Here is a 57,671-nt window from a genome sequence, read left to right on the forward strand (position 1 = left end):
ACAAAATATAACCAAATTGTTTAGCGCTGTGCATTTTCGAAATCCTGTCTACCACACCCGATAAGTTCCCCTTATCAGATGTGATTGATTTTGCGGGGAAATCAGTGCAGAATGGCTGCCATTGTCGGTTTTCCTTAACCACTGGACTCGTGACGACTTTGACCCGAAACCCGTAGACCCCAGCCCGGCCCAACTGGACCGAGCTGCCCCCGCACCGGCAGCAAATCTTTGTCGATGCAGCACCATAACCTGCAAAGTTGTACACACGTACCGGCACACATTCCGTCCGAGTCTGCGCTGCAAGGACCAGCACGGCACAAGGCCAACCATGGAAAATGAAGAAAACAAGCAAGTGTCATCTACAGGTTTGGGAATATCGACAGTCCCTGCGCCTTATCTGCCCTGTCCCTCCCCTGCCCTCTCGGTCAAAGATCAGGAGGCGCTGATCGATCTCTAACTGCGCGGCATGCCGGTCAACGCGCCGCGCGGTTTGGCACCCGTTCACAAGGACGAATCTGTTACCACCCCTGTCGGAAAAATTTGGATTGCAACTGACTGGCCCGGCTTCGCCGACAGGTAGGCGCCCTGCCCTATCGGTCTCAACAATAAATTGTCGCATGTCCAGACTTGCTTGGTATTAGGCACCGCTGGTACGAACGAAGCAAATTCACGTTTGTAAAAAATGGCGATGGATCGATACACCTCCACACACCGAATCCTGTAGAATCCGGCAGATAGCGACGCCTCGATCCTCAAAATGCTTCTGTACTAGCTAGGGTTCGCTTCTCAGCCAAACAAAACTCTAAAAAAGCAGAAATACACAACTATTAATACTATTTCGTTTTACTTCAATGATTTAAGTCAATTTCCACATATCAAACTCAATTGGTGCTGTGGATAACTTTTACACTACATTTAGATTCTTCTTGCCGGACACACATGTTCATGGCATTCCCATACTGACGGCAAAAAGCGTCAGACACGCTGTATACCGTCAGAACAACCAAGAGCCTTAACAAAGGCCATGAATAGGCGGCAGTACATGGATGAACGTAACGTTGGATACGCGCAAGGTATAGGCTCTTCTGACATCGGAGGATTTGCCGACAATCTGGCCGAATCTCTGGATCGCCAGATGAAGATTGCCTTCGAACCTGAGGAACGAAAAACCCTACGACGCTTCAGTTCCACTGAAGTTGCGGGTCTTCTGCGCGTTAGCACTTCAAACCTGCGCAACCGGCATAAAGACGGCAGCTTCCCCGAGGTGCACACTGACAATCGAGGTCACAGGTTCTACTCGGCTCAAGAAGTTGATGAATTGCGTGACATCTTGGTACGCACAGGAAAGAACGCTGAAGCATATCGCCCTGGGCGACGCGAGGGCGACCGCCTTCAAGTCATCTCGGTCGTCAATTTCAAAGGCGGTTCCTCAAAAACGACAGCGACAATCCATCTTGCGCAAAGGTATGCTTTACGCGGCTACCGAGTGTTGGTCTTAGATCTCGATCCGCAAGCAAGTTTGACGACGTTCTTTGGCTTCCGACCCGAGCTCGAGTTCGCGGAAGGCGGCACAATCTATGATGCCCTGAGATATGAGGAGCAAGTCCCTCTATCGTCTGTTATTCAAAAGACATATTTCCACAAGCTCGACATGGTCCCAGCCGGGTTGATGCTCTCCGAGTACGAGACCGAGACAGCAAACGCCCTCACACGGAGGACGCAGCCCATTTTTGCGGAGCGGCTCGCGCGTGCCTTGGAAGAGGTCGAAGCAGAGTACGACATCGTCTTGATCGATTGTCCGCCACAACTGGGTTTTCTAACCCTGACCGCGTTGGCAGCCTCCACGGGGCTCTTGGTAACGGTTGTACCCGGTATGTTAGATATCGCTTCCATGAGCCAGTTTCTGAAGCTTGCTTCAGAAACAGTGAAAGCCGTTGAAGAAGCCATTGGTCGGCGCGTTACCTGGGACTTCGTTAAGTTCCTGATCACGAGGTACGAACCTTCCGACGGTCCACAGACTCAAATGGCGGGCTACTTGAGATCAATTCTGGCCGGCCAGGTCATGACAGAGCCGATGTTGAAATCGACAGCGATCTCGGACGCAGGTATGACCCAACAAACCGTCTACGAAGTTGACCCAAGCCAGTTCATCAGAAAAACAATTGATCGAGCCCTGACAAGCGTAAACGGTGTCGCTGATGAGTTGGAGCAGACGATCCAAATGGCTTGGGGGCGCCGCTGATGGCACGGAAAATCTTCAATCAGGCTCCAAGGGACGAGGAAGCAAACGCGGCCCCCTCCCCCACCCAGCCAAAAGCGGCAAAGCTGCCTGGGTCTGTTGGCGGATTGCGCGACTCTTTGCGCGAGATCACGGCAAACTCGATCCGGGATATTGACCCCGCTCAGATCGACATGGACGGTCTGCGCGATCGGCTAGTGCTGGAAGACGCCAGTATCGATGAATTGGCAGAGAGCATTCGCAAACATGGTCAGCAAGTTCCGATCATGGTGCGCCCATCGGCTCAGCCGGACAGGTATCGTATCATATATGGCCGTCGTAGGCTTGCCGCAATCCGCAAGGTCGGTGGAACGGTCAAGGCAATCGTTCGGACTTTGGATGACGACGCCTCGTTGATCGCGCAGGGCCAAGAGAACAACCTCAGAATTGATCCGTCTTTCATTGAGAAATCAATATTTATCAAAGAGATGCAGGAATCTGGGTATAAGCCCGTCGTCATTCAGGATGCTCTGGGCTTAACGCGGCAAGGCGTATCCAACCACCGAGTAGTAATAGAGCAACTGCCTGATGGGTTAGTTCATCTCATCGGGCCAGCCCATGGGATCGGGCGTCGGCAGTGGGGTGATCTAGCTGCCTTTTCGGAGAAAATAGATTTGGTGGACATCGCCAAGAAGGTAATCGCCGCCCTGCCCGACGACTCCCCGAGCACCGAGAAGTTCCAGGCGGTCTACACCGCTTGCTCGAGCAAAGCCCGTGGAGAAAAAAGGCCAATCAGCCGCGGTCAGACATCGGTGATCAAGGATACGAACGGCGGTTCTTTGGGTACTCTAACGGTCGATGACAAAACTATCGCCATCAAGGTCCTCAAAAAGGACAACCCTGAATTCGGCCAGTGGCTAGAAGAGCGCGCAGACATCACACTTTTGCAACTCTTCAAACAATGGCGGAATGAAAGCGGCTCGGGATCCTAACCCCAGCCAAAAGGCAAAACACGAGCAGAGGAGAAAAGCGAAGACCGAAAAGAAAAGAGCCCCCCAAAGTTTCCCCTGGAGAGCCCTCATCATCTGATTAGCACCTATGATGTAGCAACCTCCAGCAAACCGGTCAAGAGTCACCGAATCGGTGGACCAATTTTTATTGCCTTTTCCCTTGAGAAATCCGGGGAAGAGACGGGGAAGGTGTGGGCCAAATGGTCATCGTTAACAAACCATGGCATTCACAAAACTATCGATCGGAAGCGCTGAACCCGATGCGCCATCCAATTCAACATCATCATCTGAAACCGACGTCTGGACCATTTTCAGAGCTCTGAGAGACGCGCGCAGCGTGTTCGGTCTTCGTCCCGGCCACATGCAAACACTCCAAGCGATGCTGAGTTTTTTGAAACCAGGTCATGGCGAAACGGTCTTTGCATCCAATACCTCCATCTGCCAGCGAGTTGGCGGAATTGACGAGCGGACGCTACGTAGGCACATCACCCGCTTCATTGAACTTGGTTTCATCAGGCGTAATGACAGCTCGAACCGCAAACGCTACCGTGTTCGCTCGTCCGACGGTGAATGCGTCAGCTTTGGCTTGTCTCTTACCCCCCTACTGCAACGCGCAAGCGAACTCATCGCCATCGCCCAGGAGATGGAACACATCCGGCGGGATCAAGTTTTCGTCCGAAAACTGATCCTGACAAAACTCGCCCATTTAGAAGAAAACGATCCTACAAATTCGTTTATCCAAGACACACGCAGGGCTCTGAGAAGAAAGCTGAGCCTCACCGAATATCGTGTCCTCCTCGCAGACACGGATGCGGAATACCAGTGCTTGTCCACCCCGGATGACTCGCCTGAAACGATGAAACTGCCCGCCAATGACGGACAAACTGTCCGGCACCAATCTAAGTCTGAAAAAGAAAAAAAAGATTTAGAAAGCAAATCCCCCAATGCAAATCTCAGCCCTGAAAAACTGATATCAGTTTGCGATCAAGCGGTATCGTTCTCCACTGACCAGCTTAGAAACTGGTTTGACATTGAGAACCATGCTCGAACGCTCGCCCCAATGATGGGCATTCACCCAGAGACATTCGAAAAAGCAAAGAATGCTGTCGGGACCCAGAAAGCTTCCTGCGCAATCTTCATCATGCTCCAGCTCGGCCAACGCATTAGAGATTTCGGAGCCTACTTTCACAGCATAACTCTGGGTCAGCGACGAAGTCAGTTTGATCCAGCAACTTTGGTCGAACGTCTCTCAGCTACGAGTTAGCGAACTGCCTAATGTCTACCGCGGTGGACACATGGTGGGAAGCGGAAGATATCGGGATTACGGGGGCTAAAGACCTTCAACTCGCATAGGCCAGCAGAACTGCACATCATATGCTCTTATCTATGGAAGACGAGCCCAGACGATGTTCTCATTGTTTATTCCCACTTTCTTAGGCAGCACACCTAGGTGTCCACCGCGGTGGACATTGAAATACATGTGCAACATCCCCTGCCTTCAATATCCAATCAACGAACCTGCCAAATTAGTACCTACTTTGCCTGCCATCATAATTCAGGCAGATCAACATCGCCGAACAAGTTGGGGAAAAGGCGTTCCCGGTAATCCAATGGGAAAGCTAACCGTACCGGTGTCTTGGGAGAAGATGAGGTTAGGTACCCCGCGGCGGTCAACTTGCTGAGTGTGTTGCGCGCGGTACGTTCGGATGTCTTGAGCACGACTTGGGCATCGCCCCGTTCCAGTGCTCCATGCCGCAGGACGGCTGCAATCAGATCGGGTGCACGCTTGTCATCGATCGTATCCTGAACGAGGCGGCGATAGCGCTTATCCAGTCCGCCGAGATCGAACAGCTTTGCAGAGAATGTGATCTGGTCGAGAGTCACTTTCAGGAACCACTCGCTGAAGCTTTTCAAGGCCGTCTCTGACAGGTTGCCACGCCCATCACGATCTCCGCGCCGCGGACTGTCAGCAAGATCCATCATCCGCTTGTATTCGCCTCGGTCAGTCAATCCGCGCGCAAGTCCACGCGAGACGGACCAGAGGCCTTGACCACCGATCCCGGCGTTTAGAGCCATGGCATGCGACATCAATCTACTGACGCGCCCGTTACCATCCGGGAATGGGTGGATGTAGTTCAGCCGGTGATGCGCGGAGGCAATCGCGATAATCCGTCCACTGGAGGATCGATCTGCGATCTGAAACCGTTTGTCAAAATGATCCATGAACGATGCAACACGTGATGACGAGGGTGGCAGGTGCCGCCCTACCGCAACTTCCCGGCCTCCTTCCTGACGCATGCGCCCCGGAAAGATCGGCTCTTGCGTTCCGTCGGGATGTTCGATCACCCGAAACTCATCAGGCATCTCGTCGTAGAAGCTCTTATGAACCCAGGTCAGAAACTCAATGGATGTAGGCTGGGGCAGGGTGCCCTCGCGATGCATCTCGTCAATGGCGCGCTGAACAATGACATGCGCGCGCGCCTCTAGTGCGAGGGGCCGGGTCTCTTCTTCGAGCTCTGCGCCAGCAAGTGCACGCTCGATGTCGCGCGGCCGTGTATTGTGCCCTTCTATGAGGTTCGAGTAGTAGCAATTCATCACCCGAACCAGATCGGCAAGTTCCGCTGCACTATCCGGGTGCAACCCTTGTCCAAGTTGCGTGGCTTCTCTCTGGATATCGACCGAGAGGTCTGCCAATTCAGTGGGAATATACTCTTCGAAGAAGCAAGGTTCTATCCTGGCTGGGGTTTCGAGCATTTTTTGCCGATCCTCCGTAGTCGTAAAGCAGTTGATAAATATACATATTTTCAAAGATCTGGCAAGGAATTGCCGATATTTGTTGCCGATCTCGGATGCCGATCCAAAATTGCCCCACGAAATCAAAGACATCCGCATATGTGCTGGACCCTAAGAGTCCCGCCTGGTGCCAATGAGCCCGCGGAAAGTGAAAGTGTCCTTTGGGGTTTGTGACTGACGAAAGAGGGACCCAGAGGTGCTTCTGACGGGTTGGGCCAGGTTCCGGTCTGTCATTTCTGCCGAAGGGCCACTCATGAAATCATGTGTCTTACGCATGTTGCTTGCAACAGCTACCTCGTGACGGCAACGTCTCTCTGATCAGCTATCTCGACGTTACGATCGAGATGAATGCCTCCTACCTCTACAGCTGGCTCAAAGTCCTGCGTTCGGACAAGAACGCGATCTTCAAGCATGCGTCTTATGCTAAACGCACTTGCGATCATCTGATCGTAAGGTCAGAGGCGGGTAGGGCAGGGGGCGGCGCCCAAGCTGCCTGATGGCACATTTTTGCTGGTACGAGAATGTCAGTTTCGAGCCCAACTATGTCTTTGTTGAAACGCGCAACTTTCGTAGGGAGGGCGGATTTCGGTCATTCGCTGCATTCGAACAATCGATAGTTGTACTGAGGTAAAGTAGCCTTTCGATGCCTCCGCTGATCCGACGCGCAATTGTGTTGCTGGGAACAGCTTTAACTTGCATTCTCGACAGGCAATCACAAACTTTAGGCATTCATTAGATGATTAAGTATTTTGAGAAAATTGAAAAACTTGGAGTATTTTCTGACTACAAGAAGCCATCCGACATAGAGCCATTTCAACGCTTCAACCTCATTTACGGCCTGAACGGATCTGGCAAGACAACGTTGTCTCGATTTTTCTCCGACTTGAACAAGGGACAAGCCGAGGGCTTCCCCGACCTGAAATACAAGATCAAAACCTCAAATGGTGATTTCAAGCAAGGCGAGCCTTATGCGCGTAAGATACGGGTGTTCAATGCAGAGTATGTCGACGCAAATATTGGACAACTCGAAGGAACTCTGAACCCGATTTACGTGATTGGAGCACAGAACAAGACTTTTGCTGAAACCGTCAAGGCCGACGAAGCTCGTCTCTTAAAGATGACAGAAGAACTGTCGGAAAAACAATCTGAACTGGAGAAGCTACAGAAGCAAAGGGGTAAGATTTTCACAGACATTGCTCCAAAAATCACCGAAGACGCAAAAGGAGCTGTGACGCGGACTTACAACAAACGACACGCAGAAAATGCGTATAACGATCTGGATGCTCTCCGGCAGCTCAAGCTAGAGGATCTTGCCGAGGCCTCCAATGCGATGAAACAGCCTGCGATGAACAAACTGACTGAGTTCATAATTCCGCAAATCTGTCTAGGGCAGACCGAGAAACCACTTTTCGACGCTATCGAACTTCAGGTCGCCGCCGTCTCAAACATTCTACAGAAGAGTGCAACATCTTCAGCAATCGAGCGGCTGAAAAAGAACCCGGCTCTAGCAGCTTGGGTCGAAGCTGGCAGAGAGCTTCACGCCCACTCAGCCGATGTGAAATGTGAATATTGTCGACAAAAAATACCAGCGGAACGAGAGGTTGAGTTGGCAGCTCATTTCAATACGTCTGATGCCAACTTGAAAGCGGAGATTGAACGAGCGATCGACGATAACCGATCAGTTTGCGAAGAAGTTGAGCGAATTAGAGGTTTGAGCGAACAGGCATTTTACCCTGAACTGAAAGAAGAATATTCAGTTCATGCTGCCGTCCTAAGTTCGCAACAATCTGAAATTATTAAGTATCTGGAGGAGCTTCAAAAGGCGCTATCGGACAAGCTGACCAGGCGGACAGAAAGCTACAATTTGACATTCCCTTCGTTGACTGGAGCAACATGGAACGACGCCGTGTCATCCATCAATGCTCTGATCAAGCGCCACAACGCTGAGACTGATGACTTTGAACAGCGACTAAATGCCAACTTTGAGAAGATCGAAACGCACTACCTCAGCACAATCGATCAAGAAGTAAAAAACGTCTCTGCATTGATTTCGGCGGCAGAGGAAAGGATCGGTCTTCTTTCTGATGGCGACGCTGCCAGCAAGACACTTGGCATTGATGATTTGAGCAAGCGCATCGAAGACAACCGGGCCAAGATCTCTAACTCAGAACAAGCTGCAGCTGATCTTTCGGCAAAATTGGCTGCGTTCTTGGGCCGCGATGATTTGAAGTTCGAGCCAGAGGGAGAAGGTTATCGCATCATGCGTTTTGGACGTGCAGCCAAAAGGCTTAGCGAAGGCGAGAAGACAGCGATAACATTTCTCTATTTTGTTGTCGGTTTAGGGGATCAAGATTTCGACCTTGAAGAAGGTATCGTAGTGATAGACGATCCTATCTCAAGCTTGGATTCTAGCTCAGTCTATCAGGCATTCGCCTACCTAAAAAACGCTGTTAAGAATGCTAAACAGATTTTCCTGCTGACCCACAATTTCGAGTTCTTGAAGCTACTTCTGAACTGGTTCCAACACATTCCAAAACCCAGTCAGAATGGAAAATCGACCTACTGGATGCTTCATTGTTCTTCCACGCAGGGAGGAACCAGAGAGACTGAAATCAGACCCCTCGATAAAGTCCTCCTTCAAAACAAAAACGAGTTTGCTTACCTCTTAAAGAAACTCATGAAGTTCGAGTCAGATGGGACTATTCAAACGGCCTATCCGATCCCAAACATAATTAGGAAGGTGCTTGAAACGTTCTTAGAGCAACATTCAACGGGTCAAAGCCTATATGCCAAGCTTGAGAACCTTGATTTCGACGAGGCTAAAAAGACAGCGCTTTACAAGTTTGCAAACGATCTGTCACATCCAACATTTTCAGGGCTTGATCCCGCGCTTGTTGGGGAAACCCAAAACAACATTAAACATCTGTTAGAAATGATAAAAGAGGTGGCGCCCATTCACTTCAAAGCGCTCACTCAAACTATAGGTTCACTCTAGGAGTCATGAATGCCGATGGAAATGACCTAGTCACGAGCTGGTGACTAACACCGTATCATCGTATGTTACCGACCCACCTATTGCCGAGGCGAACGCATGTCCGAGTTGAAGATCCAGTGCCCAAAATGCTCCACCGAAATTGAGCTAACCGAGCAGCTTGCTGGCCCGATGCTGGCCGAACTCCGGGCGTCTTTCCAAGATGAGCTGGCCAAGCAAGAGGCGAGCGCGGCCAAGGCTCTCGCCGAAGCAAAAGCACAGGCCAAGGATGCGGCCAAAGCTGAAACCGCTGCAGAACAGGCCGCGCTTGAGGGCCGCATCAAGGTACAGGAGGAAAAGTTGCGAGAGGCTCAGATGGCGCAAGCAGCGGCGCTGAAACGCGAGCAAGAGCTTAGAGACAAAGAAGCCGAGATGGAGCTGACCTTGCAAAAAATGCTTGCTGCGGAACGTCCTGCACTGACCGAAAAGCTGACCCGCGAGGCAAATGAGAAAGCTGAACTAAAGCTGGCCGAACAAGAACAAGTCATGCAGGGCATGAAACGCCAGATCGAAGCCCTGAAACAGAAATCCGAACAGGGCTCGATGCAAACCCAGGGCGAAGCGGCGGAAATTGTGTTGGAAGACACCCTTGGCGTGGCGTTTCCCATGGATGCCTTCCTTCCCGTTGCCAAAGGCGTCAGCGGTGCGGATGTCCGCCAAGAGGTAGTGGCAGCGAATGGCACCGCTGGCAGTATTCTATGGGAAAGCAAACGGACTAAGAACTGAGCTGCCGGTTGGCTGGCAAAATTGCGTGATGACCAACGGGCCGCAGGATGCGAGATCGCAGTGATTACCTCACAGGCGTTGCCCGAAGGGATTGACAGTTTCGGCATGGTCGACGGCATCTGGGTATGCGCCCCGCGTTATGCCGTTCCGCTTGCTTCGTCCTTGCGCCAAGGCTTGATCGATGTGGCAAACGCCAAAGGCCGTGCGATGGGGCAGGAAACCAAGATGGAAATGATCTATGATTATCTGACCGGAACACAATTCAAGCAACGCGTCGATGCAATTGTCGAACGCTTCGAGGACATGCAGGACAACCTTCGTAAGGAGCGTGTCTTCATGGAAAAGCAATGGGCATTACGGGCCAAACATATTGATCTGGTAATTGCATCAACGGTTGGCATGCACGGTGACTTGCAAGGGATCGCAGGTCGGTCGATGCCTGACATTGAAAGCGTTGAGGCGTTGCTGATCGGCAAAGACGACTAAGCGGTTAAAATCGACCGCTACTCCTAGGCCGGCCGTTCTTATGACATTAATAGCCACCACTTCGCGTTTGCAGCATATGGCGTCTTCTGGCAGCCCGAGGCCGAATACGTGACCAGGACCCTCCCGTCCCGGCGCACAAAACTCCACCCTGAAATCAGGCGGCCGGTTCCACGCTGACGACCTCAACTGCCTTGATGTGCGGGCCGACTTGGTACTCGATTCGATCCCCGGCGGCCGCATCAATCAGCGCTTCTCCAAGCGGCGTATTGGTTCCCACAATCCCCTCAACCGGAGCATTCTGTCGGTCGCTGAGTACGAAGGACATCTCTTTTTCATCGTCGAGTTTTCGCACTCGAACTCGCGATCCCGCTTGCACATAATCTGAAAGACGCATTTCGAACTGCGATGCCCGAGCAGGGGCCTCCTCTTCCATCAGGTCCGGAAGATGTGGCTGAAGAGGTGGAGTTGTCGTGTCTTCCGCGGGCGGTAGGACAGGCGGGCTCTCCTGCGCAGGTGGTCGCTCAGGCGCTATGTCAGCAAGCTTTAGGCGAGGCTTTTTGGCATGCTCTTGTTTAAGAGCATCCAAGCGGGCCGTCATAACCTCTTTGATCCGGCTGGTCTCGCCCTCTTGGTTGGTAAACCAGTCCGTCGACCAGATCCTGTGCAAATCCCAGCCGCGGCTGCGCAGGATATCCTCGCGCAGCCGGTCGCGGTCCCGCGCCGAGGCCGAACTGTGATAGGTCGCCCCGTCACATTCGACGCCCATCAAAAACCCGTATGGCCACTCAGGATGGCGAATGCCAAGATCCACGCGGAATCCCGCGACACCGACTTGCGGCACAGCCTCAAATCCCATTTGTTCAATCACCCGTGCCACGTGTGCCTCAAATGGGCTTTCCACCTCGCCCCCACGGGCCGTGTCCTCTGCAATATGGCCTGTCGCGCAATACTCCAGCCAGGCCCGGAACATACGCACTCCCTTGGCTTTGCTGTCATCCGCGCGAATGTCAGACGGTTTCATGGAGGTGAAGGTCACAATCTTCTGCTTGGCTCGACTGAAAAGGACATTGAGACGCCGGTGCCCGTGAGCGCTGTTGATCGGACCAAAGCGCTGATGAACTGTGCCGTCCTTTTGCTCAGGCCCGTAAAGCGTTGATATGAACATTACGTCACGCTCGTCGCCCTGTATCGTCTCAAGGTTCTTGATAAAGAACTCTTCCAGCGCGTCGTCGCGCTCTTCCCACTCGCGCACATAGGCCTGCACCTTGGGATTGCGGTCGCGCTCCCGCTCGAAGGCCTCGATCAGCAGGTTTTTCTGGTCTGTGTTCATGGTACAGACACCGAGCGATTTGTCCGGTGATGTCTCCATATGACGCACAACCGCGCGAATGACAGCCTGCGCCTCGATGTCATTGGTGCCCGATTTGTAAAGACCGCCTGTCTCTTGCAGATGCACGCCGAGGTCCGGATCCGCCTCATTGGCACCCGGGAAGATCGTCAGCTTGCCGTCATACATCCATTCATTGGAAAACTGGATAAGGCCGGAGTGCTTTGAGCGGTAATGCCAGCGCAACTGCCGGATTGGCGAAAACGAATTATTCGCCATATCCAGAACACTCTCACTGTCCTCGCGTAAATCGTCGTCGAGCTCGGAGTCGTCCAGCATCTTGTTGAAGAAATTCGTGGGTGGCAACTGCTTGGTATCCCCGACAACAACCGCCTGGGTCGCCCGCCGCAAGGCGCCGATCGCATTTTCTGGCGTCATCTGCGAGGCCTCATCAATGACCACGAGATCGAACTGCAGATCATCATGCAAATACTGCGCCACCGCCAGAGGCGACATCATCCAACAGGGCTTCAATTCCAGAAGGGCGCGTCCGGCGCGTTTGGTCAGGGCGCGTGCCCCGATGCGATTTCGCCTTTTCGACCGCTCATTGTAGATCAGGGCCATGTCCGTATAGGTCGATTTGCGCCCCACTCCGTTGCCGGCAGGAGGCTTGGCACCACGCAAAATTGTGTTGCGTACCACGGATTGCGACATCTGGATCAGGCGACGGTCCTTCTCCGCAATGTCCGCCCGGATGCGGGCGAGATCCGTGCCGTCGGCATGCCGCAGCACATCCCCCGCTTCCGAAATCGCCAGATCAGCGGCGGATTTGGCCAAGATTGCCGCAGCCGCAGCTTTAGGCGTGACAGGCGGCGTTTCCGTCTCCTTCAGCCAGGTTACGTAGGTACCGTATCCTTCCTTACGTAACTCCTCTTCCAGCCGCTGTGCGCGGGAGCAGTCAATAAAGGCGGTGGATGTGTCGCGCGCCAGCTCGAGATTAGCAATCTGGCCGCGCAAGACCGTCAGGTCCCTCCAGCTGTACGGAAGCTCCAAGTAGTCCGAAAAAGCCTCCGCTGCCTGTTTGAGGCGCGCGACGCGTGGCACAAAGTTGGTGAGCGCATTCTCAATATCCGCGATCTGACCGGATCGGAGAACCGAAGCCGCCTGTGCCGGGTTATTCGACTTGGAGACTTTTTCGAAAAGCCCAGTCAAGGCCTTCAGAACGGGCAATGGCTGGCGCCGGAGCTCCTCTGGCACCCCTCTGTCTCCCTCAAAGCCGTCAAGATCGGCCCGGGCGTCCCGCATCCGAGTCAAGGTGTCGATCAGACCACGGACTTCCTCTGCGGTTATCGCCGGCTTTTTGAACAATCCGGCATGATCTTTCATAGCGCTGAGCGCGCGTTCAGTCGCTTCTTTTACTGTTGTGGCTCTAGTATTGGCCTCTGTTAGCTCTGTCGGTGTGAGCCTCTCATCAAAATCCGCTGTTCTTTCTGTTCCAAAGAGGGCCGGAAAGCCCGTCGTATCAATCTGCGTCAATGGCTCGGTGATATCCATCCGACCCTGCAGGTGCTCATTGGCAAGCGTTTTCAATCGGCTGAGATGCGCGAGGCGATCAAAATCGGTATCGATCCCTTTGAACGAAAGCCCCAGCGCCACAACCGCGGCCTGATCTGTCTGAAAGCTCAGAATGTCATCCAACAAATCCCGTGCTGCGCGCATGTCCGCCACGCGACTTTCTCTCGAAGTCTTGGAGGCAAGTCCCAGCATGTCCGCCTCGGTCTTCAGTGCAGCTTTATATGCTTTTCCCATGCGGCCGAATATGCCAGTGGTCTCCAGCGTATCCGCGGCTGTGCCCAGCCTGTTAATGTCGCTGCGGGTTGTAGAACGCGCAGACAAGGACGGCATCTTGCGCTGAATGTCCTTAAGTCGTGTTTTGAGTGCCTCCGCACGCTGGCGCACAATGCCAATACTGCTGTCGGCACCGGCCGGCAGGGTCAAAACTTCCTGACGCGCCGCGGCATCTAGCTTTGCTATTTCCTGCAACAGTAATTTCAGGGATGTCACGGGCTGATCAAGCGCGACCCAGGCCTGCGGCAGGCGCGCAAGTTCGGCCAAAGGGGTCTCAAGCGCCGCGAGGCTTTGACGCGCTGTCGCGATCCGCGCCTCAAGCGCCTCGGGTTCCATCCGGTCAAGTCCTTCCGCCTCAAGGAAGGCCACTGCTGCCTCCAAGCGTCGCCCAAGATTCGGAGCATCGGAGTCGGTTACTACTTCGGACAGCCTGAGCCCTTCCGACAGGACTTCTTCGCCGAGGGCTACACGGTCCATCAGGGCACGACGGGAGCTGGCTGCAAGAAGGGCATCCGTAACCTCTGGGCTCAGAATATCCCCATGCGGCTCGGCCACCTTCAATAGCGGCAGAATCGCAGCAATACCGTCTTCAGTGAGACCATTGGGAAAGAGCGGTGCCGCCGGCGAAGCGGCGAGATCCGCGTCAAGACGGCTGACATCAGCCGCAAGTTCTCCGGCCATTTCGGCCATGTCATCGGCGTCGTCGCGGCTGAAAACCTGCTTCTGCGCCTCACGCCACACTGGTGACGCTCCGGTCAGGTCAGACAGGCGCGACCCGAGTTCAGCCATACGACCGATCAGTGTCTGCTTGTGTTCCGGTCCCATCGATTTGATGCCGGGGACATCCATGCGGCGCACTGTGCGGGGTAGGGCTTTCAGAACATCGTTCTTGGAAATCGCATGCCCCAGGACGTCATGGACCGTTTCAGATCCGAACGGCGCAGATATCGCGTCGACATAGGATTGCAGCTCGGCGCGTCGCTCCTGGAAGTGCGACCGGCTCTGATCATAACGGGTTTCAACATTGTTGCCGCGCGGTCGGGCCTCCAGCCGCTCTTCAAGGCTTTCATAAACGCGCTCCGTGGCAGATCGCCCCGCCTGCAGCGGCAGAATAAATTCGCCAAGCCCCACATGCTGCATGCGGTTGCGCACCACATCCAGCGCGGTCAGTTTCTCGGCCACAAAGAGGACTTTCTTGCCGTGCGCCATGGCACTGGCAATGATGTTGACGATGGTCTGCGATTTGCCGGATCCGGGCGGTCCTTCGATGGAGGTACTTTCGCCCGAGGCCACATCGATCATGGCAGAATACTGAGAAGCATCCGCATCCATCACAAGATACGGCGCTTGGCGCTCGATCTCGGGGGCATCGACGTCATGTTCTTCGGCATAGCTGCCATCGCCAATGGCCGTTGTGCCGAGAAGCCGGGCGACTAGCGGGTTGTCCGCTACCGATTTGGTTGTTGGATTGAGGTCATGGTACATCGCGATTTTCGAGGACGGGAAAATCCCAATGACCACTTCGCGGCGCACCTTCCAGTGAAACCCGGGCGGCGCGAGTTCTTCAATCCTCGTAAACAAATCCTCTGCGCCTTCGTCCTCTTCCAGGTCGAGATCAATGCCGTGTTCGTTCTTTAGCTTCAGGGCAAGGCTCATGTTGAAAACCGCTTGCTCCGTGCCGCGAATGAAAAACTCCGGCCCGCGCGGGGTTTGCTGCCGCTCCATCGCACTTTCCAACAGCATGAGGGGACTAACAAAATTCGTATTCTCATGGGGTGGGCGCCATTCCAGCAGACCAATGGCTGTTTGCAGCACATTGACACCGGTCTCCCGCTCATAAGCATGCGCACGCTCCCTTAACCCTTTTCCGAAACGGGTCAGGCGGTCAGGGGCGAGAAGTGTCTGGATGTCATTATCATCGTGCCGCCCGTCTTCATGCATATCATCAGGCAGGGGCAGGTCGTAATCTGGACGGATGCCATGCGCCTTTGCATGGGCTTCGAGATTAGGCTTTTCCTTGCTCTGACGTGGCGGTAGCCCCAGGTCGTCCCGGATTTGGTCTTTGAGATCGCGTTCGAGGCTTAGCTCCGCTTCCGCGAAACCTTTCTCTTCCGGATCAAGCGCCGCAAGAGCTGCTAAGAATTCTTCGTCTATCCGGCGTTTTTCAGAGAGCGCAGACAGGAAGGCTTCTGTCTTTTCGTCAGGACGCTCTTCGTCAAAGTCGGGGAGGGGTACCAGGCGCATGCGGCCGCGGTTGGTCAGCCTATGGCGCAGGATATCCGGCAACTCATCCACCACGCGAACGTGTGAGGCACTGCCGGCGCGAAAAGGGACATTGATCAGTGGGTTGCGGCGCGAGCCATCCACAAGGCGCTTGCGCAACTCCTCGACTTTGCTGGCGACGAGGTCTACGACATCAGGGTTTTCGTGCGGTGCACTGTTACTCATGTTGGTGCCTTATATTTTTCTTTGTACTGCTTGCGGCAGGAATCAGAAGCTGTGAGGCACTACCTCACCTGCAAGAATTTCCAATACTTTAACTGTCACATCAGGCCAATAGAAGCAGTGTCGATAGTAGTTTTTCGTGCGATTTCCATCCATTGCAGATTAAGTGTCAAAAAAAACTGATGGGATGCGACATTGCACTTCAGCAATATCCGGCACGTCGGTTGCGTGATTGGACCTCAGCAAGTCTGCGATGATTTTGATAAGCTTTGTTCGCGTAGCGAATGTCCGTGGGCGTGTTCTGAATGCGACACTTCATCTTCTGCACGATATTTTCTCAGCCTTAGCATGCCCAAGCGGGCAACTTTTCCGCATCAATGAGCCGTTTTCGAATAAAGGGGTCCAACGCTTCGGGCAGCAGTTCACGAAGCAGTTTCCATTCTGGCGATAGTTCATCGGCTTGCTCAACGGGGCCGAGCCTATGGCCTTTGATTGACCTTTGCAGGTGTTCCCCAACCTTGCTCTTCAGAAGGTCGCGGAGCGTCGTGTTCTCAATTAACACCGTCAGCAAGCGTGCATATGGGGCAAGTGAACCGGAGTTCTGGAAGGTATTCAACATCCCTCGAATGTTGGGATGGTCACTCGCGAAGTTCTCTGGTTTGCCAGCAGCCTCCGCAACAATGGAAAACGCTGCGGCGACCAGGCGATCTATGCGCTGTCGTTCCGCAAAAGGCTCCAAGTCGGGTAGTCGAAGGTGGTCCATCCTTTCGCCCCAGGCACGCAGTGCACGGAAGTAGGGCAGGCGTTTCTCGTTGATTTGCGCGAGGAGAGGTCCGGCGAGCCGGTCCTCTAAAAATGGGCATTGGGTACCTGGGAAATTAAGTGTGTCGAACCGAGTTAGAACGGGCGCGTCGTATCCGTGTCCGTTTGACATATGGCAGGACAGTACCAAGGTGCGCTGTTCACGCGATGCGTTGACCGCTTGCTGATCCATGACGAAGGCGTTGCCCCTATGCCGATGCACGACATCAGAGACGGCCTGTGGCATGCGGTTGTGGTCGAAGGATGACAAAACCCATAGCAACGGTATGCCTTCACGGTCGTAGTGAATACATCGCTGTGACACTTCAGTTTGGAAGGTGTGAGACATTTGGTATTCGACTGCGATGCGCCCGAAATCACGCCAGTCAACCAGAACATCGGGATAGCGCCCGTTTTCGCCCTCTGTCGGCGGAAGATACTTGTCTATCTTTGTACTCTCGCACCGCTCGTCTAACGCAGCAAGTTCCGCAATGAGTTCGCACATGCGCCGGTGCATTTCGGATTCTTGTTGACCACGATACTGTGCCGCCCGTGCATCATTCGGATGTATGTTTTTCCCAGAATACCAAGGACAGCGTGGGTCAGAACCTTGGTAGTGAGCGAACAGCGGGCGCCCATGTGACGTTGTAATGTAGACCTGCCCGTGGCAGGCGACGCAGCGGGCAACGAGACCATCTTTCCCGTTGCGGTGATCGGTGATGCCCGCACGCAAGCTCTCCCATCCGTCGCGTGGCATGGCGAGCAAATCGCGGGCCGACAACGGACCCAATTGCTCGAAGATCACTTCCTCGATTATGCGGCGAGGTTCTTGGTGCATGGTATCGAAGCAATTGCCATAGTTTCATGGACCGGATGTTGTTTGGAACTTTTCATCTTCACCTGACAGCTCGTTCCGGCTTCAAAATATAGCCTCTCGATAGCTTCGCTTTCACGAGGTCTGATAGCGCAGATTCCGCGTCCCGCTCATTTCCATACCAGTCTAGGCGGCACCTGCCGTGAGTGCGACGTCGACCCCATTGCCGTTCGACGTCGATCTCGCCAAAGAGGCTCTGTGTAAGCTGTACCGAATAGAACCTGTCCATGTTCGCGTCCGCGTCGAAGCGGGCCATATCAACCCTCATTAATCTCTTCCTCGGACATAGCTATGTATCTGCAATCAACACATTCGAGCCTAGGGTTCTCCTGATCGAGGCCCCAACGACGTTTCGTGTAGAACTCGAGCGCCTTGCGCACGCGGATTTCCAGACAGTCGTTCTCAATTCCGAACTCAATCTTAACGACTCTTTTTTGATCAGGCGCTAAGTCACGATGCGGTCGTAGTTGAAGAATAGTCCAAGTGAACCAGTCGTCGTCATGCGGCACGTCTTCGGCGATGCGACGCTCGTCGAAAGATTGGCTCGGATCGATCCGAGAAGGGATAAAGTCGCGAAAACCCTGACGAGTATAACACCACGCACGTAGGTGAAGACGGACGCCATCTGACGCAAAGCGGAGAGGTGCAATCCATCTAGTTTCCGGCTCCGGATCCCGCATCGACTGGTAAACGATTTTGACTGCGTCGCCAGCAAGCAAAGCGCGATAAAGTGGCCTGAAGGCGCGAACATTCTGTGTGCGCTGAAGGTCCGGCAATACCTCGTAGAATGTACGCTTCTTGCCGGCGAGCAACTCTTCGAGTTCGTCCGTTGTTGCCCGTCCGGTAAGTCGCGAGAACCGCTCAGTCGTATGGTATTTCTTGGTCGAGGCATCATACTTCAGCGCATTGGAATCTGCGGTCTGGAGATACGTTTTGAAGTCCAGAGCGGCCTGCGGGTTTGAGATTCCGAAGCGTTCGATAAGCGATCCTCGCGTCGCCGTCCCGTCCCAGAAAAGCAGACGGTCGAGGTACTCAAGCCGCTCTTTCAGGGCGTGTTTTAGGTCTTCGAATGCCATGCTGAAATCTAGCTTGACTCAGTGATTTTGTCCATATTAAAATTATACGTATAAAAATTAATGGTGCGGAAATGAGAGTCCTACACACGGCAGATTGGCATCTGGGGAAAACCCTGCGAGGCGTGTCATTGCACGACGACCATGCACATGTTCTTGATCAGGTTTTCCGCACTGTGGTCGATGACGAAATCGAAGTTCTGCTGATCGCAGGAGACGTTTACGACAAAGTTTCCCCGTCCGAGGCCGCGATGAAACTATACAGCGATTTCCTCGAGCGGGTTCACGAAGAGACGGATGCAGCCATAGTGGTGATTGCGGGCAACCACGATTCCGGTCAGCGTCTTGGCACGGCGTCCAAGCTCTTCGATCGTCGCCGGATACTCGTCCGCGGCCCAATTGAGAGAGAGGAAGAACCTCTCCTCCTGGAGGATGACTTTGGGAAAGTAGCGTTCTCGGCCCTCCCATACGGTGAGATCTACGCTGCCCGCCGCGTCTTTGAAACCGAAGACATCCGGTCGCCGGAGGAGGTGCTCCGGGCTCAGATACAGGCCGCTAGAGCACGAGTACCGGAGGGCGCGCGCTGGATTGTTGTCGCACATGCTTTCGTAACGAACTGCCAACCAACCGAGAGCGAGCGACGGCTGTCTGTCGGTACGGTCGAGACCGTGTCGGCCGATATCTTCGAAGATGCGTGCTACGTCGCTCTCGGGCATCTCCATCGTCCTCAAACAGCGGGTGCGAATACGATCCGGTACAGCGGTTCGCCTCTGGCTTTCGGGTTCGACGAGGCAGGCACGACGAAATCAATGACGGTATTCGATATCGACGGGAGCGGTCAGGTGGTCGATCTGAAGACAGTCGACTTCGAGCCCTTAAGGCAGGTTCGGGAGGTCCGAGGGCTTTTGGTCGATCTTGTTGCAGATGCCAAGGCCAAACCGAGCAACGACTATATCCGAGCGATCCTTTTGGACGAGGGCGCGCTGATCGAACCTGCGGCCCAGCTGAGGCCCCATTACCCGAACATTCTGCAGACGCTGCGGGAGAAGAGGCAGGATCTCGCGATGAGCAGTGCAGGTCGGGCCCTGTCAAAACTAGACGATCCCGTTGGCGTCATTGGTGAGTTTCTGACTTACGTCCGAAGTGAAGGCGTCACAGAGCGCGAAGTGGTAGTTGTTAAGAACGTTCTCGACAGACCGGCGATGGAGGACGTTTCATGAGACCGATCCGACTGACGATGACCGCGTTCGGTCCATACGCGGGGACCGAGGTTGTAGACTTCACGGCCGCTATGGATGCAGGGATTTTTGGCATCTATGGAGAGACCGGTGCCGGCAAGACGACTATTTTCGACGGCATCTCATTTGCGCTGTTCGGACAGTCGTCAGGGGCTGAGCGCTCGGCCGAAGACATGGTATGCCACCACGCCCACGCAACGGAGATCACAAAGGTCGAGCTCGTCTTCGATCTCGGGACCGAACGCTACGTCGTGAGACGCATCCCCAAGCAAGAGCGGGCGGCTCGCCGTGGAACAGGCACGACGACCGAACCGCATCAGGCCTACCTGTTTCGGGCGACCGGGATGCAACTTGAAGAGATCGCCGGTGACAACGTCGGCGAGGTCATGGCTGAGAAGCAGGTCAATAGGGTCGATCCCGAAATCGAACGGCTTCTCGGTTACAACGCCGCCCAGTTCCGCCAGATCGTTTTGCTGCCCCAGGGGGATTTCCGGAAGATTCTCACAGCCACAAATGATGAGCGCTCGCCAATCCTCAAGCGCCTCTTCAACGTCAGGCTCTACGAGGACTTTGTCGAGCGGATCAAACGTGATGCCGCGGCGCTGTACCGAGAGATTAGTGAGGAACGTGTTCGCCGCGATACGCATTTGGGCGACCAAAGCGAAGAAGAATTGGTTGAGGCGATCCGCCTGATGAAGGATGAGATCGCGAAACTCGAAGGTTCTGTAAAGTCTGAGATAGAGGCGCTGGCTAAGTGTCAGAGATCCTTGGCCGCAGGAGAGAGCTTAGCCGAAAAGTTCGAGGCCCAGGCGTTGGCAAAGAACGAGGAGAGCTCGTTTCTGTCCGAAGCGGATACGATCAAGGAGAGTAAATCGCGCCTCGCGAAAGCAAGGTCCGCGCAAACCGTCTTGGTTGCCGAGGCCGCAATGCGAACTGCGGATGAAGAGGCCAATGCGTCCCAGGTCCGTCACGCGTCGGCAAAAGAAGCATTAGCGTCAACCCGCGCAGCTTTCAGTTCAGCCGAGGAGGCGCTCAAGCGAGCCGACAGTCAGAGGAATGACCGCGACGCTGCCCACGCGCGCGTGCAAGAGCTGCAGCGCTTCGAAGGGACTCTAGGCCATGTCCGCGACTTGCAGACGAATCTTGAGGCTTCGCGCGCGAAGAAGAAATCAGCTGCTGAGAAACAGGCGGAAGCAGAACGCAAACGGAAGGCTGCCGACCAAGAGATGGCGGCGCTTCGCAATCTTCAGAAGGAGCAGCCGACATACGCACGCGCGCTTCAAGATGCCGGCAATGCACTGTCTGCGCTGGAGCGCGAGTCAGAGACGTTGGCTCGGTTTGAGGTCGCAGAGACCAAACGAAATCTACAGACAGCTGAAGTCGAACGCTTACAGACTGAGCATAATGCCAGAAATGACCACCTCGACGTCTGCAAGGTCGCGCTGAAACGTGCCGAGCAGGACTTGACGGACGTACAGGCCCTTCACGTAGCCAAAAAATTGCTTCCAGGGGAGCCCTGTCCGGCCTGTGGCTCGCGGGATCACCCCGATCCGGCAACCGGCAATCCCGAACGTAGGGGACGTCACGATCAATTCGAAAAGGCGACGCAGGACTTACGCGACGCCGAACATGATGAAGTAGAGGCCAGAACAGCATTGATTGCGGCGAAGTCGTTACTCGCTGAAAAACGATCTGAGCTAGATGCTTTAGACCGCCCGGAGCGGGATCGACAAAGCCTTGGTCTCGCTGTCGCGGAAGCGCGCGACAAGAAGGCCGCTTTGGACGCGGACACACGATTTTCCCAACTCGAGGAAAGAATTTCTGCGGCTGAAGTGTCTGTCGAGGAAGCAACCTCTCAGTATGAAGTGGCACGTCAGGAGTTCTCGGAAGCTCGGGACGCTGAAACCCGTGCCAATACTTCCTATGAGACCGTTCTTCGCGAGGTGCCTGAGAATTGGCGACAGGGCGATGCTTTGGAAAAGGCGCTGTTGGCTGCGGTTGCAAGGCGCGACGAGCTGACTGCAGCCCATGAGAAAGCGGTAGACGGCGAAAAGGCGGCGGCGATCAATCTAAGCGGAGCCCAGGAAGCAGTCTCGAGCGCTGCCGCAAGTGCAAAAAGAGCAAACCTTGCCTTCACTAATGCCAAGACTGAGTTCGGCGAGCGGCTGAGCACGGCCAATTTAGACGTGACGAGCTTTGAAGCTGCGAAAGAGGACGTTCCTCAATGCGACGTGTTCGAGGAGCAGATCAGCTCGTACAACCAGTGCGTGGCGGCTAATAAAGCGCAGCTTGAAAGACTGTTGCAGGAGATCGGCCAGCGAACCCCTCCAGACATCGAGGCATTGACGGCTGCCAGGGACACCGCCCAGTCAAAGCTGGAAGACGGCCAGCAGACCCTGACCCGTTTGAAACGTGACCTAGAAGCCAAGCTCGAGACGCAGCAAAAAGTCGACGAGCTTTCGGCCCGTATCGCGGAACTCGAGGCGGAGTATGGTCCAGTCGGCGAGCTCTCGGACCTGGTCAACGGGAACAATGATCGGAAAGTTCGGCTCCCCGATTTTGCGATTGCAGCGATGTTCGATGAGGTCCTGGTCGCCGCCAATCAAAGGCTCGGGCCAATGACAGATGGAAGGTATCAACTCCTTCGACCGGACGATGTTGTTGGCGGGCGGCAGAAACGAGGGCTGGATATCGCCGTTTTCGACGCCAACACGGAGAAGTCGCGCCCGACAAAGACGCTGTCTGGAGGTGAAGGGTTTCAGGCGTCGCTCGCGCTCGCTCTCGGATTGTCCGATGTCGTCCAACAGAATAGTGGCGGCATTAAGCTGGATGCCATCTTCATCGACGAGGGCTTTGGGACCCTAGACGAAGACACTCTCAACACCGCGCTTGAGACGCTCTACGAGCTAACCAACGATAAAAGGTCGGTTGGGTTGATCTCTCACACTGAGCAAGTGAAATCCATGATCACGGAGGGGTTCGACATCGAGGTCACACCTTCTGGCTCCCACGTTCACCCAAGAAGATCCGCGGCTTAACCAGAGGAGATCACCATGCCGTATTCCACGAACCCCAAAGCCCAGCATGTCTGGGAGAAAGCGCGCCGCGCAAAAGGCAAGAACCCCAATCTTTATCGGCGGGACGCTCAAGGCAACTTGATCTACAAGCCCGCCTACAACCGAGACAGCCCCATGGGTTGGCAGGTTGATCACATCTGGCCAAGGTCAAAAGGTGGCTCGGATGCGCGGCGTAATCTTCAAGCTCTTCAAACTGGCGCAAACAAGCGCAAATCGAACAAGACGCCGAGAAGGGCGAAGGCATCGTCTCGGAAGCGCCGGTGGTAATCCAACTTACTGTTCTCACACCCGATGCCTAGCCCTTCAAGATGAGATTTGCGCTTTTCGGAGATGTACGATTAGAAGCCACTCCTGGCGCCGTTGGGTTCTGCCCTGGGTGCGGAGCACCGCTCATCGCAAAGTGCGGCTCGAAGAAAGTCTGGCATTGGGCCCATCGGGGTCAACGCCACTGTGATGAGTGGTGGGAGCCTGAAACCGATTGGCACAGATCGTGGAAGAACTATTTTCCTGCTGATTGGCAGGAGATACCCTCCCGAGACAATGCTGGCGAGTTGCATATTGCCGACGTCAAGGTTCCAGATGGTCTTGTGGTTGAGGTTCAGCATTCCGCCATTAAGACAGCGGAAGCCAAGAAACGCACTCTGTTTCATGCCCCAATGATTTGGGTAGTTGATGGTCTTAGACGCAAGACTGACAAGACCCAGTTCGAGAAAGCACTCGGGTCTGAATTTTGGAGACGGCCTGAAAAACCGACTCTTTCGCGACTGTCTCCTTACGACGTGCGTTTGGTTGAGGAATGGTTCGATCTTCGGGTCATAGTCGCATTTGATTTCGGTGGAGAAGATGTCTGGCTCATGAGCGCACGCGATTGGGCATGCGGAATCGGGTTTTGGTATGAGAAAGAGAAGCTCGTGGCGAATATCCGTGAGCGCACCGATATCCCATTTATCTTTACCGAGCATAAGAACCGCAAAGGCAAGGTGATCAAGCGCACGCACTCGATCCCTAACTCGTTGCCCGAACGGCAAGGCGAGCCCAAGTAGCTCGGCTACATCTATAGCTATTCGAATGTCGGCAATGCGGGCTGCTACCGCAGCATCTTAGGGTGATAACCAAGGGCAGCAATGGGCCGTCAGTGCTTTTGGCTGCGTGCGCGGTAAAATTGCCCCAAAAACCGGTTCTTCACGTCAGAGCTGTGCGGCGTTTTGCACTTGGCACCGTGCGGAAGGAGTGCGGTGTCCACTGCTGTTAGTGCCTCCGAGCGGCGACGCCCTAAGCGGCACTTGATTGACATTTTGGGTATTTCGGCGCAAAATAAAAGCATATTTAATCAGCATTAACATTATTCTAAATTTGCAAATCACACTTGGTCGCGATTGGTGTAAAGCGTCCTATTTGGCGCAATTCCCAAGCGAAATCGACAGAAGTTCATTTTTAAAACGGAGGCTTATTTTAGCTATGTCCAGTCTTATTCAATCTGTTTTCGGTCGTGTCACCCAACAGGAAAACGGTCAGCCCGTACACGGTATATTGGTCAAGATTCGCGCCGTATTTGGGGATGGCTGGCGCAATCGAGACGGCTGTAAAATCGATCTTGGATGCGTCCTGACGGCCACCGATGGCCGATTTGTGCTCATAGTGGATTCGTCGAAAATACCCGAAAACTGTCGATGCGCAGGTCCGATGGAATTGCGGATAAAGCTGCGCGACCGCGACGGTGTGCGCATCCATAGAGCCCGGCTCAAGATTGAGGATTGTTCCTGCACCGACGATATCAAAATCGACGTCGCCATCCCGGCAAAGAAGCTGGCGTGTCACCTGAGCCGCCAGCTAAGCTGGGCTGCACCGGATAAGCCGTTTTTGCCAGAAAGCGTTCTTGATGACATTGAGGAAGCGCTTGAGCTAGCGGATGCTGATCGGTTTCTGCGCAAGCGCACTGACTTCTTCGAATGCATCCGCCCGACGCTTGCGATTTTTGACAGATCGCTTAGTGATGCCTGGAGTGTTCTGAACGGAGACGTCGGTGCCAAGGGGCGCTATGTAGATGTACTCAATGCTCTTTGTGCCACGTCGCCAACGGGCTGCGGCTGTGGCTGCGCATCCGGGGATGATGCAGGCGGTATCTTGCAGGACATTTTTTCCGACGACTGCAATGATGACAGCTGTAAGCCCATCAAATCCAAACCCGACCCGGTGTGCTGTTCCGACCATGTCTGCCCGACCGGTAAGTCCCTGATCGCTGACAAAGACATGAGCTTGATGGTCTTTGCGGCCATGCATGTGTCCTGCGGTCACAGACCAACAATGGTCAAATACGCCGGCGCGCTGCTTGAACAACTTTGCCGGTTCCAGACGTTGACGGCGCTTCATGAAGCAGCTGCCAACCTGATCTGCAAGAAGCAGCATGCAGGGCGTCATTTTAAGGATCTGCTCGAATATGTGATGTGCATCTGCAACGGTCAGACCCCTTGCGGACAAGTGCCTTGCTGTCAAATTTGTGTCCGCCAGCCCATCCTGGATTGCATTACGGATGCATATAGAAACTGGTGCAGTATCGAATGCTACACCGTGACCAAGATTAACCCAGAGCGTGCCTGCCCCGGTGATATGGTTGCGATCTGCGGGTGCGGGTTTGGCGATATTGCGGGGCAAGTGCAGTTCACCCAGCATGGCACGATGAACCCCGGCCCGATCGCTGTGCCGACCTCGTGGTCAGACGAACGCATCTGCGTGATCGTCCCCTCCAGTGCAGGCTGCGGTTTGGCGATCATTCCTCCGACCCAAACGATCAGCGTCTGTGATCGTTTCCTGGACTATCGCAAAAGCGGCACGATGTTGGCTGAGTTCGAAGGCACAAGCGCTGATATTCTCAAGTTTATCGTCAAAGGGCATCAGAATGACGATTGCCTGTTGCCCGGCGAGGTTCTGAAAATCCGCTGGAAGGTCTGCGCCGCTGACTCAGTGACTGTGCGCATCGTTAATACAGACACCGGCGCTGTCATTGCACAGATTTCACCGGCCCCCGATCTGGGACGCTGGGACTTCGATCAGACTGATTTCGACCAGACGACCCGAGTGCGGGTCGAAATCGTCGTGACCGGTCAATGTAAACCTCCTACAGTAAGTCAGGGCTTAGACCTCGTTTTCCAGAACCCGCCGGATCTATCCATCGACGGGATCGAGGTAACGCAGGCGATTCAGTATTTCCGAGCCAACCAGCATCTGACTGATCCAGCTGACCGCGGCCCGGACAACTCCCTTCAACTTGTTGCCAATAAATCGGCCTGGGTGCGGACATATTTGCGCAGCGGGCAGGATCCGAATTTCGATAGTGGGCAGCTCGGCAATGTCGGTGGCACACTTCAAGTGGAACGCCGGGTTGGTGGGATCTGGTCCACGGTGGCCAATATCGTTCCGACCAATGCCCCGGTGACAGCGCAGGACAGTTTCTCGAGCTACGACGCAGAGAGACGCGACATTGATGCGACGCTGAACTTCATTATCCCTGCCAACGTGATGACCGGGCTCTTGCGCCTTTCTATCACTGTCTCTTCGCCAGACGATTGCTATGGAGGCAGCGGCACGGCCCAACAGCTTGTTGATGTCGATCTTGAGCAAGAGTTGCGCGTTGCAGCCGTCACAATTGGCTATGACGGTCCACCGATGGGCGGCGGTGCCAATATCACCTTGCCTGCCCCCAACGCAGCACAAGTTGCCGCTGATACCAGCTTTGCCCTTCGGGTTTTCCCGGTAGGCAGTACGCCCAACGTGCGGATCATCGACAGTCAGACCACAACACAAGGTCTGACAAACAACAACTTCCCAGCGGGGGGATGCGATCCCAACTGGACGCCGATCCTGAATTTCGTGGCCAACGCGCGCACGAATGACGGTAATCAGGGCGATTGGCTTTACTATGGACTGGTCAATGCGGCGATCCCGCGCTCGCATGGCAACACGGGATGCGCCAGCGGCGGCAACGGCGCTGGCCTGTCCGGTAGCCCGGTCACGTTGGCGCATGAGTTGGGCCATCAGGCGGGTTTACCACATGCCCCATGTGGCACGGTCGGCACGCCAAACGCGAGCTACCCGCTTTACGAGCCTTACGATACCGGCATGACAACGACCGACAGCAATGGCAACACTGTCTATTCGGATGCGAGCATCGGCGAATACGGCCTCGACACAAATGACGGGACAATACACCGGCCAGCCAACAGTGAGGATCTGATGGGCTATTGCGGCCCCCGTTGGGTCTCGATCTTTACGCATAACTATATGCTGAACCGCGCCGAATTTGACCCGGTGGCGCTGGCGACGGGCGTGTCTGGCGGCAACTCGGTGGGGGCAGGCGCCATGGATGTCGACAGACAAGACCAGATGCGACCTTTCGTGACGATCGTGGGAGAGGTCGGCAAAGACATGCAGGTCTCGGTCGCAAGCCTCGTACGGGTTCCAACCCGGCCCTTGCGGATGTCTGGCGCGCGTACCGATCTAGTTTTGCAGTTGATCGGGGACAAGGACGAGGTGATCTCATCTGCGCCGGTGTTCACAATGGATAATCACGACGCCAATGGCGATGGCTGCGGTTGCGGCGGAGGCGATAAAAAGGATCCGCCTAAACCGCCGTATAGTTTCATTGCGGCAATGGGCGATGTCGGCCCTGGAAATGCAATCCGCATCTGCCAGGGGGATGCAGTCATATGGGAGCGCAAGCGACCGACACGGCCGGTTAAATTGGCTTCGGCTGAAGCCAGCATTGGCAAGTCTGGTCTAAAGGTTTCCTGGAAAACGACCGGGGCCAAGCGTGGTTACGACCCCGATATTTGGCTGCAATGGTCTTCTGATGGTGAACGCTGGAACGGGCTCAGGGTTGGTGCGAGAGGTAACAGCGTTGAGATCGATCCCAACATCATTCCGGCCGACAAGGTTTGGATTAGGGTCCTTGCTCATGACGGTTACTTCACTGCAACGGCAGATACCAAGCCAGTTAAACTGCCACCAGCGCCACCTGAACTGGCCATTATTCACCCCTCTAAGGGGCAGGTGGTGCGCGCGGACCGATCGCTGCATCTCTGGGGTACATTCACTGGCCGCACCGAAGCAAAATCTGTTGAATGGTATCTGGACGGCAAGAAGGTCGCCAAAGATCTGGATGCTTGGATCGATGTACCCAAGCCAGGTGAGCATGTGGCGGAACTGCGCGTTAAAGGCGCAAGCCCGGTATCTGTCAAGTTTTCTACAGGTGAGCTCTAGATGACCGGCTTAGATGTGCTGCAAGGCAACTCGATCCAATGCTAGCACCCAGGGCTGACGCCTGACATCTGGCAAGTGTTAGCCCACAACGCACCCTTCAGATTGCAGCCGCCGCCGTTTAGAAATCAGATTAGATGTCGTTCGCCATTCCTTGGTGCGGTGTGTTTGCGCGACGGGCGAAAAACCAAGGCTTTGCCCATTCGGCACAGAGGCCACGTTTATCTAGAAGCGCCCTTATATTCTTGGATTAGTAGTTGGCGGTACGGGTTCTCAATAGACTTTACTATTCTGTCACTGGAGAAAACAACATTGTTGACCAGGCCATTTTCGCTGTCAGGGTACGGACCTTCGGCGGATTTGGAAACTGGTGACAGTGTAACCGAAGACCTGGCAATCGATGATCAGCGAGTTGATGGGGTTCTTAACTTCCCAAGAGTGGAAGAGTTCTTTTCTCCTTGGTTTGCTTGGAAGAAACGAATTAACGATGAATACGGCCTAAAACTACAATTCAGCTACCAGTCCCTGTGGTCTTGTCCCGGTTGCGTTCCGGTCTCTCAACTCATTTAGGCAGCCTTTCGTTCGAAGGCCATGGGACTTTTGCCACCTAGCGACGAGTGCCGTCGTCGTGGATTATAGAACCCATTGATATACTGAAAAATCGCCCCTTCGGCTTGGCGTCTGGTTTCCCAGCGGTTGCGCCAAATCAGCTCCGCCTTGAGGGACTTGAAGAACGTTTCGACGATGGAATTGTCGTAGCAGTTTCCCTTGCCGCTCATCGAAACTTGGAAGCCATGTGTAGACAGCCGTTTCTGATAGTCGCCTGAACAATATTGCGACCCGCGATCCGTATGATGAATGCAGCCCTTCGGCGGTTGTCGCAGCGCTACAGCCATGTCCAATGCCCGGATCGCCAGATCCCGTTTCATGCGGTTACTGACCGCCCAACCGATGACGCGACGAGAATACAAATCAAGGATCACTGCCAGATACAACCAGCCCTCACTGGTCCAGATGTAGGAAATGTCACCGGCCCATTTTTGGTTTGGACCATCTGCAGAAAAGTCCTGATCCAACAGATTGGGGGCGATGTTGAACGCATGATTGCTGTCGGTCGTAACCTTGTATTTCTGGGTCCTGATGATCTTGATGCCATTCTCTCGCATTAAGCGGCCCACGCGCCGGTGCCCAACTTGCAGCCCCAGTTCTTGCAATTCTTCGGTCATGCGAGGCCGACCATAGCTTTGCAGGCTCAGGCGGTGCTGTTCGCGGATATGCGCCAGGATCACCATATCATCACGCTGTCGCTGGCTCATCGGGCGAACTCGCCACGCTCGATATCCACGTGATGTGACCTGCATAACCCGGCACAGAAACTCAACCGGCCATTCTTCTCTCCAGGCGTCGATAAAGGCGAACCTCACCGACTTTGGCCTGCAAAGAAGATTGCCGCTTTTTTTAACACGTCCCTCTCCTCGCGAAGCAGCCGAACTTCCTTGCGAAGGCGTTCGTTCTCTTTCTCGACATCCTCGTGAGGACCCGACATCAGGTCGTCATGCTGATGCTTTTGAACCCACTTGTTCAACGTCGAAAGCCCAACCCCTAAATCCGCCGCCGCTTGTGGTCGCGTCAGCCCGCTGGTCGTTGCGATGCGTACTGCATCACGGCGAAACTCGTCTGTGTATCTCGGTGCCATTCTCTATCTCCTTCATAGCAAACATTGCTCGAAAGAGACCGGAACTAAACCGGGACAAGACCAATAGCCTTGGCGGTTTTGGAGATCTGTTACCCGTTCTCGATGTTGGGGAGGCATTGGTTGTTGGTGATGCAAGCCTTTTGCCGACCAGGGTTCGAGTAGGAGAGCCGAGATACAAACCAAATAGCGCAACTATCGAATTCTGGGATCGATGGGCGGGTGAGGTGCCAGACTCCGATATTCCCGGGGCTGTGCTATCTTGGAGACGACAAAGCGCAAGATAGTGGTGCTGCGTTAGGCGTGCATAAATCGAGCTTTTGCACATTTGAAGCTTCTGAATGACTTCAATCACTTGGTGCATGCAAAACTCACGTGCAGAAACAAAACCAACGTATCCTACCCTTTGACGTGGGAGTCGGTGTTAGGTCGGTTGGAGATAGTCTAGACTTGGCGCCCGCAGCGAAAGTCTCCTTCGACGGGCTGTACCGCAGCATGTCAGTACCGCGTCGAGTGACCGCTGTGGGCCGTCCATGCCAGTGGTGAGGGGCCGGTCAGGAGGACATGCTGCGGTCGATCTAAGGTCGGCAGGGAGCCCACTTTGACCGATGCTGCGTGCAGAGCGAAAGTCAGCTTTAGCGGGATGACAGCAGCAACTACTTGCGTCTTATGGAAGCCTTTGCCAACTTGTGATGATTGCTACCCAAACAAGGTGCGTGGATGAGGAATAGGATGTCGGTTTCGATCAGATTACTTTTGACCGGCATAAGCACGTTTGCATCGTTTTTTTGTTCGAGCCCGACTTTGGCACAGGTCTCTCTTGAACTGCTCTTGGCCGATCGCTGGACGTCGAAGGGTGCAGTGTACCGGGGCGGCAATCGGTTAGAGCACGAAGGTAGTAGCTCTGCTGCATGGGCACCGTACGAAACGGACAGTCTCTTTCTATGGGGTGTCGATACCTGTCTAGGTTTTTTCGAGACAAGAGATCAGTCACTGCTGTCAGACCAACCGATTGAATTTCCATCAAAACACAGCATTAGCTTTCGAAACAAAGAAGGGCTTGCTGCAATCAACTTAATGAATTGGCCATTCAACGAGTATGGCGTGTTCAATTGTAATTGGCGTTCCCATTTGTTTCCTGATGTTTTGTGGACGACCGAGACCTCGCAAACGCTGATGGAATGGATTGAATATCGTCTTGAAGAAGATAGCGGTTGGTCTGGGAACCTTGATCCCGATAATCCAAGGTCAATCGTTGAGTATCGTAACGAAGAAATGGGCGCGACGCTCCGCTTCCTGATTATCGGAGGAACTATAACTTTTGATCTAAGAGCAGACTATTTTGGACCGCCTGTTATCATGAGGTAACTAACTGATCCGAGATCTAGCGGCACCGAGACCAGCCACTCATTCCAAGCTGGCCAAGGTCGGCAAAGTCCGCAATCTGTGAATTCGTCCAACCACAGATTTTGCGGGCGCGGCGAATGACCGGAATGCGGGCTGCAAATGCAGAATATCGGTACCGTGTCGAGTGACCTCTGTGGGTGGCTCCTGCATTGCAAGCGTTTTCTGTCGATGTTTGCGGTCATTTTCGTCAGTACCGTCGTCTGTCCGGCCTGTTTGTGTTTTGGCATTGCCTCCACTGGCCCTGATGAATTCCGCGAGCGAGATTCCAATCGGGTTATCGGCCTCTGAAGAGGGCCGCAGCCATTCCCGGAGTGTCCTTGCTCTTGGTTGACTTAATTCCGCATCATCACTTCAACGTCTTGCATCTCGTAGACAGTCAGCGCGGTTAGAACGCTGGCTGCCGATATTCCTGTTTCTTTGTGAGCATCGCCCAGATGGACCGCGCTGCCTTGTTTGCCATCGCGACTGTTGCCAGCCGGAATGGTTTGTCGGCAATGATCTTGGCTGTCCACAGATCAACCTTTTCTGGCGAACGTTTCGCCATCACAGCGCGAGACGTCATGCCCACGACCAGCAGCTTGCGAATGTAGCGGTCGCCAGCCTTTGTGATCTTGCCCAATCGCTCTTTGCCGCCACTGGATTTGTTGAGCGGGGTCAGCCCCAGCCAAGCCGCCAGATCGCGCCCGGTGCGGAATTGTTTTGCGTCCCCGATCGTCGCGACAATGGCCGATGCCGTTATTGGCCCAATTCCTGGCATGCGCATCAATCTGCGCGCATCAGCATTTATCAGAGCATGTTGTTCGATCATCGTTGAGTAACCTTCGATGCGCTCGTTCAAACCGATAAACTGATAGCACTGGATACCAAGCATTCCGTTCGCGATCTCGGGCATGTCCGGGTGATCACCGCCAAGGTGGCGCTTAGCAAAGGCCGTTACCGCTTCGATCCCGATAGGCAAGATATGCCCGAACTCGCGCAACAGGCTGCGGATCATATTGGCCAGCTGGGTGCGCTGCCGGACTGCCAGATCCCGCGTGCGGTGGATCGATAGAATAGCCTGTTGATCCTCGGTCTTGATCTCGACAAAGCGCATCGTCGGGCGCCTGACGGCTTCGCAAATTGCCTCCGCGTCTACCGCATCTGTCTTTCCGCGTTTGACATAAGGCTTCACATAGTTTGCTGGCATTAGCCTGACGTCATGACCAAACTTGCGCAGCTGACGGCCCCAATGATGGGATGAACCGCACGCTTCCATGCCGACCGTGCAAGGCGGCAGCATCTCAAAAAACGCTAAAAGCTTCGCACGCTTGATGGCCCTGTTGAAGATCACGCGCCCACTCTCAGAAATACCGTGAACTTGAAAAACGTCCTTTGCCAAATCTAGGCCTACTGTCTTAACTGTCATTGGGTGGCTCCTTTCCTAGCAGTCGGTAACAACTGCACTTTGGCACATTCGATGCCGATGGAGCAGGAGCCACCCACCCCATCCGGTATGGGCCGTTGCTGTGAGTATATGCCGGTAACGATAATGGCCCTTCTTATTGCCACAGGTGGAAAATCGAGCCGCTAAGGGCGCACTTATGCAAACTCTCCGCCTGTGGCTCCAAGATTTGCGTGCGATCTCTCTGGGGCAGGGGCCCGGCCGATGGCCATCCCCTTCGCTGCGTGCCGCATCGACATGGAAGGGCGCGCCGCCCCTTCCAAACCATCCCAGACCAACGTGTGCCGTTGGATCGCGGCCGAAACGACATCGCCAAAGTCTCGACCGCTGCCCCTCGATGGGGGCCGGTCTGTCTTTAGCTCTGCCGTTTCGGGGGGCTTCGTTCCCTGGTGCCGGTGCCCTTGATCGAAGCCGGGTTTGCCAGTGGCAAACTGCCGATGTGTACCGCCAATCTTCCGCTCCCAAAATAGCTGGGGAGATTGGTGGAACACATCGGCATATCCGCGCCTCAGTGACCCGGTGGGCCACTTCGTTCGGGTTGTTCTTTTCCATCCGACCCCAGCGGTGCCAACGGGCACCCCGGTCCTGGGCGCGGACCAGGTGGAAAAGAACAGGTGCGCGCTGATGGCCAGTTACCATCTCTCGGTCAAGACGATCAAACGCAGCGCCGGGCGGTCGTCCACGGCGGCGGCGGCCTATCGGGCGGGCGAGCGCATCGAATGCCAGCGCGAAGGCCGGATGCATGATTACACCGCCAAGCGGGGCATCGAGGAGACCTTTATTCTGACTCCCGAGAATGCGCCCTCCTGGGCGCAGGACCGGTCGGCGCTCTGGAATGCAGCAGAGGAGAGCGAGACCCGGCGCAACTCCGTGACAGCCCGAGAATGGGAGCTGGCACTACCTTCCGAGATCAGTGCCGAGGACCGGTCGCAGATCACCCGCCAGTTCGCCGAGCAACTTGTGGAGCGCTACGGTGTGGCCGTCGATGTGGCGATCCATGCACCGCACCGAGAAGGGGATCAACGCAATCATCATGCCCATGTTCTGACCAGCACCCGGAAGTTGGAACCGGAGGGGTTCACGGCCAAGACGCGGGTTCTCGATTCCGCAAAAACCGGCGGTGTCGAGATCGAGCATATGCGGGGTGTCTGGGCTGAGCTACAGAACCACGCGCTGGAACGGGTGGGGGAAGTGGAGCGGGTCGATCATCGGTCGCTGGAGGCGCAGCGCGAGGACGCACTTGAGCGCGGCGACGAGTTGAAAGCCGAGGAGCTGGACCGTGATCCGGAGGTCAAGCTGGGCCCAGCAGCCAATGCGATGGAACGGCGCGAAATGCGTACTGCCGAGCGCGAGGGGCGTGACTATGAACCTGTCACCGAGCGGGGCAGGGCGGTTCATGCCACACGTCAGGCACGGGCAATGTTTGCCGAGATGCGGGACCGCCTGGATCTGGCGCGGGAGACCTACGGGGCCGAGCGGGATGCTGGGCACGGGCGCGTGTCGGCCGGTCTGGCGGCGCTCAGGGCGGCGGCCAGCAAGGATCGGGGTGTGGAGCGCAGCGCTGGTGATATTCGGGACCGGCTGGCGCGGATTGTCGGTCGTGAAGACCCGGAAGCCGGTGGGCAGAGTGTCGAAGAACCCTCGGATCTGCGGCGCGTCAATGAGCGGATGCGCGAAACTCTGGGGCGGTCTGAAGAAGTCGGGGCGGATCGGGACGATGACGGTAGAAACAAGCTGTCGATCCGGGAGCGGCTGGAAGGCGTGATGCGCACACCGCGCGAGACATTGGAGCGGGATGATGGGCGTGAAGTGGAGCACGAAAAAGACAACGAGCATGGGCGCGAGAATACAAGGCGAATAGATCGTGACGACGGGCACAGCCTCTGATTTTCACTAACCTTCGACGCGAACGCAGAGGTTAACTGTAGCGGATTGCAATCACCCGCCTCGGGGGGGCAGGTCAGCTTCAATGTGTCAAAATCAGACCTTTTGGCCACCCTGGCCGGTGCGGTCGAATAACTGTTGTCTTGGTAATCGTCGTGGGGAATCTAATCCCAGCCGGTCAGATAACGCGCTGCGGGATCATGCGGACATAGGCCGATACCAGTGCCTTCATTTTGTCCCACGGTACGACAGAGTTTTTCGGAGGGATTGTGGGAGAAAACTGGTGTTCTAACACGCAATAATGGAGCAAATCATGAACGCCAAAACGAAAAACCCCGCTGGTCTGCCCTCGAAGAAACATGGCATGAAGTCCGGAAAGAATCGCGACAACAAATCTCCCAAGTCCGGGAAAGCCCCGCGGGAGTCGATGACGGCGGAAGCTGTCCGGCGCATCGAACAAAGCAAGACGTCCAACAGTGGATTTGTAGACCGCGCCCGAAAGACGGTAGCCCACGGCCGCCCGAAGCAACTGGCACGTCAGCCCTGATGCTATGACTTGAGCACAGCCTTGCTGAATTGGGATCAGAGGCCAAATTCAGCAAGGCGCTTCCTATGGTTGTCCAATGCGCTGTCGTAGATCAGCGGCCAATCCTGCCAAACGTCGTGCAAGTCTTGAAGCATTGTCGGATTGTTGAGCTTGCAACTTGCGTATTCCCACACACGCTCAATGTAGTTCATGAACCCAGCGATGTGCCCGTAGATTCGCAGCCGAAGAAGCTCATTTTCCCACGGCGCACCCTCATCGTCTGACAATGCACTCTGCAATGTCCCATCTGGGCGTGAATCCTTCGCGACTTCGATCGTTCGGCAAATGTCTTCAACTGCCTTGAATGTAAGCGGCTTCTGGCCAGACAGAATCCCGTTCAACTTTCGAACATCATATTCACTTCCATTGGCGCGGTCCGGGTGTTTTGCCAAGAGTGTGTGGATCTGGCGGGCAACGCTGGTCGGGCCCCGACTGCCCGTTCGCGTAGCACCGTGGTGAACTCGCTCAAATTCAGCGACAGCAGCGACCCAGGCGGGTCCACTCGACCATCGCTGCCCGCCATTTTCAGTCGGCTGAGGAGTCGGGTTCAGAATTGGGTTGTCCTCCTCGCCGGGCGCGGCCGCTGCCGCCGAAACGAGTGCCAGTTGCCACATCATACCGGTCTGAAACGCCAATCGCCCCAATCGTTCCGCATCGAGGCTTGTTTCGCGTTCCACATACCTTTGCAGAGCTGTTCCTTCGGGCAATCCTTCCAGGCAAGTCTTTATCAGATCCTTTTCGGGGATCTTGCCTTGTTCCAAAGCGATGCCATTCCGCTCCGGCTCAGAAAAAGCTTCGATGAACGAGGCAGATAAAGCTCGCGATGTGTTCGAGCCTGGAACCGATGTACCAGAACGGTTGGCTGCCATACCCAAAAGAAGTGAAGTTGGTCCGCCGCACCATTTTGCGAACTCGTCGAAGGACAAAGCGTACTTCTCTTGGAAGGCATTGAGAGAGGCATCAAGGTCAGCGAGATTGAATCCTTTTTCTTCTTTTCGACCGGCCCGATCGGCCCAATGATCTAGGACCTGTGTAAAGAAAGCCCGCATCTTCTTACTACCAAGGGAGACTGCCTCGGTATCGGGAATACGATCTTTCATTTTGCGGAGTCGGTCGGCTTCGCGAGCTTGCGTTTCTGTAAGGTTGCTGTTGCGAGCAAGAAAAGGAACATGCTTCGGTTGAATGTTGGGCCGCGCTGCGCCGAGGTCGGCGCAGTACGCATTCATCAGGGGGCCTTTGAAAGGATAGCTGATCATCGCAGTAGTCGGTTTTTTGGGTCTTGTGTTGATTGGAGCTGTTTGGAGGGAAGAACTATCGATTTGTTGCTGTTACGGAGGGACACTGCCAAAGTTACTGGTCACAAATCCCCTGTAACATGTTCTTGTCAAAAACGGTCGTATTCGTCGATGCGGTAGGTATTTAGATTTGTTTCCTTGGTTGGGGTTATGGCATGTTTGCCCAGGATAGCCGCAGATTTTTGCCCTCTCTTTTTGGCAGGCTGGCCCGCTTCACAAGACGTCCAGAAACTTCAAAGTTGTCGTCTATCTTCACTATGAGCAGTTTGCTGAAGTGCCTGTCGAGACGCACACTGGTCTTTTCTTTGCTGTTAGTCGGCGAGATCGTTTTGATCTCAACAAAGTCATTTCCTAATCTGCCGTCTGAACCTTGCGCATGGTTCTTGTGAAGCTTGATTCCATACATAATCGCACCAAAAAGTTCACCAATGTCGCCATAGACGTTGAGGTGCTGCCCTGTGTCATAGAAATAGGCCTCTGCAAGCTTCAACAGGTCTTGAAAATATGGAACCAATGTTGGATCGGCATTTGGATATTTGAGGCGCAGTTCAGCCTCTTGCTCCAGTTCCGCCAGTCGACTGTATTTGGTCTCTTCTGGATCAATGATACTATCCCATGCAAGCCATTCGCCATCGATCCAAAAGGCGTTGTCTGGGCCTAGTGTATCCATTGTCATCTCAAACTCCTCTTTTGAAGCAATACCCAAAGATGTTGGAAACATTATGACCGCACTTACCCTTGGAATTACGTAATAGAACAACCACTTAATCAGAATGCGTTTTGCACTTTTGAATGGCCAACGAGTCGAGGCGACGCCTGGTGCCCTGGGTGTCTGTCCGGGCTGCAATGCGGAAATGTTAGCCCGATGCGGCACCAAGAAGGTTTGGCATTGGGCGCATAAAGGCCGCCGTCATTGTGATCATTGGTGGGAAAATGAAACCGAATGGCATCGCGACTGGAAAAACCGGTTTGTGACCGACTGGCAAGAGGTACCGACTCGTGACGAAACGGGTGAGCTTCATATAGCTGATGTCAAAACACCCTATGGCCTTGTGATCGAGTTCCAGCACTCTGCTATCAAGCCGGATGAAGTGGAAAGGCGCACAAATTTCTACGGTCAAGTGATCTGGATCATCGATGGAACCCGCCGCCCAACTGATCTGATCCAATATGAACGGATGCTTTCAGAAAATTACCCAGAACGGTTCGACGGCGTAGACATCTACACCGTTTATTGCGAGGAAACTCGGCTTCTCAAAGAATGGGGATCATTAGGCAAGATTGTCGGATTTGACTTTGGCGGCGATAATCTGTGTTTGCTTACAGCCGCACAAGGCAGGAGTCGCTATCTCTTCGATTTTCCAAAGGTGGAGTTCGCTGAGTTGATCAGTGAGGGGAGTCCGTTGCCAATGGTCCAGTTCGCAAAAACCATTCGGCGTGGCTATCGGCGGCGCAGTAGGTTCTAGCAAACATCGGGCCCAAAACGGTCGTTTTGGAACACTTGCGCCCTCATGAAATTTCTTGTGTTTGGTTCTTGTTAAGTCCAAAACCACTGAAATTACATCGGATCACTTTATTTTATGAAGCCCCCTAAAACAGTAACGAGCCTCGATACATTTGGCCGCTCTCGCCTCTCTACAAACTTTTCGATGCGAGAGTTTCTTTATTCTGAGGCCGCCAATTTTCATGGCATACCAAACATTCCAGATGATCCCTCGCTTGCGACCATGGTTGGAAAACGCTTGTGTGAAGATTTGTTGGAGCCGCTGCACTATACCTTTGGCAAGGTTTCCATCCGGTCCGCTTTTCGCTCATGCGCGGTCAATGGATTCTGCAATGAGCAACAAAAAGCTGGAAAATCGGGCTATGGTTGTGCCTCAAACGAAGCGAACTATGCGGGACACATCTGGGATCGCCGCGACGCAGATGGGTATGCCGGGGCAACAGCCTGTATCGTGATACCATGGTTTGCAGAGCGGTATGAGAATGGGACTGACTGGCGTTCGCTGGCATGGTGGGTCCATGATCACTTGCCTTATGCGAAAATGTATTTTTTTCCGAAACTCGCAGCGTTCAACCTGACATGGCACGAAAACCCGGAACGGCGCATTGATAGCTATGTCGCGCCCAAAGGCTGCCTGACGCGCCCTGGTATGGCAAACCACGAAGGGAGCCATGCTGAATGGTATGAAGGGTTCCCAAAACTCGTTCACTAATTGTTGGATGTTTCCGCAACTATTCGCACGGCCTTCCAAAAACCGTGGTTTTCGTCTGTGACAGAAACGTATGGGTTTTGGCCGCTCCACCTAGCATCAGGACATGACGACAGCGTACTGCTAGTCCGAGGGGGCCTCGGGGAGGGGCAGGTCGACGGGCGTAGAGGCGTGGCGAGATGGGTTTTCAGCATCCTGTCAGAGGGCAAGTAAGAACCAAATCGCTAAATTGAAACGTCTTTGATCGGGTACACGTACACCAAGTAAAGGTAAAAAAATGCAAGTGAAATTAGCAGGATAATTACCCCAAGAACAGGTGAAGATATGCTGAAACCAGATTCTCCCGCTTCAAACTTCGTCGTTCCCATCTCGGCCTTATTTTCTGTTTCGTGAAATTGCCGCCATGAAAAGTATATTCCGACAGCGACAATTAGAATTACCGTCACAAAGATAGCTATGGACGAATAATATTGCCATTGAAACACAAGGCGGCGGTGCTCAAATGCATTCACACGGTAATCGTAATATCCACGGAAAGCAGACTGGGCAGCTGCAAGCGTTTCTTCGCTCAATTCAAAGCCGTCAGGGAATTGAATCAGGCTTTCCAAGTCGATTGGGTCAAGCCCAGAAATTTCATCACTTCGCTCTTCCAAGTTATTCGCTAGAGCGCCCAGAACGCCTTCGTCTTCTTGCGCATTGACCGAAAAACCTGAGAAGATCAGAAGCAAAACAAGCAGAATTTTCTTTCGAAGGCAGATCATTGGCTCAATAGGAACTCTATGGACTGAATATGGCGAAACACTCTTTGTGAGTAAGGCAAAGAAGATTGAAGTGCGCGGTAACCCTGATGATCGGATGATGGCAAGAGTTGATCAACAATGGCGAGTAGCGCCGTTTCCAAATTGGTACCCCAATCAGAGAATTGGTTTGGGAGTGCTGGAAAACTTGCAACTACCGCATTTGAACTTGAGTCCCGGCTACCGCTGCCATCCGGACGATCAACACCGGACTCTCCACCGTCAAATGCAAGCCACTCGACCGTTCCATCTGGTAGCACCCTTTCGTACCGACCGTCGCCGAGTCGTACTTCAATCGGCTGGCTCCCTCCTTCAAGCGCGTCAATAGCCGCGGCCCGATAAGCCCGCCCGAGTATCGGTAGAACTTTGTCTGGGCCAGCGAGATCGACAATCCGCTGTTCGTAACGACGTTGCATGCAATCACCTTCTTGTGGGCAAGTATCCCTCCACTCCAGCCAAGTTTTTTGATTTGACACAAAGGCCGCTCTTTCGCTTCCAGAAAGTGGTTCCACCAACGCAAAGTATAGTTCTGCCATCTCACGATCTAAGTCGGAAAGAAGCGGGCTGGAGCAGACTGCAAGTTCGGACACGGTTCTAGCATTGTCGCAAGAAAAGCTGGGGTTGGGCCGACTGAAAGTTTGGATGGTGCAAGTATGACCTTCAGGTATTGGGTTACCGTTGCAGGTTAGACCTCGTGGCGGACGCTGCCTTTCTTCGTCTTCTGGCGGGCAGTTTAGTCGTTCGCCTTCCAGAGTCTCAACACAAAGAGGTGGCGGGTCAGACTGTGCATAGGTAGTCGAGACGCCCCAAAATAGGAACAAGATAGCCCAAACCGCTTTCATAATACTCCCCTCAAATGCGGGTATTTTTGCAGTTTTGAGGCTGGAATTCTACTAAAAATATGAACCCAAAAGAACACCACCCTTCTGAGCGGCGCAGCTCAATATTCTGGAGCTAGTATGACTGCTAGTACGCAATGCGTGCAGCCTACGTTGGCGGGGTTTTTCGATTACCTCCTTTTCGTGGTTCGGTTTGATGGCCGTGCTAAAAACGGTCGTTTTCGCCTGTGCCAGAAACGTATGAGTTATGGCAAACATTGCGTTGTCAAATGGTCTCAAAACAGATGGAGGCCTGAGAGTACAACGTCATAGGTACCGTCTTGCGGAAAAGCCGAGCTTTAGTTGAAACTATCCAGTGTTGCCTTTCGTGGCTGAGGACAGAGCGCATCTGAACAGGTGCGCGTCGAGGTCAACTTGAAAGGAAAAACGATGAAAACCCAAGCTCTTGTGACATCTCTGATTGCCCTTGCAGCCAGTCCGGCATTTGCGGCAGATCATGCGACGGTTTCCGGGTATGCCCTTGCCGATGATGGCGCAACACTGGTCGTGATGAGCGATGTGAACGCGCCTGGCGAGGTGATAACCTATAGCCTGGCGTCTCCGCTGAAGGCGATTGCCTGGCGTCCTGTTACCGGCGAGTTGCTTGGCTTCTCAGATGGCATGATCGCGACGATTGATCCGATGTCCGGCGAAATGACCGATTTGGGCGCTTCGTTCATGGATGATGCGATGATCGGCGGCGGCAAGATGGTCGCCCTTGATTTCAACAACAAGATCGACGCTGTACGTGCCGTGACATCGGCTGGCGACAATCTCGTCTACTTCCCCGAAGGTTTCGGCGACAATGACGAGCGTGCCGGTTCCGTGCGCCGCTTTACCGACCTGGCCTATGCCGAGGGCGACTCCATGGCAGGTGCGAAGCCGATGATCTTCGCCAATGCCTATACGAACGCGATCAATGGCGAGACTGCGGGCGATACGTTCCAATACGCGCTCGATGCCGAAACTGACACGCTGGTCAGCCTGGCTAACAACGCGGGCACGCTGGAGACCATAGGCAAGATCACCGTCGACGGCGCGCCTGTCGATCTGGCCCCGATGGGTGGCTTTGACATCGTCTCTGCCAAGGAAGGCGAGAACATGGCACTTGCGATCCTGCAGATGGAAGGCGCTGCGTCGGCAGGCCTCTACGAGATCGATATCGAAACGGGTGCTGCCACGCTGAAGGCCGATCTTGGCATGGGCGGTATTACAGGCTTTGCAGCATCGCTCGGTATGTAGCCTATGACCATTGGGTAATGAGTTGATCGGTACCTGTTCAGGATGGTCCCGGCGGCAAGTGATTGTCGTTCGGGGCCTTTTCTGTCAGTCAGACAAGGGAAAGACGCTATTTGAACGGCTTAAGGCACACATGACGGACCGCAAGGACATCGAAGAGATGATCGGCAAGGTTGCGCTTGGCGACAGGGCCGCGCTGGCTGCGCTCTATGATGCCACTAGCGGGAAACTTTTCAGCGTCTGCCTCCGTGTCTTGAAGAGCAGGTCGGAAGCCGAGGATGCACTCCAGGACGTGTATCTTCGGATTTGGGACAAGGCTGACCGATACGCAGTGACCGGTCACTCTCCAATGACATGGCTGATCACCGTTGCGCGGAACCTGGCGATTGACCGGCTGCGCGCGAAGAAGAGAAACCATATCGACCTCGACAGCGTGGGCGAGCTTGTTGAAAAGCGCCCTGGGCCTGAGGCTGCAAGTATTGCCGCGTCGGAGCAGCGCCGGATAAGCGCCTGCTTTGAAGAGCTGCCGCCAGACCGTGCCGATGCTGTGCGGGCTGCTTATCTGGACGGTGTAACGTACCAAGCGCTTGCGGACCGCTTCGATGTGCCGCTGAACACGATGCGAACCTGGCTGCGGCGCAGCCTGATATCTTTGAAGGAGTGCCTTTCGCGATGAGCGACCAACAGGACATACCGGAAGACGAGGCGCTTGCCGCTGAATACGTCTTGCGCCTGCTGGACGCGGACGCAGAGCAGGCATTCGAAGCGCGGCTTCAGGCTGAGCCAGACCTTCGGGCGCATGTGCTGTTCTGGGAGGCAGAGTTCGCAGCTCTGGCCGACGAGGTGCCTGATGAAACGCCGTCGCCATCTGTCAGAGCTAGACTCGTTGCCGAATTGAGTGGCGAGAAAACAAGCTCAAGGCGCGGCTGGTCCTGGCATTGGTTGGCTTTCCCTGCATTGACTGCACTGGCTGTTGCTGCATTTTTTGCCTTCAGCCCCATGTTGCGCAGCCCGGCATTCGATCCAACGCTCCATGCGACGCTGATCTCGGAAGACGGCGCGGTACATATTGAGGCAGGGTACGCCCCGAACGGAAATTTGTTCAAAGTGATCCCCGAGCAGGGCATGCCTGCGGCGGGGCGGGATTTTGAGCTTTGGGTCATAAGTCCGAATGCCGATACGCCCGTATCGCTTGGGGTGATACCGGCGAACCGGGAAAGCCTGTTCGAGATCACACCCGAGATCGCTGCCTTAATCGATGGTGGAACTTTGGCCGTCTCTGACGAACCTGAAGGCGGGTCACCGACTGGGGCGCCTACCGGGGCCATTCTGGCGACCGACGAATTCTTCGATGCAGATTTATTTCAGGCGAGCTGAAACTCTTCCGCGCATCGCGCCGTGGCTCTCATAACCGCAAAAGATCGCGGACAATTATGAGAGGAGACTCAAATGAAGATCGTATCCAAACTGGCTACCGCCGTCACAGCACTGACCATTGCAACCGCAGCTTACGCCGAGAACCCAATGGTGGGTGGCGCGCCGATGTTCGAAACCAAGAACATAGTGGAAAACGCAGTGAACTCAGCCGATCACACTACTCTGGTCGCCGCTGTCCAGGCCGCTGGATTGGTCGAAACGCTGCAAAGCCCTGGGCCTTTCACAGTCTTCGCGCCCGTGAACGATGCCTTTGCCGCACTGCCTGCAGGAACGGTCGATACACTTCTGAAACCTGAAAACAAGGACATGCTCGTCAAAGTACTGACCGCGCATGTGGTGGCCGGTGATTGGTCCGCTGCCGAGATCGCACGCCAGGCGCGCGCCTCTTCCGATGGCTTTTATCACTTCAATGCTGTCTCGGGCGACGCTCTGTCGGCACAGGTCAAGGGCAACAATGTCTATATCTATGATGAAAACGGCAACGCGGGCCGTGTGACCATTGCAGATGTCGATCAGTCAAACGGTGTGATCCATGTGGTCGATACCGTGCTCGTTCCGAAATAAGTCGAGCAGGCACGCCCGGATGGATCAGCATGCCCCCCTTGCTGACCTGTTCGGGTGGATTCTCTAACAGGTGATGACATGAAACGCAGAGCATTTCTGATGACTACCGGCGCAGCCTTGATCGCGAAGCCGCTTCACGCTGCGACATGCGGCTTCGAGATTTGCCGCAGTGACGCCGAATGGCGGGCGCGCCTGAGCGAAAACGAATTCATGGTTTTGCGCGAGGAAGAGACCGAGCGTCCTTACACAAGTCCGTTGAATGACGAGACGCGCGCCGGCACCTATCAGTGTCGTGGCTGCGATCTGCCTGTCTACAGTGCGCAAGCGAAGTACGACAGCGAAACCGGCTGGCCAAGTTTCTTTGAAAGCTTGCCGAACGCGATTGGCACGAAAGAAGATCGAAAGTTCATCTTTCAAGTTCGAACGGAAGTCCACTGCCGTCGGTGCGGCAGCCATCTGGGTCATGTCTTCGATGACGGACCAGAGCCAACCGGCAAACGGCACTGTCTGAATGGCCTTAGCCTGGCCTTTGTCCCCGCCGGATGACCATTCGATTTGAATGGGTCGCCGGGCGATATCTTTTAGCGATTTTGTTTGTTGCCGGGGCTGCACAGAAAGCGATGAACCCTGATCCTGTGCAAGGGCTGTTAGCGGGCTTTGGATTGCCTGAATGGCTTATCTGGCCTGCGCTCGCGTTCAACGCATTGGCTGCAAGTCTTCTGATTGCAGGCAAGTATCTGAGACCAATCGGCTGGGCGCTAGCTTTGTACTGTCTCGTGACCAGCGTTTTTCATTTCATGCCGAGTGACCCATGGCAGATGTCTATTCTCGTCAAGAATTGGGCTTTGGCAGGCGGTTGCTTAATCTTATCTGCAGCGTCGGTCTCAAGGACATAAACCCCCTGCCAAAACATATCTGCCAAAAACGGTCGTTTGTGAGCGCTAACGGCTCATCAACCAGCACGCGAGCGCTGCCGTTGGGTGATCGCAAAGCAATGTCGGCTTTGGTTCGGGAACAAACGATCTCCAAGTACTAGATCACGCTGATTTCCTAGCAACCAAGACAAATTGCGTAAGCGAGAAGAAAAAGCGCCCCTCCTCCGACAGCGCCCGCTGTTCATCAAACCAAGCCTGCGCCTCCTCCTCGTCTACGTGCTCATTGGAAATCGCGTATTGCTTCATGAGATGCATCATCATGATGGCAATGCCATCGGGCTTGAGTTCGTGATCGGTCAGGGTGACGGGTGTCACTGCATCAATCTCGTGCCCTTTGACCTTGAGGATACCGGGAAGCCGTTCGGGCAGCGTGCCACTGACGAAATGCTTGTCCCAAGAGGACACTACCTTGGACATGCGCTCGGGATGATCGGAATGCCAGATGAAGCTGCCAAAGTGCAGGTCGCTTATCACCAAACGCCCGCCCGGTTTCAGGCATCGCATCGCATCGTCCAGTGCATTGTCCACGTCGTCTATGTATTCGAAAACCTGAACCGATACGGCCTTGTCGGCGGCACCGTCTGAAACCGGCAGGTTATTCGCTAAACCCTCTACAAACTCCACGTTCTCGTAGCCCTGGCAGCGGTCTTGCCCAGCCTTCAGCATGTCTTTGCTGGGATCAACGCCAATGATCTTGCCTGTCGGCCCGACGGCCCTGGCCAACTCGGCGGTCAGCAATCCGTTGCCGCACCCGATATCAATGATCGTGTCGCCCGGGCTCGGCTTGAGCGCATCAAAAGATGCCTGCCGTCGGCGGGTCAGGTCGGCACCTTCATAAGCATTGTTCAATATCCGAGTGATCTCCGCATCAAACTTAAGCATTTGGGTTCCCCCCAAACTGTCTAGCACCGGGGATTTCCGTGACCCATTCTAGTCTGGAACGCGTCCAGCATTCGAAACTCGGAGCTAGTTCAGCTCGTTGCCTTATCGTTCCGGCCCGAAGGTTGAACGCTGCAGGTCTATCTTCGACGCCGCAGGAATAGAGGCCAGAACCGCAATCAGGGCAGAAGGCCTGGACGCGCGGATTCCCACTGTCTCCCACCTTCACGTAGTGTTTCGGTGTTCCCGTCAAAAGCTTAAAACTATAACTTTGTACAATGGCAAGCGTACGAAAAGCCGAAGCGGACAAGACCTGACAATCCGCGCAATGACATATCCCCACCGATGCCGGATCGAGCTCCGCCTCGTAGGTGATTGCGCCACAATGGCATGATCCATCTATCTTCACGACCTTCCCCCGCAACCTTCAATTCAAGCTAGCGTGCCAAATTTCTCCGTGAATGTCACACACACTGTGTCGACTGAACTCTGTGCATGCAGCACTCTTTCGCGAAATTTCGTTGGGGCCGCTTTTACTTACTGTCCGCTAAAAAGCCGACATTTGTGCAAAGTGCAGCAACGGGCAAGATAGGCTCGAGCGGTCGACCAAAGCAACCGCCCCACAGCAACCTTTGCGTGTGTGTAGGAACGAAGCGAGTGTCAAAAACGGTCGTTTGTGCCGCCGTGCCCTGCTCCACCCAGGATCAACAGGTTAGCTTTGACAAAAAACCACCGGCAAAACTGACCCGGTTTTGCAAGGTTTCTGCCGCCTCCGGCCAGTAGCGATAATTCTCGGTTATCGTTACCTAAACCGAATGGACCTGGATTTAGTCCTGGACGTCTGCTTTGGGGAAGCTGCATCGCAGCGTTTGGCTGCGGCGTGAGCGGCAGCTCTGGGCCGACAATGGCAAGACAAGGCTACCAGCAAGGAGCATCGAAGCCCGAACAAGCATCCGCTTATTCACAGGTACTAAGCGGGAAAACCAAACACCGACCTTAATAATATCCCCTTGAGCTCTAGACCATTGGCCGAAGGTGTCCCATCTTTCGTCGAGATACCTTTCCTCATGCCTGCCGAGCTGCCCCTGGATTATGATCTTTGTACCGCTGCCTTTCGTTGTCACGCTGTTATTGGGGCTGCTTTTCACGCGCTTGGCCTGGCAAGATGGTGAGCGACCAAATAACCCGGCGTTTTTGCTTTTGATTGCGTGTGCGGCGCTTCAGTCCTTACTGATCGGTTTGCGTTTTGGATACGGGATCGAGTGGGCCAGGTTTCTTTCACCACCGATCGCGAGTGTGATGGCGCCTTTGGTGTACTTCGGATCGTTGCAACTGGTTGGCTCACGCCACGTTGCTAAGCGCTATTCAATCTTGCCGCATGGTCTTCCGCTGGTCACGGTCTTGTTGTCCATGTTGTTCTGGCCCGCTGCGCTGGATGTGGTCCTTATCGCAACGTTCCTTATCTACGCGGCCCTGATCCTGTTCTTGCTGCGGTCTGGGGCGGATGCGCTGAAAGTAACGGCATTGGACGCCGTGGGCTCAGTTCATCGCGCTCTGGTTTTTGCAGCGCTTGTATTGATCTTCTCCGCAGCGATCGACACGTTGATCACAATTGACATTGCGACCACGGGCGCGCGCCATCTGCCGCAACTTGTGTCCATCGGCAATGTCGCGACTTTGCTGTTTCTGTCTTTGGCCGCTGCAGTTGCGAGCCGTGGTCGGACGGCCGGGGAGAGTGAGAGAGCAGGTCCGATGGCCGCGATGCCCTCCGACTCTAGCACCGCAGAAAATCCTGTGATCATGGATAAAGTAGAGAGGTTGATGAAAGAAACGCAGATTTATCGGGATGCGGATCTTAATCTCGCCCGCCTCGCTCGCAGGGCAGTCATACCGTCCAGGCAAATTTCGGGGGCGATCAACCAGACAACGGGGAAAAACGTCTCGCAATATGTCAACGATTTCCGCATTGGCGAGGCTTGCGAGCAGTTGCAAAACAGCACGCGGTCGGTCACAGAAATCATGTTTGACGTTGGTTTCGAGACGAAATCCAATTTCAACCGAGAGTTTCGGCGTGTCACAGGAATGACGCCGCTGGAATGGCGCAAAGCCAAGGGATCAGGGTCGGATCTGGCATCCTGACAACAAACACAACTAACTAAATCGCGATTTCGAACGTCCTAAATCGTGTTCAAGGTCGCGGTTTTGCGGTTTGCGCCTGACCCTGGTGACATGAAAACAGTCACCGATCATAACAGCAAAATGGCCGAAACGCTGAGAGAGCTTTCAGCATACCCGGCATCCACACCAGCTGCTGTGGGCGCGCGTCCGAGGTCTTATAGGGCGGTGCTGGCGGCATTGAGCTCTGTACTGCTGCTGGCGGCCGGCGCAGGGTTTGCCCTTCGATCTGAAAATTTGTCCCTTAATGTCGCGTCCTCCAATACGGTGTCCACGGGCACGCAATCAGAAGAAAATCAACAGAATTCCGGCTCAGAACCGCCGGTTTCTACAACAGTACCTGCTGCCCGGGAAATCACCGGATCGGGCTATGTCATCGCGCCGCACAGAGCTGTCGTTTACGCCGAGCAGGGTGGTTTAATCGCTGACATTCTCGTCGCGCCCGGAGACAGGGTCGCCAAGGGCCAACCCCTTTTGTTGATCCAGGACACGCAGGTCATTTTTACGCTGGAAAACGCAAAGCTGGCACTTGACGCGACCAGGCTGTCGCTCTCTGCCGCGCGCATTTCCGAGGCGCAGGCCGATGCGACACTGCAAAGGCGGGCCGAACTAACCCGAAGGGGTGCCATCGCCAGCAATCAGTTAGAAGATGCACAGACCGCCGCGCACATGGCAGCCAACAGAGTCGAGTATTCAAGGGCCGAGGTCGCGACCGCTGAGCTTGCTGTCCGAATTGCAGAAGATCGAGTCTCCGATCTGACCGTACGTGCACCAATCTCAGGGACGGTGACGCAGATTTCTGCGCATGTTGGCGACGCTGTGCTCGACCGGATCGATGCGATCCATGACGGAATCGGTCTGATGACAATCGCCGATCTGAACAACCTGGTGATCGATGCCGATGTAAACGAAAAAGCAATCAATTTGTTGGGCGAAGATGTTCTCGGAGAGGCCGTTCTGGACGCTTATCCCGATCATCCCTTTCCCTTCGTAATGCAACGCGTTGCGCCTGAGGTAAATGCCGCCAAAGGAACTGTTGGACTGCGCCTGAAACCTCTCGATTCGCCCCCTGGGTTGCGGTCGGGCATGGCTGCACGCGTCAGGATCGATCTTCCTCCATCACCTTTGCACGTCCACGCACAATCAGGAGCTAACCCTTGATGACGATCTCCGAATCCGACATTCCCTTCATTGCTTTAAGCAGTGTCAGCAAGGCCTACCGAACCGGCAGTACAAGCGTAGCAATTTTCGACAATCTCGATCTATCTATCCAAAAGGGTGAGTTTGTCGCCGTGATGGGACCATCGGGGTCTGGAAAATCCACTCTTCTCAATCTGCTTGCCGGCCTTGATGCGCCGGAGTCCGGCAACATCACGATTGCAGGCCAGAGGCTGGACAACATGGGTGAGGCCGCCCGGTCCGCATGGCGCGCGCATCATCTTGGGATTGTATTCCAGTTCTACAACCTGCTGCCGATGTTGACCGCAGAGGAAAACATAGAGCTTCCCCTGCTGTTGAAACCGATTCCTGCGTCTGTCCGGCGCGAGCGGGTTACAAAAATCCTCGACCTAGTCGGTCTTGGCGGACGTGGTCGGCAAAACCCTGCACGAATGTCCGGCGGGCAGCAGCAGCGCGTCGGCATTGCCCGTGCGATTGTGTCTGATCCTGCGTTGCTGCTGTGTGATGAGCCAACCGGTGACCTCGACCGCAAATCCGCTGATGAGGTTCTGACCATGCTGGGGTATCTGAACCGTGAGCTTGGCAAGACCATTGTCATGGTGACCCATGATCCCGAAGCTGCCGAGGCGGCTGACCGGACCCTGCACCTTGATAAGGGCGTCTTTGTCGAACGCGTGCAGGTGATGGCATGACTTTTCTGGGCCTCACCCGCAAAAGCGCGATGCGCAAACCGTTTAGGTGCGTTCTGCTGATTGTGTCTGTTGTCACAGCCTTCTTCATCTACGGGCTGACAACCAGTTTCATCGCCGGGTCACAGGGTACCGCCGCAGCCAGTGATGACTTGCTCGGGGTGATGAACGCGGCCGGTCGCAGTCAGCCGTTGCCAATGGCCTATCTGCCGCGCATTGCAGCGCTGCCAGGTGTTGCCGAGATTAGTCCGGTCACCCGCCTGCGCGGCAGCGTCGGCGACGCGCGCAACGTCGTCGCGGTCAGTGCCGGAGAACCGGACAAGCTGCTGGCTGTCAGCGGGGCAGAACTTGGGCTGACCCCGCCCATGATAGAAGCTCTCGGCTCTGGGCGGGACAAGGTTCTTGTGGGCCGCGCCCTCGCCGAGGCGCAGGGGTGGACAATCGGCGACCGACTGACAGTTTCGGCCTTTCGTACCAAAAGAAGCGATGGAAGCCGGGATTGGACGTTCGAGATCGCCGAAATCTTCGATGGAAAAAACGCCAGCACAGACACTTATTTCATTCTTGCCCAGTACCGCTATATCAACGAGGGCCGCGCGCGGGGCAAGGATACCGTTTCCACCTTCGCGCTGCGTCCGGCCCCGGGCGTCGCGCCGCAACAACTGGCACCGCGCATTGACGCGCTTTTCACCAATTCGGCAGCCCCCACGCGCACCCTCTCAGAGAAACAGTTTCTTAGTGCTTTCCTGAGCCAATATGCCGACGTCAAACACGTCGTCACATTGGTTGTTGGCGTGTCATTCGTGACCCTATTGATGATCGTTATCAATACGATGGTCTTCGCCCTGCGCGAGCGGCATTTTGAGATCGGCGTGCTGAAGACCCTCGGGTTTTCCCGTTGGCGCATCCTGCTGATGGTTCTGTCCGAGGCCTTTTTCGTTTTCATACTGGGCGGGGCCATCGGCATCGGTCTGGCAAAACTGGCCAGCCTCGCCCTGCCGCCCGCTCTGGGGTTGGTTTTCGACCAGAACGTTTTGCTGCACGCGATTGCGCTGGTTTTCCTTCTCGGCCTGGCGGCCGGGGCACTTCCTGCGCTGTCCGCTATGCGAACGCCGATCCTTTCAGCATTCAGAGTGAGGTGACCTTGATGCCTTCAACCATCCGACAAATCATCGCGATGAGCCGCGCCACCCTGCTCAGTCTCCCCCGCAGGCTGGCCATCTCCCTGTCCATGGTCGGGTCGATCATGCTGGTCGTTTGTGTCCTGAGCGGATTTCTCGCAATGGCGCGCGGGTTCGAGATCACGCTGCAAAGTGCGGGATCGCCGGATGTCGCGGTCATCCTTGGTGGTGGCACGCGGCAGGAAGGCAACTCTGAAATCCCCTCGGATGTTGTCCGGTCCCTTATGGCGATGCGCAAAGATATTGGCGTCGTCCGCGACAATCGGGATGTGCCAATCCTGTCGCGCGAACTCGTAGTTCCTGTCGAGTTTCGCAGCCATACCGACGATTTGAGTGAAACTCTGGCACTGCGGGGCATGGACGACATGGGTCCGAGTATTCGCACGGAGGTGACCTTCTCATCCGGCCGCGCAATGCGGCCCGGTACGCGTGAAATCGTGGTGGGTAACCAACTTGCCGCCCGATATCCTGGCTTGGACATTGGCGATCAGGTTCGGCTTGGTCCGATCGATTGGACAGTTGTCGGTCATTTTGCAAGCTTCGGCAGCGCGCTGGAATCAGAGATTTGGGGCGATATCGAAGCCGTCGCGGCCGCGTTCAATCGTGTGGGAGACGTGCAAAGCCTGCGGTTGAGGTTGGCTGAAACCGATACGGTCGACGGGCTCAACCGGGCGGCTGCCGAATTCGCCGGGGCTCAGCTTTTGGTGCTGACCGAGGCCCAGTTCTACGCTGGCCAATCTGCCGGAACGTCGCAGCTGGTCAGATACTTTGGGTGGCCGATCGCGATTTTGATGGCTATCGGCGCGGTCGCAGGGGCGCTGAATACTATGATGAGTTCCGTTTCGGACCGAACCGTCGAGATCGCCACCGTGCGCGCATTGGGATTTAGCCGTTTGTCCGCATGCATGGCGACATGGTTGGAGGCCGTCTTGCTTTCTGTACTCGGGGTCGGCCTGGGCCTCACCGTTTCATGGTTTGTGATGAATGGCTGGCAGGCAAGTACAACAGGCGCAAATGGTGCAGAACTGGCCTTTCAGTTGGTGGTCGGCAGAGACGAAATGGTAAGCGCCGCGCTGGTTGGACTGGCAATTGGAGCCATTGGCGGCGTTCTACCCGCGATTGTCGCGGCACGGCTGCAAATTACTGATGCATTGAGGCGGCGCGGGTAGCGATTTTAGTCGACAACGTGCTCAAAAAATTGATCTCACCGCTTGGCGCCTGTGAAACAGATACGTGCCATTGAACAGCCACGCCCCGGTTCTGCCAGACCATCCACAATCCAATTCGGGAGTGGCGTAATTGTTACGTACGAAGTCGAGCAGGCGCAGCGAACGGCAGCAATGCGGGCTGCTAGTGCAGCATCGCGCCCGTGTGTCGAGTGGCCGGTAAGGGCCGTCCCTGTTGGCACAGGTGACAGCCAATTCAAGCCGCGTGTTTTACGCTGCCATGAGCCGCTATTCAAACGCATCCTTTAGGTCGGCAAGGTGATCTGACAGCTCATCGGGATAACCCCAACCAATTTGACCATCAACGCGGTGAAGCTCAGCCTCAAGCGAAGGCAAAAATTCCGCAAGAAGCTCCTGATCCTGCTGTTTCAGAAGGGTTTGAACGACACTCGAGAACATTGAACACAAGCTGTCATAGAAACCCTCGTCGATGTCCCCGAACTCAAGCGTAAAATCATTGCCGCATTTGACGTAGTAAATCATAAGGGTCAGTGTGTCGCGGATGTTGCCATTGGCTTTCTTGAACTCACTGATGGCTTTTCTGCCTTCGGTCAGTTTTACATGCTGCTTCCATGGCTGCTTCCATGGCTGCTTTGGACTGATGGCGCGCTGAATTCTTGTCATGTACGGGGCAATATGGTCCTGCTTTACATCGTTGCTTAAGAAACGGGCATGCATAAACGACGCGTTTTCCGCATTCAAACGGTATAGGTCCTGGACCAATCCCAGCAGTTGAGGCGAAGAAAAGCCAGACAGCACCGGCTTGATGTCCTTCCATGATTTCTTCGCATGGCTCATCGCCATTCCCTCCCGGCCAGCATGATGGGGCTAGAGTATGCGTGAGATTGGTCGGTGGAAACCCGACTGCCACCATATGCTTGCGCGGCTTGCGTTGACACGCCAAAGCCGGGAGGCAAGAAACGTGTCAAAGAGATCAAGAGGTGATTCATGCATTCTGCCGACCTTGAATACAGCGATTTTTGCCAGTCTATTATCATTGGCAACCATGATGTGGATATCGAGATTTTCCGCGAGACCGGAACATTTTCCTGGACCCTCGAAATGCAAGTCGATGGCGAACCTGTGGATTGGCCGCATGTGTTTGTTGCTGACAAAGCCGCCTATGACGCCGCAATACTCTCCCTAAAAGAACGCGGTTTGAACCCCGACATGTTTGCAGACGATGACGACTATCCCATCATTGAAAGCCCTCTTTGTCAAAAGCTGCTCGTGGAAGGGCACCCGTTTGAGATCAGCATCTACCGCGGGGTCGATGAACCAGAGTGGATTTTGGAGATCACCAACGCCAAGGGTACATCCTTCATCCCCGATGAGCGGTTCAAAACGGACAAGGATGCGCTTGGCGTAGCGCTGGTCGATTTTGAAAACGAGCCAATCGCGAACTTTCTTGAGTAGTCCCGCGATGCCCTCTTCGCTCGATCGCAAATGCTGCACGCCGCACGAATGACACGCAATGGTCGCCAGGACATGCTTGTTTCGGCCCACAGGGTAACGCCCGCTTTTGCAAGAGGTCTGGGAGACCCGCGCGCGGCGCGCGGCTCACATTGATTATTGGACAGGGCAGGGGATCGACGCGCTAAAGCGCGCTCACCCCGGCCCTGGCATTGTCCAATAGTGGGGCTGCTGCGACCGGCAGGCCGGTCCCATCATCCCGATCCGCCCGCATCCTGCGTCGGGCCGGTCAAGGGGCAAGCGCCGCGCGGTGCGCGTCGTCTCCATGTCAAAAAACCGGTTCCTCCCACGCGCAAGCGCGCGGTTCCCTCCCATTTTTTTGCCGCTCCGACCCCATGACAGTCCCGCCCCAGGCCACAGGCTGGGCTTTGCCCACCCTGTTCTGCCAGCCGATAGATGTGGTCCATCTATCAGCTAACAGAACAGAGAGGCCGCGCCCATTGGCGGAAAGCTGGGAAACACCGGCAACCGCATCGCCACGATAAGGAGACGCCACGAATGGCTGATTTTGATATTAATATCACTGCAACCTATTCCCCCGAGGACAACAAAATCCGTTTGTATGCAGCGGAGCGATTGGACGCCGAAACCTTCCAGCGGGTTAAAGCCGCTGGCTTCAAATGGGCACCTAAGCAGGAATTGTTCGTTGCCCCTATGTGGACCGTTGCCCGCGAAAACCTTGCGCTTGAACTGGCAGGCGAGATTGAACCCGAAGAAACCACAGTTGCCGAACGGGCGCAGATCAAAGCGGAACGCCTGGACGGGATCGCAGGCCAGCGCGCGGAACAGGCAAACGCATTTCACCGGGCCGCTGATGAGCTGTCCCGTGCCTTCGAATTTGGGCAGCCTATCCTTGTTGGGCATCACTCAGAGCGGAAGGCCCGCAAGACTCAAGAGCGGATGCACAACGCAATGGACAAAGCCGTCAAAGCACACGGCGCTATCGGCTATTGGCAATATCGCGCGGCAGGTGTCGAGCGTCATGCAAACCGGAAGAATGACCCCAAGGTGCGCGCGCGCCGGATCAAGAAGCTACTGGCCGAGCTGCGCGACCTGCAGCGCCGTTTGAATGCAGCCCACAAGGCCCTTGCGATGTGGGAGAGCGCGACCACTGACGCGCAAATCAGTTTCATTCTGGGCCGCAGCCCTTCGGTGCCTTATGGTCTCTATTCGGCAGTTACAGACGGTAAGACCACACCGGCAGAAGCCCGCGCGCAGTGCATCGAGGCGGCAAAACGCACCATCGAGAGCGACCACCTGTCCCGCTGGATCACTCACACCCTCAACCGCCTGTCATATGAACGCGAAATGCTGGGCGACGTGCCGCGCTTTGAAGGTGAGATTACGCCGACCCTGTTGCAAATGTTTGTGCGCGAACATGGGGCTGACAAACCAAAGGGGAAAAAGGTCGATGACAATCTATTTTCTGTGGAATGTGACGCCCCGTTGCCCGCTCACGTGGCCGATGGCAACACCGTCGAGCTATCTGCCGACGAGTGGCGCGACTTGATGCAGTCTTGCGGATACGTGCCGCCCGAAAAGAAACCGGCAAAACCGCCTATTCTAAATTTCAAAGCGCAGAGCGGTAAATTTTTGGTTCGCAACCCGTGGAATAGAACAGTCGAATTTGTTCCACAGGTGGAAATGACCAAAGCGGAATTTGCCGAAATTGGCACCGACTACAAGGGAACGCGGCTTTCAGCTTGTGGAGCTTTCCGGGTGCGGATCGCACCGAACCCGAACCACGAAGGGCCGCGTTTCTCGGCTGGGTGGGCTGCTATCCTGATCACCGATCAAAAGCAGCATGACGCCCCCGCAGATTTTGATGAGGAAATTGCACAATGACCCGTCATTGGGAAACCCACCTTTACACCTACGCTGTCGCGCTCACTCAGGGCGCGGCAATCCTGCCCGAGAATTTGCAGGGGATGCGGCAAAAGGCCATCAGCCACGGTCACACAGAGGGAGAATGTCAGATCGTTGAGGCCGACCCGATGGAATACGTTCAAGAGGGGTTTTCGCGCCTGTCCGTTCTGGGCAAGGCGGTCACAATGCGCCGCCTGATGGACACCGGAATCGAGGCCAACACGGCGCAACGGATCGTCAACCAAGCCACAAACGCCCTTGAAGTCGAAAGGTTCGGGCGATGATTCAGAAACGGCCAAGCATCTACTACCGCCCGAACAAGCCCCTAACCATTCCGGTTAGGGTGCGGCATGACGCGCCCCAACTGGACGAGCTGAAGGCCCCTGAGGTTATTGCCGTTGACAAATTCACCGAATGCCACGTGACGCCCGATCCTGTCGCTGCGCGGATGGTCGGTTATCTCGGGCCGCAAGGTGACTATCTGACATTGGAGCCAAGCGCCGGAACCGGCCAGCTTGCAAGAGCGCTGATTGCATCAGGTCACAGCACTTGCGAATTGACCAAGATCGAGCGCCACAACACCCTTGCGGCAAAACTGCGCGCCATCGGCCCCACGATCAACCGTTGTTTTCTTGAGTATGCGGAGGAAGTCAAAGGCCGCGCGCAGTTTCCCCGCATCATCATGAACCCGCCATTTAAGCAGGTACGCGCCCACATCGAGGCGGCTTTGTCCCTGCTGGGGCGGGGTGGGCATGGCGAACCGGCAACCCTTGTTGCCCTGGTCCCCGTCACCTTCCACCACGACGAGGCCGAGGAACTCGAAACCTTGCCGCCAGACACCTTTGCGACCGCCAGTGTTCACACAAAAATCATCAGAATCCGCCGCTGAGGGAAAGCCAATGTCTACAAAGCCAATTGTCAGGATCGCTTGCGATGCAATGCAGTTTTTCGAAATCGACTTGCCGGATGGAGCCGACCCAGAAACCTACACCGATTCAGACGAAGCCCGCGCACATTTTGCCGATCTGGTTTCGTCTGGGTTCATAGATTTTCAGCTTGCCCGCCGGTTTGACAGCAACGGAAAGGAGGTTTGACCATCGTTTGCGCGCCGCCATGTGTGGCGCGCGGTTGTTTCAGGTCGGCCAGCACGCCCACCATTTTCACAATTTCAGACCAGAGGTCGCCCATGAATCAAATTCTTCACCGCATTTACTTATCCGGCTATGGCGGTTGGACAATGCCCCGACCACTCCGCTGCATCCTTGCGCGGTCGTCATTTCATCGCGCTTGGCTGAGTGGCCGCAACGGCTGTTTTGTCGAGGCTGGCATACGTTACGGACCGGCAAACCCCTATCCGGGCTAACCAGCCGCCATCGGGTGTGGCGTCCCGGCGAACCGGGGCCACCGCCCCGATTAGCCAGGACTGTGCGCTTCCCGCGCAGGGGGCCGCGTGGCGGCCGGAACGGATCGGCCGTAACGTCTGCTGATGCCGTGCTAATCTCACTAAGCCGACGGCAATCGGCAAAAACGCTCTTTTGAGCCAGTCGGCCCGATCGTTGCCGCGAGTCTGGGCCGATTGCCGTTCTCTCCAAACTCTGAATTCTGCACACAACGCCCCAGGTCGCTGGTTCTATTGCGAACCTCTGTTTTTCGCGCGCCTGCTTTAGATCCGTCCCGATGAAAATATGTGGCCAAGATACACGCCGCGCAGACCCGTAAACACCAAGCCCTTCGGGGCGCGTGCCGCGCGTGTTGACTGGTCTGTTTTCCCGGCGTGTCCGAGAGCCGCGAATTTTCAACAGGAGACAGACATGAAATTCATTCGCAAAAAATCAAAACAGCTTCGCAAACTAGCAGCTCGTCGCCTAAGAGCAGTTAGAAAACAGCTTCAGAAAATCGACTTGAGCCTCAGCATCGAGGTCAATTTAGTTGTCATCAAAATCAATTTTACAGCCAAACGCCGGGAGCTTTAGCCCCGGCTTCTTTGCGCCTCAACATAGGTGCGCAGCACTGCATTCATTCGAGTCAGGTGGCCTTTGCCGCCAGACTTGAAGTATTCAAGAACTTCTGCGTCAACACGCAGATGCACAGACTGTTTTGGCTGGCGCTCAACAATGTCGGCGTCATCCCAAAAACCATCAGGCATATCCAAGGCTTCTGCGTCATCGCTCGGCGCTTTAACTTCGCCGCGACGTTGCATCGCCCTAATTTCCTCAAGGGAAGCTGTCTTTGTATTTTTCATAATCCTTCCGACCTCCTTTCCAGGCAGAGATGAGCCGGATGTTCTCGCCACGCATGGTGTAGACAACGGTGAACGGATCACCATCAACCAAGCCCAGAGAGATAAACCGTTCTTCTCCATAGTCGTGCCGGTCATCTGTTTTAGTGAGGGTCGGACCCTCAAAGATCAAAGCCGCAAAGAGCAAGTCCACGC

47 protein-coding genes and 3 pseudogenes (1 of these 50 running past the window's edge) are annotated in these 57,671 nt (G+C 55.0%); 34 read left to right on the forward strand and 16 right to left on the reverse strand.

Translation table 11 applies throughout. The features are described 5' to 3' along the window. Positions 1–1,042: 1,042 nt before the first annotated feature. The 3 genes from repA (at position 1,043) to repC (ending at position 4,492) form a co-directional block, all read left to right on the forward strand. Positions 1,043–2,242, forward strand: a complete 1,200-nt coding sequence (gene repA, locus AC2FEB_RS14310; protein WP_496884142.1) for a plasmid partitioning protein RepA — start codon at positions 1,043–1,045, stop codon at positions 2,240–2,242. After that, positions 2,227–3,210 (forward strand): plasmid partitioning protein RepB, encoded by a 984-nt coding sequence (gene repB, locus AC2FEB_RS14315; RefSeq protein WP_496884143.1) that lies wholly within the window; start codon positions 2,227–2,229, stop codon positions 3,208–3,210. The genes repA and repB overlap by 16 nt, the downstream gene beginning before the upstream one ends. A gap of 238 nt (positions 3,211–3,448) precedes the next feature. After that, complete coding sequence (gene repC / locus AC2FEB_RS14320) at positions 3,449–4,492, forward strand: plasmid replication protein RepC (protein ID WP_496884144.1); 1,044 nt, start codon at positions 3,449–3,451, stop codon at positions 4,490–4,492. 284 nt (positions 4,493–4,776) lie between these two features. On the opposite strand, the gene AC2FEB_RS14325 is transcribed toward repC, so the two are convergent. Beyond that, positions 4,777–5,982 carry a Fic family protein gene (locus AC2FEB_RS14325; protein ID WP_496884145.1) on the reverse strand — a complete coding sequence of 402 codons (1,206 nt, stop codon included), beginning with the start codon at positions 5,980–5,982 and terminating at the stop codon, positions 4,777–4,779. A gap of 374 nt (positions 5,983–6,356) precedes the next feature. On the opposite strand from AC2FEB_RS14325, the pseudogene AC2FEB_RS14330 reads away from it, so the two are divergent. From AC2FEB_RS14330 to AC2FEB_RS14340, 3 genes and pseudogenes are all read left to right on the forward strand, one after another. Further along, positions 6,357–6,518, forward strand: a pseudogene (locus tag AC2FEB_RS14330) (ArdC family protein); the annotation flags it as partial. Positions 6,519–6,757: 239 nt separating this feature from the next. Next, positions 6,758–9,016: an AAA family ATPase gene (locus AC2FEB_RS14335; protein ID WP_496884146.1), complete on the forward strand. Its 2,259-nt coding sequence runs from the start codon at positions 6,758–6,760 to the stop codon at positions 9,014–9,016. Positions 9,017–9,445: 429 nt separating this feature from the next. After that, a pseudogene (locus AC2FEB_RS14340) lies at positions 9,446–10,264 on the forward strand (DUF2130 domain-containing protein). 154 nt (positions 10,265–10,418) lie between these two features. Here AC2FEB_RS14340 and AC2FEB_RS14345 read toward each other — a convergent pair. From AC2FEB_RS14345 to AC2FEB_RS14360, 4 genes are all read right to left on the reverse strand, one after another. Then, complete coding sequence (locus tag AC2FEB_RS14345) at positions 10,419–15,887, reverse strand: PDDEXK-like endonuclease domain-containing protein (RefSeq protein WP_496884147.1); 5,469 nt, start codon at positions 15,885–15,887, stop codon at positions 10,419–10,421. A gap of 340 nt (positions 15,888–16,227) precedes the next feature. Continuing rightward, positions 16,228–17,523: a competence protein CoiA family protein gene (locus AC2FEB_RS14350; RefSeq protein WP_496884148.1), complete on the reverse strand. Its 1,296-nt coding sequence runs from the start codon at positions 17,521–17,523 to the stop codon at positions 16,228–16,230. 58 nt (positions 17,524–17,581) lie between these two features. Then, entirely contained in the window at positions 17,582–17,827 is a 246-nt protein-coding gene (locus AC2FEB_RS14355) for a WGR domain-containing protein (protein ID WP_496884149.1), read from the reverse strand. Next, positions 17,817–18,635, reverse strand: a complete 819-nt coding sequence (locus AC2FEB_RS14360) for a BrxR family helix-turn-helix transcriptional regulator (RefSeq protein ID WP_496884150.1) — start codon at positions 18,633–18,635, stop codon at positions 17,817–17,819. Before AC2FEB_RS14360 ends, AC2FEB_RS14355 begins: the two co-directional genes overlap by 11 nt. Before the next feature lie 71 nt (positions 18,636–18,706). Between AC2FEB_RS14360 and AC2FEB_RS14365 the strand changes: the two genes are divergently transcribed. The 6 genes and pseudogenes from AC2FEB_RS14365 (at position 18,707) to AC2FEB_RS14390 (ending at position 28,203) form a co-directional block, all read left to right on the forward strand. Continuing rightward, positions 18,707–19,852: an exonuclease SbcCD subunit D gene (locus AC2FEB_RS14365; protein WP_496884151.1), complete on the forward strand. Its 1,146-nt coding sequence runs from the start codon at positions 18,707–18,709 to the stop codon at positions 19,850–19,852. Next, the gene (locus AC2FEB_RS14370; protein ID WP_496884152.1) at positions 19,849–22,908 is read left to right on the forward strand and encodes an AAA family ATPase; all 3,060 of its coding nucleotides are present in this window, start codon (positions 19,849–19,851) and stop codon (positions 22,906–22,908) included. The genes AC2FEB_RS14365 and AC2FEB_RS14370 overlap by 4 nt, the downstream gene beginning before the upstream one ends. Positions 22,909–23,061: 153 nt before the next feature. Further along, a complete protein-coding gene (locus tag AC2FEB_RS14375) occupies positions 23,062–23,214 on the forward strand; it encodes an HNH endonuclease domain-containing protein (RefSeq protein WP_234417185.1) in 153 nt (50 codons plus the stop codon). Between the two features lie 41 nt (positions 23,215–23,255). Further along, a pseudogene (locus tag AC2FEB_RS14380) lies at positions 23,256–23,390 on the forward strand (competence protein CoiA family protein); the annotation flags it as partial. Positions 23,391–23,498: 108 nt separating this feature from the next. Continuing rightward, positions 23,499–23,990, forward strand: coding sequence for a hypothetical protein (locus AC2FEB_RS14385; RefSeq protein WP_496884202.1), 492 nt, complete (start codon positions 23,499–23,501; stop codon positions 23,988–23,990). A gap of 415 nt (positions 23,991–24,405) precedes the next feature. Beyond that, positions 24,406–28,203 (forward strand): hypothetical protein, encoded by a 3,798-nt coding sequence (locus AC2FEB_RS14390; RefSeq protein ID WP_496884153.1) that lies wholly within the window; start codon positions 24,406–24,408, stop codon positions 28,201–28,203. 563 nt (positions 28,204–28,766) lie between these two features. On the opposite strand, the gene AC2FEB_RS14395 is transcribed toward AC2FEB_RS14390, so the two are convergent. Further along, a protein-coding gene (locus AC2FEB_RS14395; RefSeq protein ID WP_496884154.1) for an IS3 family transposase occupies positions 28,767–29,896 on the reverse strand; the annotation gives its coding sequence in 2 pieces (ribosomal slippage) (positions 28,767–29,650 and positions 29,650–29,896; 1,131 coding nt in all). A 729-nt stretch (positions 29,897–30,625) separates the two neighbouring features. On the opposite strand from AC2FEB_RS14395, the gene AC2FEB_RS14400 reads away from it, so the two are divergent. Next, the gene (locus AC2FEB_RS14400; protein ID WP_496884155.1) at positions 30,626–31,261 is read left to right on the forward strand and encodes a hypothetical protein; all 636 of its coding nucleotides are present in this window, start codon (positions 30,626–30,628) and stop codon (positions 31,259–31,261) included. A 424-nt stretch (positions 31,262–31,685) separates the two neighbouring features. Here the strand turns inward: AC2FEB_RS14400 and AC2FEB_RS14405 are convergent, their stop codons facing one another. Further along, entirely contained in the window at positions 31,686–32,705 is a 1,020-nt protein-coding gene (locus tag AC2FEB_RS14405; protein ID WP_496884156.1) for an IS110 family RNA-guided transposase, read from the reverse strand. A gap of 660 nt (positions 32,706–33,365) precedes the next feature. Here AC2FEB_RS14405 and mobQ point away from each other — a divergent pair. Together mobQ and AC2FEB_RS14415 are read left to right on the forward strand one after the other, a co-directional pair. Beyond that, complete coding sequence (gene mobQ / locus AC2FEB_RS14410; RefSeq protein ID WP_496884157.1) at positions 33,366–34,628, forward strand: MobQ family relaxase; 1,263 nt, start codon at positions 33,366–33,368, stop codon at positions 34,626–34,628. Between the two features lie 310 nt (positions 34,629–34,938). Beyond that, positions 34,939–35,172: a hypothetical protein gene (locus tag AC2FEB_RS14415; protein WP_496884158.1), complete on the forward strand. Its 234-nt coding sequence runs from the start codon at positions 34,939–34,941 to the stop codon at positions 35,170–35,172. A gap of 35 nt (positions 35,173–35,207) precedes the next feature. Here the strand turns inward: AC2FEB_RS14415 and AC2FEB_RS14420 are convergent, their stop codons facing one another. Both AC2FEB_RS14420 and AC2FEB_RS14425 read right to left on the reverse strand, forming a co-directional pair. Next, positions 35,208–36,467 (reverse strand): hypothetical protein, encoded by a 1,260-nt coding sequence (locus AC2FEB_RS14420; protein WP_496884159.1) that lies wholly within the window; start codon positions 36,465–36,467, stop codon positions 35,208–35,210. Between the two features lie 187 nt (positions 36,468–36,654). Further along, a complete protein-coding gene (locus tag AC2FEB_RS14425; protein WP_496884160.1) occupies positions 36,655–37,182 on the reverse strand; it encodes a hypothetical protein in 528 nt (175 codons plus the stop codon). Positions 37,183–37,279: 97 nt separating this feature from the next. Here AC2FEB_RS14425 and AC2FEB_RS14430 point away from each other — a divergent pair, with 97 nt between their 5' ends. Both AC2FEB_RS14430 and AC2FEB_RS14435 read left to right on the forward strand, forming a co-directional pair. Beyond that, positions 37,280–37,972 carry a competence protein CoiA gene (locus AC2FEB_RS14430; protein ID WP_496884161.1) on the forward strand — a complete coding sequence of 231 codons (693 nt, stop codon included), beginning with the start codon at positions 37,280–37,282 and terminating at the stop codon, positions 37,970–37,972. Positions 37,973–38,155: 183 nt separating this feature from the next. Beyond that, a complete protein-coding gene (locus AC2FEB_RS14435; protein ID WP_496884162.1) occupies positions 38,156–38,722 on the forward strand; it encodes a hypothetical protein in 567 nt (188 codons plus the stop codon). A 221-nt stretch (positions 38,723–38,943) separates the two neighbouring features. Here the strand turns inward: AC2FEB_RS14435 and AC2FEB_RS14440 are convergent, their stop codons facing one another. Continuing rightward, positions 38,944–39,480 carry a hypothetical protein gene (locus AC2FEB_RS14440; RefSeq protein WP_496884163.1) on the reverse strand — a complete coding sequence of 179 codons (537 nt, stop codon included), beginning with the start codon at positions 39,478–39,480 and terminating at the stop codon, positions 38,944–38,946. Next, positions 39,477–40,358, reverse strand: coding sequence for a lysozyme inhibitor LprI family protein (locus AC2FEB_RS14445; protein ID WP_496884164.1), 882 nt, complete (start codon positions 40,356–40,358; stop codon positions 39,477–39,479). The genes AC2FEB_RS14440 and AC2FEB_RS14445 overlap by 4 nt, the downstream gene beginning before the upstream one ends. Before the next feature lie 426 nt (positions 40,359–40,784). On the opposite strand from AC2FEB_RS14445, the gene AC2FEB_RS14450 reads away from it, so the two are divergent. The 6 genes from AC2FEB_RS14450 to AC2FEB_RS14475 all read left to right on the forward strand — a co-directional run bounded on the left by AC2FEB_RS14450 (position 40,785) and on the right by AC2FEB_RS14475 (position 44,530). After that, the gene (locus tag AC2FEB_RS14450; protein ID WP_496884165.1) at positions 40,785–41,636 is read left to right on the forward strand and encodes a DUF4394 domain-containing protein; all 852 of its coding nucleotides are present in this window, start codon (positions 40,785–40,787) and stop codon (positions 41,634–41,636) included. A 130-nt stretch (positions 41,637–41,766) separates the two neighbouring features. Further along, a complete protein-coding gene (locus tag AC2FEB_RS14455) occupies positions 41,767–42,309 on the forward strand; it encodes a sigma-70 family RNA polymerase sigma factor (protein ID WP_496884166.1) in 543 nt (180 codons plus the stop codon). Further along, a complete protein-coding gene (locus tag AC2FEB_RS14460) occupies positions 42,306–43,010 on the forward strand; it encodes an anti-sigma factor (RefSeq protein WP_496884167.1) in 705 nt (234 codons plus the stop codon). Before AC2FEB_RS14455 ends, AC2FEB_RS14460 begins: the two co-directional genes overlap by 4 nt. 72 nt (positions 43,011–43,082) lie before the next feature. After that, the gene (locus AC2FEB_RS14465) at positions 43,083–43,634 is read left to right on the forward strand and encodes a fasciclin domain-containing protein (protein ID WP_496884168.1); all 552 of its coding nucleotides are present in this window, start codon (positions 43,083–43,085) and stop codon (positions 43,632–43,634) included. Between the two features lie 78 nt (positions 43,635–43,712). Next, entirely contained in the window at positions 43,713–44,180 is a 468-nt protein-coding gene (gene msrB / locus AC2FEB_RS14470) for a peptide-methionine (R)-S-oxide reductase MsrB (RefSeq protein WP_496884169.1), read from the forward strand. Further along, positions 44,177–44,530 (forward strand): DoxX family protein, encoded by a 354-nt coding sequence (locus tag AC2FEB_RS14475; protein ID WP_496884170.1) that lies wholly within the window; start codon positions 44,177–44,179, stop codon positions 44,528–44,530. The genes msrB and AC2FEB_RS14475 overlap by 4 nt, the downstream gene beginning before the upstream one ends. Positions 44,531–44,671: 141 nt before the next feature. Here AC2FEB_RS14475 and AC2FEB_RS14480 read toward each other — a convergent pair whose 3' ends face one another. Both AC2FEB_RS14480 and AC2FEB_RS14485 read right to left on the reverse strand, forming a co-directional pair. Beyond that, positions 44,672–45,451, reverse strand: coding sequence for a methyltransferase domain-containing protein (locus tag AC2FEB_RS14480; protein WP_496884171.1), 780 nt, complete (start codon positions 45,449–45,451; stop codon positions 44,672–44,674). Continuing rightward, complete coding sequence (locus AC2FEB_RS14485; protein WP_496884172.1) at positions 45,444–45,857, reverse strand: GFA family protein; 414 nt, start codon at positions 45,855–45,857, stop codon at positions 45,444–45,446. Before AC2FEB_RS14485 ends, AC2FEB_RS14480 begins: the two co-directional genes overlap by 8 nt. Positions 45,858–46,747: 890 nt before the next feature. Here AC2FEB_RS14485 and AC2FEB_RS14490 point away from each other — a divergent pair. The 5 genes from AC2FEB_RS14490 to AC2FEB_RS14510 all read left to right on the forward strand — a co-directional run bounded on the left by AC2FEB_RS14490 (position 46,748) and on the right by AC2FEB_RS14510 (position 51,841). After that, entirely contained in the window at positions 46,748–47,587 is an 840-nt protein-coding gene (locus tag AC2FEB_RS14490; RefSeq protein WP_496884173.1) for a helix-turn-helix domain-containing protein, read from the forward strand. Between the two features lie 90 nt (positions 47,588–47,677). After that, complete coding sequence (locus AC2FEB_RS14495) at positions 47,678–48,784, forward strand: efflux RND transporter periplasmic adaptor subunit (RefSeq protein WP_496884174.1); 1,107 nt, start codon at positions 47,678–47,680, stop codon at positions 48,782–48,784. Continuing rightward, positions 48,784–49,494, forward strand: a complete 711-nt coding sequence (locus tag AC2FEB_RS14500; protein WP_496884175.1) for an ABC transporter ATP-binding protein — start codon at positions 48,784–48,786, stop codon at positions 49,492–49,494. Before AC2FEB_RS14495 ends, AC2FEB_RS14500 begins: the two co-directional genes overlap by 1 nt. Further along, on the forward strand, positions 49,491–50,633 hold the full coding sequence (locus tag AC2FEB_RS14505; RefSeq protein WP_496884176.1) for an ABC transporter permease: 1,143 nt from the start codon (positions 49,491–49,493) through the stop codon (positions 50,631–50,633). The genes AC2FEB_RS14500 and AC2FEB_RS14505 overlap by 4 nt, the downstream gene beginning before the upstream one ends. A gap of 5 nt (positions 50,634–50,638) precedes the next feature. After that, positions 50,639–51,841 (forward strand): ABC transporter permease, encoded by a 1,203-nt coding sequence (locus tag AC2FEB_RS14510; RefSeq protein ID WP_496884177.1) that lies wholly within the window; start codon positions 50,639–50,641, stop codon positions 51,839–51,841. A 285-nt stretch (positions 51,842–52,126) separates the two neighbouring features. Here AC2FEB_RS14510 and AC2FEB_RS14515 read toward each other — a convergent pair whose 3' ends face one another. Continuing rightward, a complete protein-coding gene (locus AC2FEB_RS14515; protein ID WP_496884178.1) occupies positions 52,127–52,696 on the reverse strand; it encodes a hypothetical protein in 570 nt (189 codons plus the stop codon). A gap of 150 nt (positions 52,697–52,846) precedes the next feature. Here AC2FEB_RS14515 and AC2FEB_RS14520 point away from each other — a divergent pair, with 150 nt between their 5' ends. The 6 genes from AC2FEB_RS14520 to AC2FEB_RS14545 all read left to right on the forward strand — a co-directional run bounded on the left by AC2FEB_RS14520 (position 52,847) and on the right by AC2FEB_RS14545 (position 57,210). Continuing rightward, positions 52,847–53,314 carry a hypothetical protein gene (locus AC2FEB_RS14520; protein ID WP_496884179.1) on the forward strand — a complete coding sequence of 156 codons (468 nt, stop codon included), beginning with the start codon at positions 52,847–52,849 and terminating at the stop codon, positions 53,312–53,314. A 555-nt stretch (positions 53,315–53,869) separates the two neighbouring features. Beyond that, positions 53,870–55,216, forward strand: a complete 1,347-nt coding sequence (locus AC2FEB_RS14525; RefSeq protein ID WP_496884180.1) for a DUF3560 domain-containing protein — start codon at positions 53,870–53,872, stop codon at positions 55,214–55,216. Then, a complete protein-coding gene (locus tag AC2FEB_RS14530; RefSeq protein WP_496884181.1) occupies positions 55,213–55,521 on the forward strand; it encodes a hypothetical protein in 309 nt (102 codons plus the stop codon). The genes AC2FEB_RS14525 and AC2FEB_RS14530 overlap by 4 nt, the downstream gene beginning before the upstream one ends. Then, on the forward strand, positions 55,518–56,126 hold the full coding sequence (locus tag AC2FEB_RS14535) for a hypothetical protein (RefSeq protein WP_496884182.1): 609 nt from the start codon (positions 55,518–55,520) through the stop codon (positions 56,124–56,126). Before AC2FEB_RS14530 ends, AC2FEB_RS14535 begins: the two co-directional genes overlap by 4 nt. 10 nt (positions 56,127–56,136) lie before the next feature. After that, entirely contained in the window at positions 56,137–56,331 is a 195-nt protein-coding gene (locus AC2FEB_RS14540) for a hypothetical protein (RefSeq protein ID WP_496884183.1), read from the forward strand. Between the two features lie 717 nt (positions 56,332–57,048). Continuing rightward, positions 57,049–57,210 carry a hypothetical protein gene (locus AC2FEB_RS14545; protein WP_496884184.1) on the forward strand — a complete coding sequence of 54 codons (162 nt, stop codon included), beginning with the start codon at positions 57,049–57,051 and terminating at the stop codon, positions 57,208–57,210. Here the strand turns inward: AC2FEB_RS14545 and AC2FEB_RS14550 are convergent. Both AC2FEB_RS14550 and AC2FEB_RS14555 read right to left on the reverse strand, forming a co-directional pair. Beyond that, positions 57,207–57,479 (reverse strand): BrnA antitoxin family protein, encoded by a 273-nt coding sequence (locus AC2FEB_RS14550; RefSeq protein WP_271952909.1) that lies wholly within the window; start codon positions 57,477–57,479, stop codon positions 57,207–57,209. The genes AC2FEB_RS14545 and AC2FEB_RS14550 overlap by 4 nt on opposite strands. Next, a protein-coding gene (locus AC2FEB_RS14555; RefSeq protein ID WP_496884185.1) for a BrnT family toxin crosses the window boundary here: on the reverse strand, positions 57,451–57,671 show its 3' portion. 52 nt of this gene lie beyond the right edge of the window; only the last 221 of its 273 coding nucleotides appear in the window; the start codon falls outside the window, past its right edge; it ends in the stop codon at positions 57,451–57,453. Before AC2FEB_RS14555 ends, AC2FEB_RS14550 begins: the two co-directional genes overlap by 29 nt.

The organism is Ruegeria sp. YTSC106 (assembly GCF_059609765.1).

Excerpts from the sequence above, each read along its gene's own strand:
- AC2FEB_RS14435 (WP_496884162.1), top strand. The coding sequence starts at position 38,156 with ATGCGAGAGTTTCTTTATTCTGAGGCCGCCAATTTTCATGGCATACCA.
- repA (WP_496884142.1), top strand. The coding sequence starts at position 1,043 with ATGGATGAACGTAACGTTGGATACGCGCAAGGTATAGGCTCTTCTGAC.
- repC (WP_496884144.1), top strand. The coding sequence starts at position 3,449 with ATGGCATTCACAAAACTATCGATCGGAAGCGCTGAACCCGATGCGCCA.
- AC2FEB_RS14465 (WP_496884168.1), top strand. The coding sequence starts at position 43,083 with ATGAAGATCGTATCCAAACTGGCTACCGCCGTCACAGCACTGACCATT.
- AC2FEB_RS14375 (WP_234417185.1), top strand. The coding sequence starts at position 23,062 with ATGGGTTGGCAGGTTGATCACATCTGGCCAAGGTCAAAAGGTGGCTCG.
- AC2FEB_RS14415 (WP_496884158.1), top strand. The coding sequence starts at position 34,939 with ATGAACGCCAAAACGAAAAACCCCGCTGGTCTGCCCTCGAAGAAACAT.
- AC2FEB_RS14450 (WP_496884165.1), top strand. The coding sequence starts at position 40,785 with ATGAAAACCCAAGCTCTTGTGACATCTCTGATTGCCCTTGCAGCCAGT.
- AC2FEB_RS14540 (WP_496884183.1), top strand. The coding sequence starts at position 56,137 with ATGTCTACAAAGCCAATTGTCAGGATCGCTTGCGATGCAATGCAGTTT.
- AC2FEB_RS14515 (WP_496884178.1), bottom strand. The coding sequence starts at position 52,696 with ATGAGCCATGCGAAGAAATCATGGAAGGACATCAAGCCGGTGCTGTCT.
- AC2FEB_RS14510 (WP_496884177.1), top strand. The coding sequence starts at position 50,639 with ATGCCTTCAACCATCCGACAAATCATCGCGATGAGCCGCGCCACCCTG.
- AC2FEB_RS14335 (WP_496884146.1), top strand. The coding sequence starts at position 6,758 with ATGATTAAGTATTTTGAGAAAATTGAAAAACTTGGAGTATTTTCTGAC.
- AC2FEB_RS14500 (WP_496884175.1), top strand. The coding sequence starts at position 48,784 with ATGACGATCTCCGAATCCGACATTCCCTTCATTGCTTTAAGCAGTGTC.
- AC2FEB_RS14455 (WP_496884166.1), top strand. The coding sequence starts at position 41,767 with ATGACGGACCGCAAGGACATCGAAGAGATGATCGGCAAGGTTGCGCTT.
- AC2FEB_RS14545 (WP_496884184.1), top strand. The coding sequence starts at position 57,049 with ATGAAATTCATTCGCAAAAAATCAAAACAGCTTCGCAAACTAGCAGCT.
- AC2FEB_RS14365 (WP_496884151.1), top strand. The coding sequence starts at position 18,707 with ATGAGAGTCCTACACACGGCAGATTGGCATCTGGGGAAAACCCTGCGA.
- AC2FEB_RS14325 (WP_496884145.1), bottom strand. The coding sequence starts at position 5,982 with ATGCTCGAAACCCCAGCCAGGATAGAACCTTGCTTCTTCGAAGAGTAT.
- AC2FEB_RS14440 (WP_496884163.1), bottom strand. The coding sequence starts at position 39,480 with ATGATCTGCCTTCGAAAGAAAATTCTGCTTGTTTTGCTTCTGATCTTC.
- AC2FEB_RS14525 (WP_496884180.1), top strand. The coding sequence starts at position 53,870 with ATGGCTGATTTTGATATTAATATCACTGCAACCTATTCCCCCGAGGAC.
- AC2FEB_RS14360 (WP_496884150.1), bottom strand. The coding sequence starts at position 18,635 with ATGGCATTCGAAGACCTAAAACACGCCCTGAAAGAGCGGCTTGAGTAC.
- AC2FEB_RS14350 (WP_496884148.1), bottom strand. The coding sequence starts at position 17,523 with ATGCACCAAGAACCTCGCCGCATAATCGAGGAAGTGATCTTCGAGCAA.
- mobQ (WP_496884157.1), top strand. The coding sequence starts at position 33,366 with ATGGCCAGTTACCATCTCTCGGTCAAGACGATCAAACGCAGCGCCGGG.
- AC2FEB_RS14475 (WP_496884170.1), top strand. The coding sequence starts at position 44,177 with ATGACCATTCGATTTGAATGGGTCGCCGGGCGATATCTTTTAGCGATT.
- AC2FEB_RS14370 (WP_496884152.1), top strand. The coding sequence starts at position 19,849 with ATGAGACCGATCCGACTGACGATGACCGCGTTCGGTCCATACGCGGGG.
- AC2FEB_RS14530 (WP_496884181.1), top strand. The coding sequence starts at position 55,213 with ATGACCCGTCATTGGGAAACCCACCTTTACACCTACGCTGTCGCGCTC.
- AC2FEB_RS14490 (WP_496884173.1), top strand. The coding sequence starts at position 46,748 with ATGGCGCCTTTGGTGTACTTCGGATCGTTGCAACTGGTTGGCTCACGC.
- AC2FEB_RS14425 (WP_496884160.1), bottom strand. The coding sequence starts at position 37,182 with ATGACAATGGATACACTAGGCCCAGACAACGCCTTTTGGATCGATGGC.
- AC2FEB_RS14400 (WP_496884155.1), top strand. The coding sequence starts at position 30,626 with ATGTCGGTTTCGATCAGATTACTTTTGACCGGCATAAGCACGTTTGCA.
- AC2FEB_RS14460 (WP_496884167.1), top strand. The coding sequence starts at position 42,306 with ATGAGCGACCAACAGGACATACCGGAAGACGAGGCGCTTGCCGCTGAA.
- AC2FEB_RS14535 (WP_496884182.1), top strand. The coding sequence starts at position 55,518 with ATGATTCAGAAACGGCCAAGCATCTACTACCGCCCGAACAAGCCCCTA.
- AC2FEB_RS14520 (WP_496884179.1), top strand. The coding sequence starts at position 52,847 with ATGCATTCTGCCGACCTTGAATACAGCGATTTTTGCCAGTCTATTATC.
- AC2FEB_RS14480 (WP_496884171.1), bottom strand. The coding sequence starts at position 45,451 with ATGCTTAAGTTTGATGCGGAGATCACTCGGATATTGAACAATGCTTAT.
- AC2FEB_RS14345 (WP_496884147.1), bottom strand. The coding sequence starts at position 15,887 with ATGAGTAACAGTGCACCGCACGAAAACCCTGATGTCGTAGACCTCGTC.
- AC2FEB_RS14390 (WP_496884153.1), top strand. The coding sequence starts at position 24,406 with ATGTCCAGTCTTATTCAATCTGTTTTCGGTCGTGTCACCCAACAGGAA.
- AC2FEB_RS14355 (WP_496884149.1), bottom strand. The coding sequence starts at position 17,827 with ATGAGGGTTGATATGGCCCGCTTCGACGCGGACGCGAACATGGACAGG.
- msrB (WP_496884169.1), top strand. The coding sequence starts at position 43,713 with ATGAAACGCAGAGCATTTCTGATGACTACCGGCGCAGCCTTGATCGCG.
- AC2FEB_RS14445 (WP_496884164.1), bottom strand. The coding sequence starts at position 40,358 with ATGAAAGCGGTTTGGGCTATCTTGTTCCTATTTTGGGGCGTCTCGACT.
- AC2FEB_RS14420 (WP_496884159.1), bottom strand. The coding sequence starts at position 36,467 with ATGATCAGCTATCCTTTCAAAGGCCCCCTGATGAATGCGTACTGCGCC.
- AC2FEB_RS14550 (WP_271952909.1), bottom strand. The coding sequence starts at position 57,479 with ATGAAAAATACAAAGACAGCTTCCCTTGAGGAAATTAGGGCGATGCAA.
- AC2FEB_RS14430 (WP_496884161.1), top strand. The coding sequence starts at position 37,280 with ATGCGTTTTGCACTTTTGAATGGCCAACGAGTCGAGGCGACGCCTGGT.
- AC2FEB_RS14495 (WP_496884174.1), top strand. The coding sequence starts at position 47,678 with ATGAAAACAGTCACCGATCATAACAGCAAAATGGCCGAAACGCTGAGA.
- AC2FEB_RS14505 (WP_496884176.1), top strand. The coding sequence starts at position 49,491 with ATGACTTTTCTGGGCCTCACCCGCAAAAGCGCGATGCGCAAACCGTTT.
- AC2FEB_RS14405 (WP_496884156.1), bottom strand. The coding sequence starts at position 32,705 with ATGACAGTTAAGACAGTAGGCCTAGATTTGGCAAAGGACGTTTTTCAA.